We start from the raw sequence: 48,762 nt of genomic DNA, 5'->3' as shown, positions 1-48,762 counted from the left end.
AGCAACAACGAGCAGGTTCACGCTGTCACCGTCTCCCGACAATGCTAAGGTTCGCCCCTGGCGTTTGTATTTTCCAAGGAAGCCTTTATGCCGGACGCGACGTCCCTCAGTGCTGGTTTTATGGTGGTTCACGGCAACCGCCTGGACGAATTGCGCAGCCTGGTGGTCAGCTGGATGCGGCGCTACCCGCTGGCTCCCCTGGAGAATGAAATCGCGTTGGTGCAAAGCAATGGCATTGCCCAATGGCTGAAGCTGGCACTGGCGGAAGATGCTGAAGACGACGACATGGGAGGCTGCGGAATCGCTGCCGCCATCGACGTGCAGTTGCCCGGCAGCTTCATGTGGCAGCTCTATCGCATGGTCCTTGGCCGCGACGAAATCCCGGTCAATTCCCTGCTCGATAAAGCCCCGCTGACCTGGCGTCTGATGCGCCTGCTGCCGCAGTTGATCAACCAGCCGCACTTCGAGCCGCTGCAACGTTTCCTGACCCACGACACCGATCTGCGCAAACGTTATCAATTGGCTGAACGTCTGGCGGATCTGTTCGACCAATACCAGGTGTACCGAGCTGACTGGCTCGAAGACTGGGCGCAAGGTCGACATCAAACACGAAACGCCAGGGGCGAAACCAAACCCCTGACCCCGGCCAATTGCTGGCAGGCTGAGCTATGGCGCGCCCTCTTGCTGGACGTGGGAGAAGAAGGCATGGCGCAAAGCCGTGCCGGCGTCCATCAGCGATTTGTCGAGCGCATCAATAACCTCGAAACAGCTCCCAAGGGATTACCCTCGCGAGTGATCGTTTTCGGGATTTCTTCGCTGCCTGCCCAAGCCCTGGAAGCACTGGCGGGACTGGCGCGATTCAGTCAGGTCCTGCTGTGCGTACACAACCCCTGTCGTCACCATTGGGCGGACATCGTCGCCGATAAAGACCTGCTGCGCCATCAATACAAGCGTCAGGCCCGCAAGAGCGGCATGCCGGTAGTCATCGATCCGCAAACCCTCCACCAACATGCTCACCCGCTGTTGGCCGCCTGGGGCAAGCAGGGGCGGGACTACATCAACCTGCTCGACAGTTATGACGATCCCAGCAGCTATCGTTCGGCATTCCGCGACGGGCGCATCGACCTGTTCAGTGATGGTCTGCCGCTGAACGTGCTCAACCAGTTGCAGGACGACATCCTCGAGTTGCGTCCCCTCAACGAGACTCGGGAGCATTGGCCGGCCATCGATCTTGAACAGGACGAATCGATCCGTTTTCACATCGCCCATAGCGCCCAGCGAGAAGTCGAGATCCTCCACGATCAGCTGCTAGCACGTTTCAGCTCCGACCCGACATTGCGGCCCAGGGACATCATCGTGATGGTCCCGGACATCGACAGCTACGCACCGCATATTCGTGCCGTGTTTGGTCAGCTTGACCGCCAGGATCCACGCTTCATTCCGTTTACCCTGGCTGACCAGGGCCAGCGTGGTCGCGATCCATTGCTGATTGCTGTCGAGCACCTGCTCAAGCTGCCCGACAGCCGATTCCCCGTCAGTGAAATTCTCGATCTGCTGGACGTCCCCGCGCTGCGCGCTCGTTTTGGCGTCGAGGAGCGTGACCTGCCGACGCTGCACCGCTGGATCGAAGGTGCCGGCATTCGCTGGGGGATGAATGCCGAGCAACGTGCCGGGCTTGGGCTGCCGCATGAACTGGAGCAAAACAGCTGGCGTTTCGGCTTGCGACGGATGTTGCTCGGTTATGCCGTTGGCAGCGCCGATGCTTATGAGGGTATCGAACCCTACGACGAGATCGGTGGTCTGGACGCTGCGCTCATCGGTCCGCTGGTTGCATTGCTGGACGCGCTGGAAGTGGCTCACCACGAACTCTCTCAGCCTGCATCGCCGGGGCAATGGGGCTTGCGCTTGCAGGCTTTGGTGCAGTTGTTCTTCCTTGCCGGTAACGAACACGATGACTACTTGCTGGCCCAGCTCGAAGAACTGCGCGAGACCTGGCTCGAGACCTGCGAGTCAGTCGGGTTGCAGGACGAGTTGCCGCTGACCGTCGTCCGCGAAGCCTGGCTTGCAGGTCTGGATCAGGGCCGTTTGTCCCAACGTTTTCTGGCCGGTGCGGTCAACTTCTGCACCTTGATGCCCATGCGCGCCATCCCGTTCAAACTGGTGTGCCTGCTGGGCATGAATGACGGCGATTATCCGCGCGCGCAACCGCCGCTGGATTTCGACCTGATGGGCAGTGATTACCGTCCGGGTGACCGCTCCCGGCGCGAAGACGACCGCTACCTGCTACTGGAAGCCTTGCTGTCGGCAAGGGACCAGCTCTACATCAGTTGGGTGGGCCGCAGCATTCGCGATAACAGCGAGCGGCCTGCGTCGGTATTGATCGGCCAGTTGCGTGACCACTTGGCCAGCGGTTGGCGATTGCTGCAAGGCGACGAGGATCTGCTGGAAGCCATGACCCGGGAACACCCGTTGCAACCCTTCAGTGCTCGCTACTTTCACGACGGTGATGAGTCGTTCAGCTACGCCAGCGAATGGCAGGTGCTTCATCAGGCGGCAGAGCAGCAGGCAAGCGCCGAAGTGCTCGCGCCCCACGTCCAGGACGAACCTCTGAGTCTCGGTCAGGTGCAGGACTTCCTGCGCAATCCGGTACGGCACTTTTTCAGCCAGCGGCTGAAGGTCTTCTTCGAGGCGGCAGAAGTGCCATTGGCCGATGAAGAGCCCTTTGTCCTGGATGCGTTGCAGCGTTACAGCCTCAGTGACCGTTTGCTCGAAGCGGCGCTGGCAGATCCTGGAAATTCCGGGCAGGCACTGCAGGATCAGGCGAAACGTTTGCAGAACAGCGGGCTGCTGCCCATGGCCGGATTCGGTGAGTGCCTGCAACGCGAATTGATCGAGCCATTGCCTGACTTGCTGCAACGCCACCAACAGCTCCTGGCGTTGTGGCCAACCCCCCTCAGCAGCGCGTTGGCCGTCAGTCTTGAACTGCAGGGCCTGCACATCGAGGGCTGGCTCAGCGGTCTGCATCAGCGTGCTGATGGTGGTTTGTTGTCTGTCACAACGATCCCCAACAGTATCGGCTCGATCAAGTCGCGCAAATGGCATCGTCTGACCCGCCCCTGGGTCAATCATCTGATGGCGTGTGCCAGTGGCATGGCCTTGACCACCGCATTGGTGGCCAGCGATGACAGTCTGTTGCTCGGTCCGATGGAGCAGTCCACGGCGCGGACAATTCTCGGTGACCTGTTGATGGCCTGGCAGTCGGGTATGCGCCAGCCTCTGCCGATCGCGGTCAAGACGGCCTTCGCGTGGCTGGGGCAAACCGACCCGGTCAAAGCCCAAGCCGCTGCGCGCAAGGCCTATGAAGGGGATGGGCAGACGACGGACGGAGAGCGTCGCGAAAGCCCGGCACTCGCGCGCCAATTCGCCGATTACGATGCCTTGGTCGCCGACGAGACGTTCCCCCAGTGGTGTGACGCGCTCTATCGCCCGCTTCTTGAAGCACCCTGGCGTTCACTGTCCAGCGAGGAGTCGCGCTGATGAGCACGAAGACACCGCTGGCCCTGGCATTCCCGCTGCGCGGCAGCCAACTGATCGAAGCCAGCGCCGGGACCGGCAAGACGTTCACCATTTCCGCGTTGTACCTGCGCCTGGTGCTGGGCAATGGCGGGGAGGACAGTGGTTTCGGACGAGAACTGTTGCCGCCGCAGATCCTCGTCGTGACCTTCACCGACGCCGCGACCAAAGAGCTGCGCGAACGCATCCGCACGCGGCTCGCCGAGGCCGCACGCTATTTCCGCGATGAAACCCCGGCCCCCGACAGCCTGATTGCCGAGTTGCGTGATCAGTACCTGCCCGAGCAATGGCCCGGCTGCGCAAACCGCCTGGATATCGCCGCCCAGTGGATGGACGAGGCAGCGGTGTCGACCATCCACAGTTGGTGCCAGCGTATGTTGCGCGAGCACGCATTCGACAGCGGCAGCCTGTTTACCCAGACCCTGGAAACCGACCACAGCGACTTGCTGGGGGAGGTCCTGCGCGATTACTGGCGGCTGTTCTGTTACCCGATGCAAGGTGACGCCTTGAATTGGGTGCGCGGTAATTGGGGCGGGCCGGCGGCGCTGCTGCCGCGGATTCGTGCGCTGTTCGCCAGCGAGCGGGATGCGCATGAAGGGAAAGAACCCGCCGAAGTGATTTCGCAATGCCTGCAAGAACGACGGGCGGCCCTGATCGAACTCAAGAAACCCTGGCTGCAGTGGGCGGACGAGTTGCTTGTCATCTGTCACCAGGGCGTTGCCACCAAGGCTGTCGACGGTCGCAAGATGCAGGCACGCTATTTCGAGCCCTGGTTTGAAAAGATCAAAGCCTGGGCCGAAGACGAATCCCTCGAGCAACTGGATATCGGCACCGGTTTCACTCGCCTGACCCCGGACGGCATGGCTGAAGCCTGGAAGGGTGAGGCGCCTCGACATCCGGGGCTCGATGCGATGGCCGGCCTCAAGGCCTGTCTCGATGGGCTGCCAACGCCTGATGCCGCCGTACTGCAACACGCGGCCCGCTGGGTCGGGGCGCGATTCGAGGAAGAGAAGCGCCGCCGCGCGGAAATGGGTTTCGACGACATGTTGCTGCGCCTTGATGCGGCCTTGCAGTCCGATGGCGGCGAACGCCTGGCAACCCTGATTCGTGAACAGTTTCCGGTCGCCCTGATCGATGAGTTCCAGGACACCGACCCGGTGCAATACCGAATCTTCGAGAGCATCTATCGCATTGAAGAGAACAGCCCCGAGTGTGGCCTGTTCCTGATCGGCGACCCGAAACAGGCGATCTACGCTTTTCGCGGTGCGGACATCCATACCTACCTGCGCGCCCGCCAGGCCACCACCGGCCGCCTGCACACCCTGGGCACCAACTTCCGCTCAAGCCATGGCATGGTCAACGCGGTGAACCATGTGTTCGAGCGCGCCGAGGCACGGGAGTCGGGCCGCGGCGCTTTCCTCTTCCGACAGAAGAATGGCGACAACCCGGTTCCTTTCACGCCGGTTGCCTCCCAGGGTCGCAAAGAAGTCTTGCGCATCAATGACCAGGCAATCCCGGCCTTGAACATCTGGCACTTGCCGGCCGAACAACCGTTGTCCGGTGCGGTGTACCGGCAACACCTGGCGGCTGCCTGCGCCAGTGAAATCACGGCGTTGCTCAATGGCGGGCAGCACGGGCATGCGGGGTTCTCCCAGGACGGCAAGGCCTTCAGGGGCCTGCTGCCGGCGGACATCGCCATCCTGGTACGCGATGGCAAGGAGGCGCAGGCGGTTCGTGCGCAATTGGCCGCCCGTGGCGTGCGCAGTGTTTACCTGTCGGACAAGGACTCGGTGTTCGCCGCCCAGGAGGCGCATGACGTGCTGACCTGGCTCAAGGCCTGCGCCGAGCCGGATGTCGAGCGACCGCTGCGGGCCGCGTTGGCCAGCATCACGTTGAACCTTTCGCTGACTGAGCTGGAGCGGCTGAATCAGGACGAGTTGGCCTGGGAATCCCGGGTCATGCAGTTCCGTGGCTATCGCGAAGTATGGCGCAAGCAGGGCGTACTGCCGATGCTGCGACGCCTGCTGCACGACTTCCGCCTGCCCCAGGCGCTGATCGCCCGCAGTGACGGCGAACGCGTGTTGACCAACCTTCTGCACCTTTTCGAACTGCTGCAACAAGCCGCCGCGGAGCTTGATGGCGAGCAAGCCCTGATCCGGCATTTGTCCGAGCATCTGGCGTTGTCCGGGCAGGCTGGCGAAGAGCAGATCCTGCGTCTGGAAAGTGATGAGCAATTGGTCAAGGTCGTGACCATTCACAAGTCCAAGGGCCTTGAATACCCCTTGGTGTTTCTGCCGTTCATTTGCTCGGCGAAACCGGTGGATGGCAGCCGCCTGCCGTTGCACTACCACGATGAATCCGGCAATGCCCAGGTCACGTTGAAACCGACGGCAGAATTGATTGCCCTGGCTGACGATGAGCGTCTGGCCGAGGATCTGCGCTTGCTCTATGTCGCCCTGACCCGGGCGCAACACGCCTGCTGGCTGGGGGTGGCCGACCTCAAGCGCGGCAACAACAATGGCTCGGTGCTGCATCTGTCGGCATTGGGTTATCTGCTGGGCGGCGGTGCGCCTTTGGCCGATTCCCCGGCGTTGCAGCTTTGGTTGCGGGACCTGCAACAGGACTGCCCGGCGCTGGCGTATGCCGAGATGCCTGAAGCGACAGCGGAGCATTACCAGCCACCGCAAAACGACGCAGCACTGCTGGTTCCGCTGGTTCCGAAACGCAAGGCCAGTGAAAACTGGTGGATCGCTTCCTACAGCGCGTTGCGCATTGGCGACACCCTGAGTGTCGGCACGGACGAGGCGCCGGAGAGCCCGCAGGCGCAAAAACTGTTCGACGACGAGCGCCTCGACCCGCAGGCCCCCAGGGAAGTGGTGGCCGGTGGCGGCGATATCCATCGCTTCCCGCGCGGCCCGAACCCTGGCACTTTCCTCCATGGCTTGCTCGAATGGGCGGGGGGCGAAGGTTTTGCTGCGGCACCACAGGAGGTGATCGACGCCATTGCCCGTCGCTGCAACCGTCGAGGCTGGGAGGGCTGGATCAGCACGTTGAGTGACTGGTTGCAGCATCTGCTCAAGTCGCCGTTGCAACTGGGCGGCGGACAGGCACCGGTGATATTTGGCCAGTTGACGCAGTACCAGGTCGAGATGGAGTTCTGGTTCGCCAGCCATAAGGTCGATGTGCTCAAGCTCGATGCGCTGGTGTGCCAATACACCGATAACGGCGTGGCCCGGGTGGCCGCGGAACCGGTGTTGCTCAACGGCATGTTCAAGGGCTTTATCGACCTGACGTTCGAACATGACGGCCGCTACTACGTGGCCGACTACAAATCCAACTGGCTCGGCGTCGATGATGCGGCCTACACCGCGCAGGCCATGGAGCAATCGATTCTCGACAACCGTTATGACCTGCAATACGTGTTGTACCTGTTGGCCCTGCACCGCCAACTCAAGGCGCGGCTCGCCGATTACGACTACGACCGGCATGTCGGCGGTGCGTTGTACCTGTTTTTGCGCGGTACGCGCGCGGCCAGCCAGGGGGTGTTTTTCGCCCGGCCGCCAAGAGAGCTGATCGAACGCCTGGACAGGCTGTTCCAGGGCAAGCCAGAACCCAAGGCCGAGCCCGCCTGGGAACAGGGAGTACTGTTATGAGTCGCACATTCGCCGATTTGTTGCCCACATCGCTGGCAGCCGAAAGCCTGGCCGATCTGGTGCCGCTGAGGCGTGCCGACGACTTGCTGTTATTGCTCACGCGTTGGGTCGAGCGTGGCTGGTTGCGCGCGCTGGACAAAGCCTTTGTGGCGTTTCTGCATGAGCTGGCCCCAGAGGATGATCCGCTGGTGTTGCTGGCAGCCGCGTTGACCAGCCACCAGTTGGGCCACGGGCATGTCTGCCTCGACCTGTTCGAGACGCTGAAAGAACCGGACTTCGCCCTGTCGCTGCCACCCGAAGGTGACGTGCAAGGCGGCGCGATGCTGCTGCCCTCGCAATTGCTGGGATCGCTGGACGGCGCTCATTGGTGCAAGGTGCTGGCCGCCAGCAACCTGGTCGCACTGGCCGCTGACAGTCGTGACAACGTGCGCGACCGGCCTTTGGTGTTATCGGGCAAACGCTTGTACCTGCGCCGCTATTGGGCCTACGAGCGGCGGATCGACGTTTCCTTGCGCGAGCGTCTGACGGAACACGAATCCACGCCGAGCGACCTGCTCCAGCGCCTCACCGGTTTGTTTGGTCCAGCCCGGCCGGGTGAAGTGATCGACTGGCAGAAGCTGGCCTGCGCCCTGGCGACGCGCAGTGCCTTCAGCATCGTCACGGGGGGGCCGGGAACCGGCAAGACCACCACCGTCGTACGCTTGCTGGCGTTGCTCCAGGCGCCGGCGGTCGAGGCCGGCATGCCCCTGCGCATTCGCCTCGCCGCGCCTACCGGCAAGGCCGCGGCGCGTCTGACCGAATCCATCAGCCAGCAGGTCCGGACCTTGAAGGTCACGGAGGACGTTCGGGAAAAGATCCCCTCCGACGTCACCACCGTTCACCGCCTGCTCGGCAGCCGGCCCGGGACTCGTCATTTCCGGCATCACGCGGGCAATCGCCTGCCGCTGGATGTGTTGGTGGTGGACGAGGCCTCGATGATCGACCTGGAAATGATGGCCAACCTGCTCGATGCCTTGCCGCCCCATGCGCGCCTCGTGCTGTTGGGGGACAAGGACCAATTGGCGTCGGTAGAGGCCGGTGCGGTATTGGGGGATCTGTGTCGCGACGCGGAGGCTGGCTGGTACAGCCCGCAGACACGCCGGTGGCTGGAAGCCGTCAGTGGCGAAAACCTGCAGGCCAGCGGATTGCAGGAGGATGCGCAGGGCACTCATCCATTGGCTCAACAGGTCGTGATGTTGCGCCATTCCCGGCGATTCGGTGAAGGCAGTGGCATTGGCCAACTGGCTCGCTGGGTCAACCAGCAGCAACCCGATGAAGCCCGCAAGTTGTTGTCGGCGCGAAGCCATGACGATGTGCATTGCCTGTCCCTCAAGGGGGAGCAGGATCGGGCCCTGGAACGCTTGCTTCTCGACGGCCACGGTGAGGGGCCGCAGGGTTATCGACATTACCTGAGCGTGCTGCGCAATCAGCGACCGCCACTGGACAGCCCGCTGGAAGATTCACGCTGGATTGATTGGGCTCGACAAGTGTTGCAGGCCTTTGACGCATTCCAGTTGTTATGTGCCGTGCGCAAGGGGCCATGGGGTGTCGAGGGCTTGAACCAGCGGGTGACGGAGGCATTGCTCAGGGCGCGCCTGATCGACAGCGACCAGCAGTGGTACGAAGGTCGCCCTGTGCTGATGACCCGCAACGATTACGGGCTGGGGTTGATGAACGGCGATATCGGTATCGCCCTCAAGCTCCCGGAACAGGAAGGCCAGGGGACTGGAAGGCAGGTTCTGCGTGTGGCATTCCCACGCAATGATGGCCAGGGTGGCGTGCGATTTGTCCTGCCCAGCCGCCTGAATGATGTCGAAACCGTGTACGCCATGACCGTGCATAAATCCCAGGGCTCGGAGTTCGCGCATACCGCGTTGATTCTTCCCGATGCCTTGAATCCGGTACTCACCAAGGAATTGATCTACACCGGCATTACCCGGGCCAAGGACTGGTTCACCTTGATCGAGTCCCGTGCGGGGGTGTTTGAAGAGGCGGTGAAACGCCGGGTCAAACGCTTGAGCGGGCTGATGCTGGAGCTCAAGGACGGCAGCGAGCCGACAGGCTGAAAGGTCAGTAACAGGCTGTAGGAAAATGTCCGAGGCTGCGTAGTACGTGGCCTCGCTGGCATTTCCTCGCTGTGCTATCGTTGCGGCATCATTTCGCTACGGTCAAAGAGTATCCCTGCATGAAGGTGGCTGTCAGGACGACAGAGTGCGTCGTTGGCTGTAGAAAAGCGCTGCTTGCCATCCTTCTTTGTCTGCTGGCCAGCGTCGTTTTCGCTCAATCGCAAGCCCCGGTGGGCATGGCGGACCAACGTGCCAAAGCGGTTACCCAGGTAGTCCTCGGAATCCTCAGCTATGCCCGCTGGCCCGTCGAGCCTTTGCTGCTGCGCTTGTGCCTGGTCGGCCCTACCGAATACACCGACGACCTGGTCAAAGGCACGACCCAGGCGACCGGTCGACCTGTCGCGGTGCAGCGTTTGTTGGCCGACAACCCTTCGATTGTCAGTGACTGCGATGCGGTTTATATCGGCAAGCTGACCGGCGTAGAACGCAGCCGATTGTTTGCCGCGTTGATCGGGCATCCGGTGTTGAGCATCAGTGAGAGCGACGAGCAATGCACCGTCGGCAGTCTGTTTTGCTTGCGGGTCAGCGACGAGCAGGTGTCGTTCGAGGTCAATCTCGACTCTGTCGCCCGCAGCGGCGTACGCATTCATCCGAGCGTGCTGCAACTGTCCCGTCGCAAACCGGCGGCGCCATGAAAATACTGAAACGGGGCAATCGCCCGACTTTGCATTCGGTCATCGGTCGCGGCAACCTGCTCGTTGCGCTGGTAGGCGTCGCCATGGCCAGTGTTTCACTGACGTTGCTCGGTGTGCTGGCCTTGCGCGTGTACGCCGACAACAACCTGCACCTGATCGCCCGCTCGATCAGCTACACCGTGGAAGCCGCGGTGGTGTTCGACGACAAAACCGCCACCACCGAAGCGCTGGCGCTGATTGCCTCCAACGAAGAGGTGGCCGACGCCCAGGTGTTCGACCAGCAGGGCCAGTTGCTGGCCCGCTGGCAACGACCGGAAACCGGTTGGGTGTCCGATCTCGAATTGCACATCGCCAAAGCGTTTCTGGAAGAACCCATGAGCATGCCGATCCTCCATCAAGGGCGGGAAGTCGGCAGCATCAGGCTCACCGGTCATGGCGCCAGCCTGATGCGCTTTTTGCTCAGCGGTCTGGTGGGCATCATCTTGTGCACGGCCATCAGCGCCTGGGTTGCACTCTTTTTGGCGCGCCGACAACTTCGCGGGATCATCAAGCCCCTGCGCAACCTGGCCGCCGTCGCCCACGCCGCGCGCATTGACCGCGCCTTTGACAAGCGCGTGCCGCCCGCCGACATTGCCGAACTGGATAATTTCGGCAACGACTTCAATGCCCTGCTCGATGAGCTCGAAGCCTGGCAGTCGCACCTGCAAAGCGAAAACGAATCCCTGGCTCACCAGGCCAACCACGACAGCCTTACCGGATTGCCCAATCGGGCGTTTTTCGAAGGTCGCCTGATGCGCGCACTGCGCAGCGCCAACAAGCTCGGCGAGCGAGTGGCGGTGCTGTTTCTCGACAGCGATCGCTTCAAGGAGATCAACGACAGTTTCGGCCATGCGGCGGGCGATGCGGTGTTAGTGGCCGTGGCCAATCGGGTTCGGGCGCAACTGCGCGAAGGGGACCTGGTGGCGCGCTTGGGTGGCGATGAATTTGCCGTGCTGCTGACGCCACTGCACAAGACCGAAGACGCCGAACGGATTGCCGACAAGATTCTGGCCAGCATGGACATGCCGATTCCATTGCCGGGCAGTACCCAGGTACTGACCTCCCTCAGTATCGGCGTCGCGGTGTACCCGGATCATGGCGCAACGCCGGGTGCCCTGCTCAACGCCGCCGATGGCGCGATGTACCAGGCCAAGCGCCTGTCCCGAGGCGCACAGTACACGGCAGGGTCGGAGCACCCTGCCGCCGATGTTCAAAACAGGAGCTGATTTACGTGTTCACTTTCAACCCGCGTTCCCTGCGTTTTTTCACCATGACCCTGCTCGTGGCCTTGCTGGGCCTGGCCGGTTGCCAAACCACTCCCAAAGGCCTGACCCCGGCGCAAATCGCCGTGCTGAAACAGCAGGGGTTCGAGCTGACAGACGATGGCTGGGCCTTTGGCTTGTCCGGCAAGGTCCTGTTTGGCAGTGACGACGACAGCCTGAACAAGCAGAGCACCGACATCGTCGAACGCATCGGCAAGGCGTTGTTGGGGGTGGGTATCGAGCGGGTACGGGTCGATGGCCACACCGATGCATCGGGCAAAGAGGCGTACAACGAGCAACTGTCCATGCGCCGGGCGAAAAGCGTGGCCAAGGTGCTCAACACCGTCGGCATGAAACAGGAAAATATCCAGCTGCGTGGCCTGGGCAGCAGCGTGCCGGTGGCCAGCAACAGCACATCCAGTGGCCGCACCGAAAATCGCCGGGTGGCGATTGTGGTCAGCTCCGACTAATCGGCAAATAGCATCTCCCGACTTTCCCCCATCAACAGCCCCTGATTCTGCTCAGTCACCTGGCGGATGTAATCCCACAACAGGGTGATCCGCTTGAGCTTGCGCAGGTCTTCGCGGCAGTACATCCAGAACTGCCGAGTGATATTGATTTCCTGTGGCAACACCGGCAGCAGGCGCGGGTCCTGGGTGGCGAGGAAGCATGGCAGGATCGCCAGTGAGCGTCCTTGCTGCGCGGCCACGAACTGTGCGATCACGCTGGTGCTGCGCAGGTTGGCGCTGGCGCCGGGCAATACGTTGGCCAGGTACAACAGCTCCGAGCTGAACGCCAGGTCGTCGACGTAACTGATAAACGAATGCTTGGCCAAATCGGCTGGTTTGCGGATCGGCGGGTGGTTGTCCAGATAGTCCTGGGTCGCGTACAGCTGCAATCGGTAGTCGCACAGTTTGCAGCAGACGTACGGGCCATGCTCCGGGCGCTCCAGGGCGATGACGATGTCGGCCTCGCGCTTGGACAGGCTGATGAAGTGCGGCAGCGGCAGGATGTCCACCGAGATCGCCGGGTAGGTGTCGACGAAGTGGCTCAACTGCGGTGTGATGAAAAAACTGCCGAAGCCTTCGGTGCAACCCATGCGCACGTGACCGGACAGCGCCACGCCAGACCCGGAAACCTGCTCGCACGCCATGTGCAAGGTACTTTCGATCGACTCGGCATACCCCATCAACCGCTGGCCTTCGGCGGTCAGGACAAAGCCGTTGGTCCGGGATTTTTCGAACAGCAAGGTGCCCAGTGCGGTTTCCAGGGAGCTGATGCGTCGCGACACCGTGGTGTAGTCCACCGCCAGGCGCTTGGCCGCGGTGCTGGCCTTGCGGGTGCGGGCGACTTCGAGGAAAAACTTGAGGTCATCCCAGTTCAGCGAACCGAGGGAGGTGATGTTTTTTTGCATGTTGGACCGGTTTTTATGTGCGTTCTTATCAGAAGTTTGCACATCTATACTCCAAAAACAGTCCGACAACCAATTCGCGACACATGGCTCATCTCAGGGCGACTATCTCGCCCCGGCTCCCAAGATAGCTCTCAATAAAAAAAGCAAACATCCGGAGACCCACATGAACGTATCGCTCACGCCCACCGACACCACCGTACAAAAGGTCAAATTGTTGATCGACGGCGAGTGGGTCGAATCCAAGACTACCGAATGGCACGACATCATCAACCCGGCGACCCAGCAAGTGCTGGCCAAAGTGCCGTTTGCCACCGCTGAAGAAGTCGACGCGGCCATCAGCGCGGCCCATCGTGCCTTCCAGACCTGGAAGCTGACCCCGATCGGCGCCCGCATGCGCATCATGCTCAAGCTCCAGGCGCTGATTCGCGAACACTCCAAGCGCATCGCCGCGGTCCTCAGCGCCGAGCAGGGCAAGACCATTGCCGATGCCGAAGGCGATATTTTCCGTGGCCTGGAAGTGGTCGAGCACGCTTGCTCCATTGGCAGTCTGCAAATGGGCGAGTTCGCTGAAAACGTCGCCGGTGGCGTCGACACCTACACCCTGCGCCAGCCAATCGGCGTGTGCGCCGGCATTACCCCGTTCAACTTCCCGGCGATGATTCCGCTGTGGATGTTCCCGATGGCCATCGCCTGCGGCAACACCTTCGTGCTCAAACCGTCCGAACAGGACCCGATGTCGACCATGCTTCTGGTGGAGCTGGCGATCGAGGCGGGCATTCCGGCCGGTGTGCTCAACGTCGTGCATGGCGGTAAGGACGTGGTGGACGGGCTCTGCACCCACAAGGACATCAAGGCGGTTTCCTTCGTCGGTTCAACTGCCGTTGGTACCCATGTGTATGACCTGGCAGGCAAACACGGCAAGCGCGTGCAGTCGATGATGGGCGCGAAGAACCACGCCGTGGTGCTGCCGGACGCCAATCGCGAACAAGCGCTGAATGCGCTGGTGGGTGCCGGTTTCGGTGCCGCGGGTCAACGCTGCATGGCCACCTCGGTGGTGGTGCTGGTGGGCGCGGCCAAGCAATGGCTGCCGGATCTCAAGGCGCTGGCGCAGAAGCTCAAGGTCAATGCCGGCAGCGAGCCGGGCACTGATGTGGGCCCGGTGATCTCGAAAAAAGCCAAGGCGCGGATTCTCGACCTGATCGAAAGCGGCATCAAGGAAGGCGCGAAACTGGAGCTGGACGGTCGCGAGATCACGGTTCCCGGCTACGAGAAGGGCAACTTTGTCGGCCCGACCCTGTTCTCCGGCGTGACCACCGACATGCAGATCTACACCCAGGAAATCTTCGGCCCGGTGCTGGTGGTGCTGGAGGTCAATACGCTCGACGAGGCCATCGCCCTGGTCAATGCCAACCCGTTTGGTAACGGCACGGGCCTGTTCACCCAGAGCGGCGCGGCGGCACGTAAATTCCAGAACGAAATCGACGTCGGCCAGGTCGGCATCAACATCCCGATTCCGGTGCCGGTCCCGTTCTTCAGCTTCACCGGTTCGCGCGGTTCCAAACTCGGCGACCTCGGCCCGTACGGCAAGCAAGTGGTGCAGTTCTACACTCAGACCAAGACCGTCACCAGTCGCTGGTTCGATGACGACAGCGTCAACGACGGTGTGAACACCACCATCAACCTGCGATAAGGAGCCGGACATGAAAATCGCTTTTATCGGTCTGGGCAACATGGGCGCGCCAATGGCGCGCAACCTGATCAAGGCCGGCCATGCACTGCGCCTGGTGGACCTGAACAAAGCCGTGCTGGCGGAACTGGAACAACTGGGCGGCAGTATCAGCCCAACGGCCCGCGAAGCTTCAGAAGGCGCCGAACTGGTCATCACCATGCTGCCTGCCGCTGTGCATGTGCGCAGTGTGTGGCTGGGCGAAGACGGCGTGCTCGCCGGTATCGGCAAAGGTGTCCCGGCCGTGGATTGCAGCACCATCGATCCGCAGACCGCGCGGGACGTTGCCGCCGCCGCTGCCAAACAGGGCGTGGCCATGGCCGATGCGCCGGTTTCTGGCGGCACCGGTGGTGCAGCCGCCGGGACGCTGACCTTTATGGTCGGCGCCACGCCTGAGCTGTTCGCCACCCTGCAACCGGTACTGGCGCAAATGGGCCGCAATATCGTCCATTGTGGTGAGGTCGGCACCGGGCAAATCGCTAAAATCTGCAACAACCTGTTGTTGGGGATTTCCATGGTCGGCGTCAGCGAAGCCATGGCGCTTGGCGATGCATTGGGCATCGACACCAAGGTGCTGGCGGGCATCATCAACAGTTCCACCGGGCGTTGCTGGAGCTCGGAGATGTACAACCCGTGGCCGGGCATCGTCGAAACGGCGCCGGCGTCGCGCGGCTATACCGGTGGTTTCGGTGCCGAACTGATGCTCAAGGATCTGGGGCTGGCCACTGAGGCTGCGCGTCAGGCGCACCAGCCGGTGGTTCTCGGCGCGGTGGCCCAGCAGTTGTATCAGGCGATGAGTTTGCGCGGGGAGGGTGGACAGGACTTCTCGGCGATCATCAACGGCTATCGCAAGCCGCAATAAGGGATATTTCCGGGAATCCGCGTCGGGTGGATTCCCGGTTTTTTAATTTGGCAAGAAAAGATCGCAGCCTTCGGCAGCTCCTACAGGGGAATGTATACACCCCGTAGGAGCTGCCGAAGGCTGCGATCTTTTGCTTTGTCAGGCAAACACGAAATATTTGCGCACGGTTTCCACCACTTCCCAGGTGCCTTTCATCCCCGGTTCAACGACGAAAATGTCGCCGGCGCGCAGGTGGATCGGCGCCATGCCTTCCGGGGTGATGATGCAGTAGCCTTCCTGGAAGTGGCAGTACTCCCACTTCACGTATTCCACGTACCACTTGCCCGGCGTGCAGATCCAGGTGCCCATGATCTTGCTGCCGTCTTCACTGGTGTAGGCATTGAGGTTGACGGTGTGCGGGTCGCCTTCGAGTTTTTCCCATTTGCAGGCGTCGAGTACGGGCAGCGGGTGGGTGTCGCGAAGAACGGTAATCGGTGCGGTCATGATGACTCCGGGCAGTGGGCTCAAGAACTGAAGTCGCACCCTATAGCGCCTGCCCAACCCTCAGTTGTCTGTGCTCGACACTGAGCTGTCCAGAAACGCACGTTCTTCAATTCCGGTTCAGTGGGCAGTCGAGCCTGGATTGTTCGAGGCTGTTCTCGAATTCGACCAATTGCGCGTGCTGTTGCGACAGCGCCGCTATCCGCTCGGCGATTTCCTGCTTTTTGCTGGCGAGGACCTGGTGTGCCCGCTCCCATGGCAACTGCGGGCCCTGATGGCCGGCGAAGACCGACTGCAATTCCTTGAGCCTGAAGCCCAACTGTTGTGCACATTTGATGAACATCAGCAGATCGACGCTGTGCTGGTCATAGATGCGGTACTTGCCCAAGCGGCGAGCGGCAGGCAACAAGCCAATCGACTCGTAGTGACGGATGCTTTTGACCGTGGTACCGGAACGTTGCGCGGCTTGGCCGATGTACATGGGAAGGTCCTTTTCTCCGAGGATAGAGCTCGGCGCATTATCGACCGACTCAAGCGCTGGCGATAGCTTCGGCTTGCCGCAACCAGGCCGCATGCCGGTCTACGCTGGCGCCGAGAATTGGCCCGAAGGTGAGGGTTCGGGTTGGCTTGATGCCACAGAACTCCAGCGTGGTTTTGCGGACCTGATGCAAACCGGGCATGCGGTAGATCCAGCGGTAGTACCAGGGCGGTGTGTCCATGGTCACCAGCAGGTGGGCGGTTCGGCCGCGCAGGAGTTTGTCGGGGAAAGCTTTGCCCTGGCGATACTTGAAGGCAAAACCCGGCAAGAACACCCGGTCGAAAAAGCCCTTGAGCAAGGCCGGTACGCCACCCCACCAGATCGGATAAACCAGCACCAACAGTTCGGCCCAGAGGATATCGGCCTGGGCGTTACGCAAGTCGGCTTCCAGCGGCTGGACCTGTTGATAGCCTTCGCGCAGCACCGGGTCAAAATCCATGCTGCCCAGAAACAACGGCCGCACTTCATGCCCGGCGCGCATTGCCGACTGTGTGTAACGCTCGGCAAGGGCAGCGCAGAAACTGTTGCCGGACGGATGCCCGAGGATCACCAATATTCGCTTACCCATCATCGCTGTCCTTGAAGATCAAACCTCAAGGATAAAGTCTGCCCCTCAGGGGAGAGTCAAGGCGTGCAGCAGGGCCTTGGCATAGCCGGGTAATACGGCGAAGTCCCGGGCACAGAGCAACAGTTTGCGTTGGCCCCAGGGTTCTTGCAGGGCGAGGCTTTTGAAGGACAGTCCGCCTGACCCGCGTTCGACTGCGGCCAGCGGTACGATTGCCAGTCCCGCCCCTCGGGCGACCATGCGCATCACCCCATCGAAACCATCGGCGCGGATGCGAATCTGCATGCGCAGGCCGGCGTGCAGCGCCTGTTCCTCCAGGTACACCGCCAGGGCGCTATTGGCATTCAGGCTGACGTAGTCGTGATGCAGCGTGTCGGTGAAGCTCACTGAGGTCGCCTGGGCCAGGGGATGTTCCCGGGGCATGATCAGCACCAGCGGATCATCGCGGAACGCTCGCGTCTGCAGGTCCTCGGTGTCCACCGCGTCGGACACGATGCCGAGGTCCGCCGCCCCTTGGCGCAAGGCATGGGTGATGCGGGTGCTGGGCAGTTCCTGCAGGTCGATGTCGAGGTTGGGATGGCTGTGCAGGAAGTCCGCGAGCAACTCTGGCAGGTACTCGGTGATCGCCGTGGTGTTGCACAGCAGTCGCACCTGGCCTTTGACGCCCTGGGCGTATTCGGCCAGTTCCTGTTGCAGGCGTTCGGCCTGTTGCAGCAGGACCCGGGCGTGTCGGGCCAGGGCATTGCCGGCCGGCGTCGGGCTGACTCCACGACGATTGCGCTGCAGAAACTCGACGCCCAGCGACGCCTCCATGGCGCGGATGCGCGCACTGGCTGCCGCGAGGGACAAATGACTGCGTGCGGCGCCGGCGGTGATGTTGCCGGTATCGAGGATGTTCAGATACAGGCGCAGGTCGGTCAGGTCGAAGTGCATTACAACAATCCCGAGTTGAATGTTGTCTGGAAGGGCGCCTTCGCGAGCAAGCCCGCTCCCACAGGGGATCGTATTTCTTCTGCGAGAACTCGGTCCCCTGTGGGAGCGGGCTTGCCCGCGAAGAGGCCAGTCGCTTCAGCGAAATTTTCAGCCTCTGTCAAGGCAAGAGGCAGCCTCAGTATATGGCAGATTTTCAATCAACCCCCGCGGGCCCACCATGGCCCCCATGAATACACTCTCGGCGTTTTATCAGAACCTCGGTTTAGCCCTTTCCATGCTGGTTATCGGCACCTTTGTGCTGGCCGGCATGATCAAGGGCGTGATCGGTCTCGGCCTGCCGACCGTCGCCATGGGTCTGCTCGGTCTGGCTATGGCGCCGACGCAGGCTGCGGCGTTGCTGATCATTCCGGCGACCCTGACCAACGTCTGGCAACTGGCATTCGGCGGGCATCTGTCGGGTCTGGTCAAACGGTTGTGGCCGATGGTGCTGGCGATTTTCATCGGCACCGGGGCGGGCACGCTATGGATCGGCATGAGCGGTGGCCATTGGGTGGTGCGAGGGTTGGGGGCGGCATTATTGCTGTATGCGCTGAGCGGTTTGTTCCTGCCGACTGTGCGCGTAGGGCAGAGCAGCGAACGCTGGCTCGGTCCTCTGTGTGGCGTGCTGACCGGCGTCATCACTTCGGCCACTGGCGTGTTCGTAATTCCGGCGGTGCCTTATCTGCAAGCGCTGGGTTTGAGCAAGGACGAACTGGTACAGGCGCTGGGCCTGTCGTTCACCGTCTCGACCCTGGCCCTGGCCGGTGGATTGCTATGGCGCGGCGCGCTCGGCGGGGGCGAGTTGAGCGCATCGCTGCTGGCGCTGATCCCGGCCATGCTCGGCATGTGGCTGGGGCAATCGCTGCGCCAGCGGATCAGCGCCCTGTGGTTCAAACGCGTATTTTTCGTTGGCCTGGGTTTGCTCGGCGGCCATTTGCTGATCAGCGGCTAGCGGACGACGGGCTGATCATCTCGATGGCACGGATCTCGAAGTCCCGTTCCAGGTATTCATCGCGCTGCGCGAGAAACTGCTTCATGTGCGGCAGGTTCGAGTGCACGTCGAGGTGGGCCTGGGATTGCCAGATCTCGTAGAAGATGAACAGGGTCGGGTCCTGTTTGTCGCGCAACATGTGGTATTCGATGCAACCCGGTTCGGCTCGGCTCGCTTGCACGTAGCCGCTGAAAAACGCTTCGAAGGCGTCGGATTTTTCCGGGCGGGTCTTGGCGTGCAGGATAAAGCCCTGGATTTCACTCATCTACATCTCTCCTCAAGTCAGAATTGGCGCCAGTTTAAGGCAACAATCGCTTATCGATTCGTGCTTGTAGGTCAAATGTATTTTGCCAAATCGACGCTTACTCCGCGCAAGGTCGATCGGTACTCTGCCGCCATCCGATTCCCGACCTTCCCGAGACCACCTCCCATGAAAAAAGTCCTGTTGCTCAATGGCGGCAAAAAATTTGCACACTCCAACGGCCGCTACAACGCCACCCTGCATGAAGCCGCATTGAGCGTGCTGGATCGCGGTGGCATGGATGTGAAAACCACTTTCATCGACGAGGGTTACGACATCGCCGAAGAAGTGGCCAAGTTCCTCTGGGCCGACGTGATCATTTACCAGATGCCAGGCTGGTGGATGGGCGCGCCGTGGACCGTGAAAAAGTACATCGATGAAGTCTTCACCGAGGGCCATGGCAGCCTCTATGCCAGCGACGGTCGCACCCGTTCGGACGCGTCGCAGAAGTACGGCAGCGGCGGCCTGATTCACGGCAAGCAATACATGTTGTCGCTGACCTGGAACGCTCCGCAGCAAGCCTTCGACGACCCGAGCGATTTCTTCGAGGCCAAAGGCGTTGACGCGGTGTACTTCCCGTTCCACAAGGCCAACGAGTTCCTGGGCATGACCGGTTTGCCAACTTTCCTCTGCGTGGACGTGATGAAGCGCCCGAACATCGAAGGCGACGTGGCGCGTTATGAGCAGCATTTGGCTGAGGTGTTTGGCCTGAAGGCATGACGCTCGGCTACTATCCGATGCAACGGCCAGGAAGATCGCAGCCTGCGGCAGCTCCTACGGGTGTACACAAAACCCTGTAGGAGCTGCCGCAGGCTGCGATCTTGGCGATTCTTGCCGCGCCGATTCGCAAACGAGGACACACGTGAAAGCCAGATCCGATGAATTGCAGGTTTTCGTCTGCGTGATTGAATGCGGGTCGATTTCCGCGGCGGCCGAGCAGGTCGGGCAAACGCCTTCGGCAGTCAGTCGTACGCTGTCGCGGCTGGAGGCCAAGCTCGACACCACTTTGATCAATCGCACCACGCGGCGCATGGACCTGACCGAAGAGGGCAAGTACTTCTTCGAGCACGCCAAGCGCATTCTCGATCAGATGGATGAGCTCGAAGAGCGCCTGTCCTCACGCCAGCAAACGCCGTCCGGGCGGCTGCGGATCAACGCAGCATCGCCGTTCATGCTGCACGCCATCGTGCCCTACATCGATGAATTTCGCAGGCTTTACCCCGACATCCAGCTCGAACTCAACAGCAACGATTTGATCATCGACCTGCTGGAGCAAAGCACCGACATCGCCATCCGCATCGGCACCCTGACCGATTCGACGCTGCATGCCCGCTCCCTGGGTTGCAGCCCGCTGCACATCGTCGCCAGCCCGGCCTACCTGGAAAAGCACGGCGCACCGCAAGCCGTGGCTGACCTGGCCAACCATACGCTGCTGGGGTTCACCCAGAACGAAGGCCTCAACCAATGGCCGCTGCGTTATATGCATGGCGATCGCTGGCCGATCCAGGCATCGATCAGCGCCTCCAGCGGCGAGACCATCCGCCATCTCGCACTGGACGGCCAGGGCATCGCCAGCCTGTCGCACTTCATGACCATCGAGGACATTCGTGCCGGACGCTTGAAAGTGTTGCTGGCCGAGTTCAACAGCGGCTATCGCCAGCCGATCAACGCGGTGTACTACCGCAACTCGCAACTGGCCCTGCGGATTCAATGCTTCCTGGACTTTATCCAGGGCAAGTTGGCCGAATATGCGAGTGCAGATTTCAAGGGCTGATTCGTGATTCCTGCGAAAAAGTGAATTGGGTCGGCAGGGATTTTTCCTCCGGGATCGCTGCCGGATACTCCTTGCATCACTTATCCACGCAGGGAGTTTCTCCATGAACGTATTCGTTACCGGTGCCGCCGGTTTTATCGGCGGTTCCATCGCCACGGGCCTGGTCCAGGCCGGCCACAACGTCACCGGTCTGGTGCGCAGCGCCGAACAAGCCGATGAGCTGCGCGCACTGGGCATCACCCCGGTGATCGGCACCCTCGACGACTCCGCCCTGTTGGCCGATCAGGCGCTTGCTGCCGACGCGGTGATCAACGCGGCCAGCAGCGATCATCGTGGCGCGGTGGAGGCCTTGCTCGATGCCTTGCGCGGTTCCGGCAAAGTGTTTTTGCACACCAGCGGTTCGAGCATCGTCGGTGATGCCTCGGGCGGCAAGTCCAGCGACATCCTCTACTACGAAGACAACCTGCCGGAACCGACAGTCGACAAGGCGGCGCGCGTGGCCATCGACAATCTGATCCTGGCGGCGGCCATGGACGGGGTGAACTCGGCGGTGATCTGCAACACGCTGATCTACGGCCACAGCCTGGGCGTGAATCGCGACAGCGTGCAGCTGCCGCGCCTGCTCAAGCAGGCACGCAAAAGCGGGGTGGTGCGCCATGTCGGCACTGGCCGGAACATCTGGTCCAACGTGCACATCGAGGACGTGGTTGCCCTGTACCTGCTGGCGCTGACCAATAACGTGCCGGGCACCTTCTACTTCGTCGAAAGCAGTGAAGCGTCGTTCATCGACATGACCACCGCTATGGCCCAGGCGCTGAACCTGGGCGAACCGCAAGACTGGCCGCTCAAGGACGCCGAAGCCGAGTGGGGCTATGAGATGGCCAACTATGGTTTGGGCTCCAACAGCCGGGTGCGCGGCAAGCATGCGCGGGAATTGCTGGGTTGGGTGCCGAAGCGCACGTCGGTAGTGGAGTGGATTCGCGACGAGATGGTGTGAGTTCGCTTTAGACCGCGTTGTTCCCATCGCGGGCAAGCCCGCGATGGCGTTTTCGAAGTCCCTGCAACTGGCCGCGCCGCCCCCGATTCCGTAACATCCGCACACTCTTTTTCGTCTCTCCCTGTGTGCGGTCTCCAATGAAAGCAAAACGTCTACGCGCCGATGTCCTGGCCGGGCTTACCACTTCCTTCGCCCTGTTGCCCGAGTGCATCGCTTTCGCGCTGGTGGCCCATCTCAATCCACTGATGGGGCTCTATGGCGCGTTCATCATCTGCACCCTGACCGCGCTGTTCGGCGGGCGACCGGGCATGGTGTCCGGCGCGGCCGGCTCGATGGCCGTGGTGATCGTCGCGCTGGTGGTGCAACACGGCGTGCAGTACCTGCTGGCCACGGTGTTGCTGGGCGGGTTGATCATGATGGCGTTCGGACTGCTCAAGCTCGGCAAACTGGTGCGCATGGTGCCGCACCCGGTGATGCTTGGCTTCGTCAACGGCCTGGCGATCATCATTGCCCTGGCACAACTGGAGCACTTCAAGAGCGGTGAGACCTGGTTGAGCGGTACGCCGCTGTACATGATGCTCGGGCTGGTCGCGGTGACGATGACGGTTGTCTATGTGCTGCCGCGCCTGACCCGTACGGTGCCGCCGGCACTGGTGGCGATTCTCGGCGTGGGCCTGGCGGTGTATCTGCTCGGCCTGCCGACCCGCACCCTGGGCGACATGGCGCACATTGCCGGTGGCTTGCCGACGCTGGCGCTGCCGGACATTGCGTGGAACCTCGACACCCTGCGCATCATCGCGCCCTACGCGATCCTGATGGCGCTGGTGGGGTTGCTGGAAACCCTGTTGACCCTGAACCTCACCGACGAAATCACCGAGAGCCGCGGCTATCCGGATCGCGAGTGCGTGGCGCTGGGGGCGGCGAACATCGTGTCCGGTGCGTTCGGCGGCATGGGCGGTTGCGCGATGATTGGCCAGACTATGATCAACCTCAGTTCCGGCGGGCGCGGGCGCTTGTCCGGGATAGTGGCCGGGGTGTCGATCCTGTTGTTCATCCTGTTTCTGTCGCCGCTGATCGAGCGCATTCCATTGGCCGCGTTGGTCGGGGTGATGTTCGTGGTGGCGCAACAGACCTTCGCCTGGGCTTCGCTGCGGGTGATGAACAAGGTCCCGCTGAACGATGCGTTGGTGATCATCGCGGTGACGGTGATTACCGTTTTCACCGATCTGGCCATCGCGGTGCTCTGCGGCATCATCATTGCGGCGCTGAACTTTGCCTGGCAGCAGGCGCGTCAGCTGTATGCCGACAGTCATCTGGAAACTGACGGCAGCAAGCTGTACCGGGTGCATGGCACGCTGTTCTTCGCCTCGACCACACCCTTTCTCAATCAGTTCGATCCGGCCAATGACCCGGCGCAGGTGACACTTGATTGCCAGCACCTGAGTTTTGTCGACTACTCGGCCATCACCGCGCTGGGCACCTTGCGCGAGCGCTACACCAAGGCCGGCAAGCACCTGCGGGTGCTGCATTTGTCCGAACGCTGCAAGAAATTGCTCAAGCGCGCCCGGATGCAACACGACTGAAATCAAACAGGCAGGCGCGATGAAAATCCGCCTGCCTGATTTTCATTATTTGCGACAACTCATACCTCTTTGCGACACGCCTTACCTCTGTACGAAAATTACTTTCACCTCGTTTGAAAATCGCCTGCCGAAATGTTTTAAGAGTTTCACAAATATTTCGACGTGACCCTCTCGAGGAGTACCGCATGACCCTGTCCTTCGGCTATTGGCTGCTGGTGTATGCCGCCATCGCCATCATCGCTCTGATCGTTCTGATCGCCCGCTACCGACTCAACCCGTTCATTGTCATCACCCTGATTTCCATCGGCCTGGCGCTGGTGGCGGGCATGCCGCCGTCCGGTGTGGTGGGGGCGTACGAGGCCGGGGTCGGCAAGACCCTGGGGCACATCGCGCTGGTGGTGGCGCTGGGCACCATGCTCGGCAAAATGATGGCCGAGTCCGGCGGCGCCGAGCAGGTGGCGCGGACCATGATCGACCGTTTCGGCGAGAAGAACGCGCACTGGGCGATGGTGTGCATCGCGTTTCTGGTGGGGCTGCCGCTGTTCTTCGAAGTCGGTTTCGTCTTGCTGGTGCCGATTGCCTTTACCGTGGCGCGGCGGGTGGGCGTCTCGATCCTGATGGTCGGCTTGCCGATGGTCGCCGGGCTGTCGGTGGTGCATGCGCTGGTACCGCCGCACCCGGCGGCGATGCTGGCGGTGCAGGTGTATCAGGCATCGGTGGGGCAGACCTTGATGTACGCGATCCTGATCGGCATTCCAACCGCGATCATCGCCGGTCCCCTGTACGCCAAGTTCATCGTGCCGCGCATTCAGTTGCCGGCGGAAAACCCGCTGGAACGCCAGTTTCTTGAGCGTGAACCGCGGGACAGCCTGCCGGGCTTCGGCATCACCATGGCGACCATCCTGTTGCCGGTGGTGCTGATGCTGATCGGCGGCTGGGCCAACCTGATTTCCACGCCGGGCACCGGTTTCAACCAGTTCCTGCTGTTCATCGGCAACTCGGTGATCGCGCTGTTGCTGGCCACATTGCTGAGTTTCTGGACCCTCGGCCTGGCCCAGGGCTTCAACCGCGAGTCGATCCTCAAGTTCACCAACGAATGCCTGGCGCCGACCGCCAGCATCACGTTGCTGGTGGGCGCCGGCGGTGGCTTGAACCGGATTCTGGTGGACGCCGGCGTCACCGACCAGATCGTCGGCCTGGCCCACGAGTTTCATTTGTCGCCGCTGTTGATGGGCTGGCTGTTTGCCGCGCTGATGCGCATCGCCACCGGTTCTGCCACTGTGGCCATGACCACCGCTTCAGGTGTGGTCGCGCCAGTGGCCATTGGTCTGGGTTATCCCCATCCAGAGCTGCTGGTGCTGGCGACTGGCGCCGGGTCGGTTATCTTTTCCCACGTCAATGACGGCGGTTTCTGGTTGATCAAGGAATACTTCAACATGACCGTTACCCAAACCTTCAAGACCTGGACCGTGCTCGAGACGTTGATCTCGGTCGTTGCCTTCGGCCTGACCGTTGGCCTTTCTTACCTGATTTAGCCGGAGCCACTTGCATGGACATCCTCTACCAGATCCGCGCCCGTCAGGACTCCTTCAGCGCCGGTGAAGGACGTATCGCTCGCCTGATGCTCGACGACGTAGGATTTGCCGCCTCCGCCAGCCTCGATGAGCTGGCGCTGCGGGCGGAGGTCAGCAGCGCCACGCTGTCGCGCTTCGCTCGCACGGTCGGCTGTAAGGACCTGCGTGACCTGCGCTTGCAACTGGCCCAGGCCAGCGGCGTCGGCAGCCGCTTTCTCGACCCGGCGGGCACGCCCGAGCAGTCGGCGTTCTACGGGCAGATCGTGGGCGACATCGAGTCGACTTTGCGCCAGCACCTGGCCGCGTTCGATGAGTCGCGTTTCGCCGATGCGGTGAAGCTGCTGGGCAAGGCGCGGATGATTCACGCTTTCGGCATGGGCGGTTGCTCGACCCTGTGCAGCGATGAACTGCAAGTGCGCCTGGTACGCCTCGGCTATCCGATTGCGGTGTGCCACGATGCGGTGATGATGCGCGTCACCGCCGCCAGCCTCAGCGCTGAACACGTGGTGATTGTCTGCTCGCTGACCGGGATCACCCCGGAGCTGATTGAAACGGTGGAGCTGGCGCGCAACTACGGCGCACGCATTCTGGCCATCACCCGGGCCGATTCGCCGCTGGCGCAGTTGGCCGACATCGTCCTGCCCCTGCAAAGCGCCGAAACCTCGTTCATCTACAAACCCACGGCGGCGCGCTACGGCATGCTGCTGGCCATCGACGTGCTCGCCACCGAGCTGGCGCTGGCCAATCCTGAAGACAATCAAGAACGTCTGCGGCGGATCAAACTCGCCCTCGACGAATACCGCGGCGGCGACGATCACTTGCCGCTGGGAGACTGACATGCAGTACGACACGCTGATTCGCAACGCCCTGATCATCGACGGCAGCAACAGCCCCGGATACCCCGCCGACGTGGCCATTCTCAACGGGCGCATCGAGCGTATCGGCGACTTGCGCGATGCCCGTGCCAGTGAGGAAATCGACGCGCAGGGCCATGTGCTGGCGCCGGGTTTCATCGACGTGCACACCCATGACGACACCGTGGTGATCCGTCAGCCGCAGATGCTGCCCAAGCTCAGCCAGGGCGTGACCACGGTCATCGTCGGCAACTGCGGGATCAGCGCGTCACCGGTGATTTTGCGCGGCGATCCGCCGGACCCGATGAACCTGCTGGGCACGGCCGCTGCGTTCGTTTACCCGACCTTCGGCGACTACCGCGCGGCGGTTGAAGCGGCGAACACCACGCTGAACGTTGCCGCACTGGTCGGCCATACGGCGTTGCGCAGCAATCATCTGGACGACCTGTTCCGCACCGCCACGGCGGATGAAATCAGCGCGATGCGCGAGCAATTGCGCGAAAGCCTGGAGGCCGGCGCCTTGGGCCTGTCCACTGGCCTTGCCTATGCCAGCGCCTTCTCGGCATCTACCGAGGAAGTGATGCAACTGACCGAAGAATTGACCGCCTTCGGGGCGGTCTACACCACCCATTTGCGCAGCGAATTCGAACCGGTGCTGGAGGCCATGGACGAGGCGTTCAAGATCGGCCGCCATGCGCAAAGCCCGGTGATCATTTCCCACCTCAAATGCGCCGGCGCCGGTAACTGGGGGCGCAGTCCGCAGCTGCTGGCGTCCCTCGAACAGGCGGCGAAAACCCACCCGGTGGGTTGCGATTGTTATCCGTATGCGGCGAGCTCTTCGACCCTGGACCTCAAGCAGGTGACCGATGCCCATCGCATCACCATCACCTGGTCGACGCCGCACCCGGAAATGGGCGGCCGCGACCTGATGGACATCGCCGCCGAATGGAATGTGCCGTTGCTGGAGGCCGCTCGCCAACTGCAACCGGCCGGTGCGGTGTACTACGGCATGGATGAGGCGGATGTCCGCAGAATCCTCGCGCATCCGCTGTCGATGGTCGGCTCCGACGGCTTGCCGGAAGATCCGTTTCCGCACCCACGGTTGTGGGGCGCATTCCCTCGGGTGCTCGGACATTTCAGCCGTGACGTAGGACTGTTCCCGCTGCACACCGCCGTGCACAAAATGACCGGGTTGTCGGCGGCACGCTTCGGTTTGAAGGGGCGCGGTGAAATACGCGAAGGCCATTGGGCTGACCTGGTGTTGTTCGATCCGGCGACCATCCGTGATGTCGCCGATTTCAACGATCCGCAGCGGGCGGCGCAAGGCATCGAAGGGGTATGGGTCAACGGTGTGTTGAGCTACCGCGATGGCCAGGCCAACGGGCGCAGGGAAGGGCGGTTCCTGGCCCGGGAAGGGGATTTGCGCACGGGTTTTCAGTGAGTTTCGAGGACTGCGTCAAACCCGGTGGGTTTGGCGAAACTCACCCGGCGGCATCCCGCGCCGGCTTTTGAAAGTGCGGTGAAACGAGCGGGGTTCGGTGAAACCCAGGTACTGGGCGATGTCCTGGATCGGCAGGGTGCTGTTGAGCAGGTAATGCTCGGCCAGCTCCTGGCGCAGGTCATCGAGGATCTGCTGGTACGACGTACCTGCCAGATGCAGTTGGCGTTGCAGCGTGCGCACTGACACGGCGAGATGCTCGGCCACCTGCTCCTTGCGGGGCAGGCCTTCCTTGAGCAACTTTCGCAGGATGCTTTTGACCCGTTGTTCCAGCGACGCGTCCTCCAGAGTGGCCATCAATCCCTGGGCATGTTCTTCCAGCGTGCGCAGCAATTGCGCATCGGCCTGGCGCAATGGCAACTGCAAATACGGCAACGGGACAATCAGCGCCGAATAAGGCTGGTCGAACAGTACCGGGCAGTCGAAGAACTGCTCGTACTCGGCCAGCGTCGTGTCGGCGGGGCAGGCATGTTCCAGCCAGACGGCGGCCGGCGACATCTGCGTGTCGGCGATCCAGCGCGCGTATTGCAGCCAGGAACCGAGCACGTTTTCCACCAGGTGCCGGCGAATTCGCGGGCGCTGATGGCGGCATGTCCAGATCAGGTGCACCTCGCTGCCTTGCACCTCGGCGCGGCTGACGCCCATGTCTCCCACCAGTTTCTCGAACGGCATGATGCGGCTCATGGCGTCGCCCAGTGTCGCGCAGTTCATGGTGATGTAGCCCAGCACGCTCCAGGAGTTGGGCAACACGAACCGCGCGGCGTTGAGACCGAACAACGCATCGCCCGAGTGTTCGCAGAAGTAATCGAGCAGCCGTTCGTGGGCCTCACCCGGCAACCGCAGGCTGTTGTCACTCAACTGCTGTGCCTGCAACCCGGCAGCCGCCAACGCAGGCTCGATGGCCATGCCCAGTTGTTCGGCATGACGCAGGTATTTGAGCAGCGGCGGAACTGAAGTGAAGCCCAGGGATTGCATGATCGTATTCCTTTGATCAAGGCCCGCGTGCGCGGATGAATGCCCTGAAAGGTAATTTGAAACCACGGCTAAAGTAAATGGCTGACGCCTGCGCGACGTTTGACTCAATTGGCTACTCGAACTGGCCCGATGCGACCGTGACACTTTCGGGCGGCTGACTAGTATGGGGGCCTGAAATATCACTGATCAGAACCGCAAAAGGACACACGCATGCGACGCTGGAACGGCTGGGGAGATGCAACCACGGTGGTCGAGCTGCCGGCCCAGGGCGCGAGTTTTCTCGCCCGGCGGGTGGGTGACGGTCGAGCGCTGCCCGATGCGACGCTTGAGGCGGCATTGGCCCGCGTGCCCCCGTCGCGGTTGCAGCAACACTTCTTGTACAGCGTGGATGCCCATGATCGTTTGCTGCATGCGCGGGGCCAGAGCCTGCCGGACTGGCTGGCGTTGCGTGAGGGCGCGCTGGGAAATTATCCCGACGCCGTGGCCTATCCCACGAGTGCTGAACAGATTCGCCGGTTACTGCTGCTCGCCCATGAACAGGACCTGTGCCTGATTCCTTATGGCGGCGGCACCTCGGTGGCCGGTCACATCAACCCGCCGAGTTCCGCGCGGCCGGTGGTGACGGTTTCCCTGGCCCGCATGAGTCGCCTGCTGGACCTCGACGAAGAGAGCCTGCTGGCCACCTTCGGCCCCGGCACCAGTGGACCGCAGGTGGAAAGTCAGCTGCGTGCCCGTGGTTACACCCTGGGGCATTTCCCGCAGTCGTGGGAGCTGTCGACCCTGGGTGGTTGGGTCGCCAGCCGCTCCAGCGGCCAGCAGTCGTTGCGCTATGGGCGGATCGAGCAACTGTTCGCCGGCGGCACCCTGGAAACCTTTGCCGGCCCTTTGGACATTCCCTCCTTTCCGGCCTCGGCGGCCGGGCCCGATCTGCGCGAGGTGGTGTTGGGCTGTGAGGGCCGTTTCGGGATCATTTCCGAGGTGAAGGTGCGGGTCAGCGCACTGCCCGCCGATGAGCGTTTCTATGGTGTGTTTCTGCCCGATTGGCCCAAGGCGCTGCAAGCTATCCGCCAGTTGGCCCAGGCGCGCGTGCCGCTGTCGATGTTGCGCCTGTCCAACGCGGTGGAAACCGAAACCCAGTTGGCGCTGGCCGGTCACCCGCAGCAGATCGCCTGGCTGGAAAAGTACCTGGCCCTGCGTGGCGCCGGTGCGGGCAAATGCCTGCTGACGTTCGGCGTGACCGGCAATCGTCGGCAAAATGCGCTGTCCCTGCGTCAGGCCCGGCAGCACCTCAAGGCGTTCGGCGGGGTGTTTACCGGCACCTTGCTCGGCAAGAAGTGGGCGCAGAACCGTTTTCGTTTTCCCTACCTGCGCGAGAACCTGTGGAACGCCGGTTACGTGGTGGACACCCTGGAAACGGCCACTGACTGGAGCAACGTCGACAACCTGCTCACGCTGATCGAAAACAGCCTGCGCGACGCCTTGGCTGCCGAAGGCGAGCGGGTGCATGTCTTCACCCACCTTTCCCATGTCTACGGCGAAGGGTCGAGCATCTACACCACCTACGTGTTTCGCCCGGCGGCGGACTATCCCGCCACTCTGGCGCGCTGGCAGGCCCTCAAGCACGCGGCCAGCCAGACCATCGTCGACAACCATGGCACCATCAGTCACCAGCATGGCGTGGGCAAGGATCACGCACCGTACCTGCGGCGGGAGAAGGGCGCGCTGGCGATGGACACCCTGCAGGTATTGAGTCGGCATTTTGATCCGGCCGGGCGACTGAACCCTGGCACGCTGTTGCAGGAGTGACGGCGCCATGAGCCTGGACTGGAACGCGGCGTGGCGACAGCGGGTGCTGCCGACGCTGGCGGATGAAACCTGGGACCTGATCGTCATCGGCGGCGGCATCAGCGGCGCCGGCATCCTGCGCGAAGCTGCGCGCCGTGGCTGGCGTTGCCTGCTGCTGGAACAGCGCGATTTCGCCTGGGGCACCTCCAGTCGCTCCTCGAAAATGGTCCATGGCGGCTTGCGTTACATCGCCAAGGGCCAGTGGCGCCTGACCCGCGATTCGGTCCGTGAACGCCAGCGCCTGCTCGACGAAGCGCCGGGGCTGGTGGAACCGATGAGTTTCATGATGCCGCATTACCGTGGCGGCTTTCCCGGACCTCGGGTGCTGGGTGGTTTGTTGTCCGTCTATGACGCCTTGGCCGGGCGGCGCAGCCATCACTTCCATGACGCGCAACAACTGCGTTATCTGGCGCCCGGGGTCAAGGAACATGACCTGCTGGGCGGCACCTGTTTTATCGATGCGCTGACCGATGATGCCCGTCTGGTGATGCGCGTATTGGGCGAGGCCCGGGCCGACGGTGGCGTGGTGCTCAACGGCTTGCGCGTGCAGCAATTGCTGCGTCAAGAGGGACGCGTTTGCGGGGTTCAGGTCGAAGACTGCGAGGGCGGCGGATTACTGACATTGCGTTGCGGTGTGCTGGCCGTGGCCACCGGCGCGTGGGCCGAGCGCTTGCGCCTGCCCGATGCCCCTCGCCAGTTGCGCCCGTTGCGTGGCAGCCATCTGTTGTTGCCGGGCTGGCGCCTGCCAGTGGCGCAAGCCTTCACCTTCCTGCACGAGCGCGACCGTCGACCAGTGTTCGTTTTCCCTTGGGAGGGTGCCACGGTGGTCGGCACCACGGACCTCGATCATCGCGAGGATCTGGATGAGAGCGCGAGCATCAGCCTGGATGAACTCGACTATCTGCTGGCGGCCTGCAGCCAGCAGTTCCCCCAGGCCGAGGTGGTCGCTGCCGATGTGCTGTCGACCTGGTCGGGTGTGCGCCCGGTGGTGGGCAGTGCGGCGGGTGAGCTCAAACCGTCGAATGAAACCCGCGAGCATGTACTGTGGCAGGAGCCGGGTTGCGTGACCCTGGCCGGCGGCAAGCTGACCACCTTTCGCCCTCAGTCCATCGAAGTGCTCAAGGCCTGCGCGGCCATGCTCGATCGTCCATTCGTTGATGACGCCGCGCCGGTGTTCGCCGCGGTGCCACCGTTGGCGATACCGGGGCTCAGCGCCCATCGGTGGCGGCGCCTGGCCGGGCGGCATGGCCGTGACCTGCCGAGGCTGGCGAAGCTGATCACCGAACTGGGCCACGACACCATCGGCGGCACTGACACCTTGTGGGTGGAACTGGCCGTTGCCTGCGATGCAGAAATGGTCCTGCACCTGGATGACCTGCTGCTGCGCCGAACCCGCCTTGGCTTGTTGTTGCCGCGCGGTGGCGAGGATTATTTCGCTGCCATTGGCCAACTCTGCCAACCGCGACTGGGCTGGGACGATGAGCATTGGCAGCAGGAATTACAGCGTTATCGGGCGTTGTGGCAACGCCATCATGGTTTACCGGATGCCGCGCATTGATGCCCCTTGAAGAGAGCTCCATGGATAACCACCCGAACAAGCGTTACCTGTTGGCCATCGACAATGGCACCCAGAGCGTGCGCGCGCTGCTCTTCGACCTGCAGGGCAATCTGCTGGGCAAAGGCAAGGTCGAGTTGCAGGCCTATTACTCGACTCAACCCGGCTGGGCCGAGCAGGACCCTGAGTATTACTGGGCAAAACTGGGTGAAGCTTGCCAGCAGTTGTGGACGCAGACCGGCATCGATCGTTCGCAGATTGCCGGAGTCTCCCTGACCACCCAACGCGGCACCGTGATCAACGTCGATGCCCAGGGCAAGGCGCTGCGTCCGGCGATCCTGTGGCTCGATCAACGCCAGGCCGAAGTCAAGGGCGGCATCAAGGGGCCGTGGGGCTGGCTGTTCAAACTGGTCGGCGCGCAAGCCACGGTGGACTACTTTCGCGCCCAGGCCGAGGCCAACTGGATCGCCCGCAATCAGCCTGGAGTCTGGGCGGCGACCGACAAGTTTCTGCTGCTTTCGGGGTTTCTCACCCACCGCCTTTGTGGGCGCTTTGTCGATTCGGTGGGTTGTTGCGTCGGTTACCTGCCGTTCGACTTCAAACGCCTGAAATGGGCCGCCCCCACCGACTGGAAATGGCAGGCGCTGGCGGTGCGTCCCGAGCAACTGCCGAGCCTGTACAAGCCTGGTGAAACCCTCGGCCATATCAGCGCCGAGGCCAGCCGCCACACCGGCATTCCCGAGGGGCTGCCGCTGATCGCCGCGGGTGCCGACAAGGCCTGCGAAGTCGTGGGTTCCGGTGTCGTCGACCCAGGCACCGTGTGCCTTTCCTACGGCACCACGGCGACGATCACCAGCACCCGCTCGCGCTACCTGGAAATCGTCCCGTTGATTCCGCCTTACCCGTCCGCGGTGCCGGATCAATACAACTGCGAGGTGATGATTTATCGCGGTTACTGGATGGTCAGCTGGTTCAAGAGCGAGTTCGGCCTGCGGGAAATGCAGCAGGCCAAAGCCCAGGGCGTGGAACCCGAGCAACTCTTCGATGCGCTGGTCGACGCCGTGCCGCCGGGTTCCATGGGGTTGATGCTGCAACCCTACTGGTCGCCTGGCATCCGCGAGCCGGGTGTGGAGGCCAAGGGCGCGATGATCGGCTTCGGCGACGTGCATACCCGCGCCCACATTTACCGGGCGATCCTCGAAGGCCTGGCGTATGCCTTGCGTCAGGGCATGGAGAAAATCGAGAAGCGCTCGAGGGTCTCCATTACGCGCTTGCGTGTTGCCGGAGGCGGTTCGCAGAGTGATGCCGCGATGCAACTCACGGCGAACATTTTCGGCCTGCCGGCCGAGCGTCCGCATGTCTACGAAGCGTCCGGCCTGGGCGCGGCCATTTGCTGCGCGGTGGGCCTGGGGCTGCACGCGGATTTCCCCACGGCGATGGCCGCCATGACACGGGTCGGTGCGGTATTCATGCCGCAACCCGAGGCGCAGCAGATCTACGAGCGACTGTACAAAGAGGTCTACCTGCGCATGTATCGACAGCTCAAGCCGTTGTACCAGAGCATCCGCAAAATCACTGGTTACCCGGCCTGAAAGAACACCGCAGATCCCCCCTGTAGGAGCTGCCGAAGGCTGCGATCCTTTGATCTTCGAGTCCGCCAAAATCAAAAAATCGCAGCCTTCGGCAGCTCCTACAGAGAACCATAGGTAACTTTGCACGTGGCGCTATCGGAGAACTTTTCTGGTGAGATTGGACAGTGTCAGGGGCAGGGTCGGTTGTTAGGCTCAACCCCCACGGCACATCCAATAAGAGCCAGGCAATGAAGCTGACATTCCTCCTGTTGCTGCTTTGTGCAACGGCCCCTACTGCCTGGGGCTGGTCGAACCATACGGTGGGCAGCTACCTGGCGTTGCAGGATCTGCCGACGTTGCGTGATGCGCCACAGGTCGAAGTCGAGCCGCTGGAGCAGTTTCTTTCGCAGCAATACCAGGCCGTGAGTGCGCTGCTCGATGAGCAGGAAAACTTCGCCCGAGAGCACTTCACCCACTACCCGCCGCGCCCCGACAACCTGCGATTGCCGGCCATGCCCGGGGACAATCTGCGCCACGACTTCCTCACCGCACTGCGCATCAATCCCGGGGTTCATCTGGCGATGGTCATCCAGCCGCTGCCGGGCAAGGATCTGCCCGAGCGTGAGCACCTCAAGGCCGAACAAGTCATGGTGGAGCAGACGCTTTCACCGTGGAATCGCCAGCGCTTCATCGTTGTGGCTGACCACGAACAAATCGCGCCCCTTGCCGTGTTGGCCAGCGCCGCCGATGAGCCGGATTACGGCCACGACATCAACCTGTTCAGCGACAACCCCGGCGACGTCGGCGCGTTGTACGGCTTCGGCCCGCAGCCTTTCGGTGACGCGCGGTTTCAGTACAGTTCCCAGGCGCCTTTCCATATGGGCTTCTTCCATGAAAGCCCGGTGGTATACGCCGCCGCCGGATTTCTTCAGCGCAGCTGGCCGGACTGGCGCGCCTACCAGTACATGGGCTTGGCGCGACTGGCGTTTGCCACTGGCCATCCCTATTGGGGTTATCGATTCCTAGGTTGGGGCCTGCACCACGTTCAGGACCTGACCCAGCCTTATCACGCCAAGCCGCTGCCCGGTGTCGAACTGGCAAGCCTGCTGGTGCTGGAAGGCAAGGCCCTGGCCGGCTTCGATGCGGACAAGCATGCGGCCATCGAACGGGTCGCCACCCGGCACATGGAAGTGGAGAAGTATCAGTCGGCCTGGCTTCGTCGCCTGCTGCGCGCCGGCCAGGCACACCCGATGCTCGACGTTTATGCCGACTCTGCACAGGACGCCCGTTATCCGCCGTACTCGGTGGACTACCTGCGCGAAGTAGTGAGTGCCGAGTCCGTCGACGAATCGGCGGTATTTGATGAAGCCATCGGCCAGTGGCTGGACACGGCACCGATCACCAGTGATTTCAGCGGCGGCAATCAGCTGCAGCGCGAAGACTTCGACCATCCGGCACTTAACCAGCAGCTGTTCAAACTGCTGGGGCATTTCGGCGCCCACAGCCGGATTTACGCCCGTGCGGGAATGGCGCCACAGCCATCGCAGCAATAGCTTCAGAACACAAAAACAATAAAACCAGGGAAAGAGGAAAGGATCATGAGCACTCGATTTCGCCTGTCTGGCGCGGCGCTTCCCGGCGTGGGCCTGGCAGGGCTGCTGCAACTGTGCGCGGTCGACGGCGTGCAGGCCAAGGAGTTCAGCGTGCTGGACAACCAGATCACCGGTTCATTCGACAGTACCCTGTCTTATGGCCGTTTGTGGCGGGTCCAGGGCCGGGACAAGAACAACGATGACGTCAACACCAACGACGGCAATCGCAACTTCGATACCGGGCTGGTTTCCGAGGTGTACAAGATCACCTCGGAGCTCGAGGCCAACTATCAGAACTACGGGATGTTCGTGCGCGGCACCGCGTTCTATGACACCCAACTGATGGACAAGCGCAACGATTACTACCGCAACAACAACCCGTCGCAACCCAGCCAGAGTTTCCCGCAGGACGACCACTTCACGGACCAGACCCGCGATATCGCCGGCAGCCGGGTGGAGATGCTCGACGCCTACCTCTACGGCAACTGGGACGTCGCGCAGATGCCGCTCACGGCACGCATAGGGCGCCAGGTGTTCAACTGGGGCGAGGGGATTTTCTACCGTGGCGGGATCAACACCACCAACCCGGTGGATGCGGCCAAGTACCGTCTGCCCGGGGCTGAAGTCAAGGAAGTGCTGGTACCGGTGGAAGCGCTGAGCTTCAACATTGGCCTGACCGACAGCCTGACCATGGAAAGCTTCTACCAGACGAACTGGAAGGAAACCCGCATCGACCCGGTCGGTACGTTCTACTCGCAGACGGACCTGTTCGCCGACGGCGGCAACACCGCCTACAACAACTTCAGCGGTACCGCGCTGGACACCCCGGTGCCTGGCTTCGGCAACGTGATCGATCTGTACAGCGCGCTGGGCAACAACCCGTTGCTCAACCAGGCCCTGAGCACCACCGGCCTGTACGCCAACGGGGTCACCCCGGCCTTTGGCAACACCGTCAAAGTGGCCACGGTCGGCAAGGATTTCAACGCGCGCAACGACGGCCAGTTCGGTTTCGCTTTTCGCTACATCGCAGAAGAACTCAACAGCACCGAGTTCGGGTTGTACATGGTCAACTACCACGCCAAGGAGCCGACCATTTCCGCCGATCTGGGCGGGTACCAGGGCATCGACATGAATGCCCTGACCAACCTGTTGGCCGGTGTCGCCGGCAGTCAGGCGGGGCAATTGGCCAATGGCCTGGCGACCATGGATGTGCTGGGCAATATCCAGGCGCATCGGCGCTACGCCGAAGACATCCGCATGTACGGCTTCAGTTTCAACACCACCCTGGGCCAGGCGTCGGTGTTTGGTGAAGTGGCCTATCGGCCGAACCTGCCCATCGGGGTCGCCGCCACCAACGACCTGATCGGCGACCTGGCCAACGGCGCCGCTGCAGCGGCAGGCGGCCAGACCATCAACATCGGCGGGCAGCAGGTCACGCTCGACAGCCAGATCAATAACGCCGAGCGGGTGGAAGCGTTCAACACGTCCCTGGGCACCATTTACAACTTTGGCCCGAGCCTGTCATTCGACTCGCTGTTCGGCGTATTCGAGCTGGCGTCCGAGCACCTGCGCGGCAGCAGCCTGCAATACACCGCGTATGACGGCAGTACCCGTTACTACGCTGGCACCGGTAACTTTTCCTATGTGTCCGGCGGCGAGCGCAGCGACCAGGTCAACCGCAACTCCTACAGCTACACCGCGATGCTCAACGGCACCTGGAACGACGTGTATGCCGGGGTCAACGTCTCGCCTTATGTCGTCTACAAGGATGACTTCGAGGGCAACAGCTACCAGGCGGGCAACATCATCGAGGGCCGCAAGGCCTACACCCTGGGGATCAAGGCCAACTACCAGAACAAGCTGGAGGCCGAGCTGCAATACACCGAATTCTACGGCGGCGGGCAGGACAACGGCCTGCGTGATCGCGACAACGTCGGCTTCAACCTCAAGTACTTCCTTTGATTGCTGCGCACAACCCCTTGTGGGAGCGGGCTTGCTCGCGAAAGCGGTGTGTCAGGCGACATCTGCGCTGGATGTGCCGCCCTCTTCGCGAGCAAGCCCGCTCCCACATTGGATCTTTTGTGTATTGCAGACCGCACTCCCAGACGGCTGTTTTTATTTCGGAGAACGTCCATGTTTGACCTTCCACAACTGACCAAGACCACGCTGGCGCTGTTCCTGAGCCTGGCCGCCGGCAGCGCAAGCGCACTTGCTGCGATCACGCCCCAGCAAGCCGAGCAACTGAAAACCACCCTGACGCCAATGGGGGCCGAGCGTGCCGGCAACGCGGCCGGGACCATTCCGGCCTGGAACGGCGGTATCACCCAGGCGCCAGCAGGCTACAAGCCGGGCCAGCATCACCTGGACCCCTATGCGGCGGACAAGCCGCTGTTCACCATCACCAAAGCCAACCTTGAACAGTACAAGGCCCACCTCAGCCCGGGTCAGATCGCACTGTTCAACAGCTACCCCGACACCTTCCAGATGCCGGTCTATCCCTCTCGCCGGTCGGGCTCGGCACCGCAGTGGCTGTACGACAACACCTTGAAAAACGCGACCTCGGCCAAGCTGCTCGATGGCGGGACCGGTTTTGCCGAAGGCTACGGCGGTGTGCCGTTCCCGGTGCCCAAGGATGGCATCGAGGTGCTGTGGAACCACATCACCCGTTATCGCGGCATCTATGTGGTCCGTCGTGCTTCCGAAGCGCCGGTACAACGCAACGGCAGCTTCGCGCTTGTAACCTCGCAGCAAGAGGGGCTCTTCAACTATTACCGCCCGGGTGGCCAGTTTGCCGACCTGAAAAACATCCTGTTCTACTACCTGGCATTCGTGAAGAGCCCGGCCCGGCTGGCGGGCGGTGCGGCATTGGTTCACGAGACCCTGGACCAGCTCAAGGACCCGCGCCAGGCCTGGGTCTACGACGCGGGCCAACGCCGTGTACGCCGGGCGCCGAACCTCGCGTATGACACCCCGATCGCCTCATCCGACGGCCTGCGCACGGCGGACGATACGGACATGTTCAACGGCTCGCCAGACCGCTACGACTGGAAGCTCAAGGGCAAGCAAGAGGTCTACATTCCCTATAACAATTACAAAGTCGGCAGCCCTGAGGTGAAGTACGAGCAGTTGCTCACACCGGGCCACCTCAACCCGCAATTCACCCGTTATGAGCTGCATCGGGTCTGGGTGGTCGAAGGCACGCTCAAGCCGGGTGCGCGGCATATCTATTCCAAGCGCGTGCTGTTTCTGGACGAGGACAGTTGGGGCGCCGCCCTGGTGGACCAATACGACGGGCGAGGGGAGTTGTGGCGGGTGTCGATGGCCTACCTGAAAAACTTCTACGACCTGCCCACCACCTGGAGCGCACTGGACGTATTCCATGACTTGCAGGCGCGTCGTTACTACGTGCAGAACCTGGACAACGAAGAGCCGGCCACAGTGGACTTCGCCCAACCGGTGCCGGAAGACGCGTACTTCATGCCGTCGGCATTGCGCCAGCGCGGGACTCGGTGATATTGGCCATTGGGAAGATGGCCGGGTTCTGGTTTGTCAGGATGTGCTAGTCTGCAATCAATGATTTCATTGAATGCAGGAGGCATCATGGCCAGCATCACAATTAGAAACCTTGATGAGAAGCTCAAGGAGCAGTTGCGTATCACAGCGGCTCATAACGGACATTCCATGGAAGAAGAGGCTCGCCTGATTCTGGGTCGGGCTTTGGCGACTGTTGATCGCGCTGGTGGACTTGGAAGCAGGATCCGCAACAGATTCAGCGCTCTCGGAGGCGTCGAGCTTGATCTGCCAGAGCGTTCAGAGAAGGCAACGGCGGTGGATTTCTCTGAATGATAGTGCTCGATACCAACGTTCTTTCAGAATTTATGCGAGTCGAGCCTGAAACCCGGGTGCTTGCCTGGGTTGATGCGCAGCCGGCGATGGATCTGGCAGTCAGTGCGGTAACGGTGGCGGAAATTCTCCACGGCATCGCACGCCTGCCTTCTGGCAAGCGCAAACAGAAACTTGAAGCCCATGCCATGGCCATGTTCGAAGAAGACTTTGCCGGACGCATTTTGCCGTTCGATGCTCATGCCGCTGTTGAGTACGCAACGCTGACAGCAGGTGCTGAAGCCAATGGGCGTGCGGTTTCAATGGCAGATGCGCAAATTGCCGCCATTTGCCGAAGCCATGGGGCTGCCATAGCCACCCGCAACATTCGCGACTTCGGATTTCCCGGGATTGATGTCATCAATCCTTGGGAGGCCTGAGTATCTGCGCAGTCAGATAGATAGCCATCGCGGGCAAGCCACGCTCCCACAGGGTTTTGGGTCATTCACAGATTCTGTGTTCGACACCTTACTTGTGGGAGCGAGCCTGCTCGCGAAGGGATCTTTCATTCACCGCAAGGCGAATGTCAGACGCGGAAGTGGCTCACCATCTGCTGCAATTGACCACCCAGCCGCGCCAGTTCAATGCTGGACTTGGCGGTCTCATCGCTCGCCGCTGCGGTCTGTTCGGACACATCGCGCACGTTGATGATGCTGCGGCTGATCTCTTCGGCCACGGCGCTTTGCTGTTCGGCAGCGGCGGCGATCTGCTGGTTCATCGACTGGATGTTGGACACCGTGCGGGTGATGTTCTCCAGTGACTCGCCGGCCTTGCGGGTCAGGGCCACGCTGCTGTCGGTGAGGACACGGCTGTTGTTCATCACCGCCGACACTTGTTGCGTGCCGTTCTGCAGGCCGGCCACCAGGCCTTCGATTTCCTCGGTGGATTTCTGCGTGCGCTGGGCCAGGCCGCGGACCTCGTCTGCCACCACCGCAAAACCTCGACCGGCTTCACCGGCACGTGCCGCTTCGATGGCGGCATTGAGTGCCAGCAGGTTGGTCTGTTCGGCGACGGCCTTGATCACGTCCATGACGCTGCCGATCTTGTCGCTTTCCTTTTGCAGCACGCTCATGGCCTCGGTGGAGCGCACCACTTCGTTGGCCAGGCGCTCGATCTGGGCAATGGCTTCGTTGACCACTTTGTCACCCTCACGGGCTTCGCCGTCCGCCGCCGCAGCGGCTTGCGAGGCTTCTTCGGCGTTGCGCGCGACTTCCTGCACGGTGGCGGTCATCTCGTGCATGGCGGTGGCCACCTGATCGGTCTCGACTTTCTGGCTGTTGACCCCGGCACTGGTCTGCTCGGTCACGGCCGACAGCTCTTCGGCGGCGCTGGCGATCTGGGTCACGCCGTCGCGGATGCCGCTGATCAAGTCGCGCAGGGTCACACCCATGCGCGCGATGCCTTGCTGCAACACGCCGAGTTCGTCGCGACGGGTGACCAGCACGTTGTGGGACAGGTCACCGCTGGCGATGCGATCGACCACCGCCAGGGTTTCGCGCAATGGCCGGGTGATCTGGCGAGTGATGACCACGGCGGCAATGATGCCCACCAGCAGTGCAAGCAACGTGCTGATCAGTTGCAGGGTCCGGGCCTGGGCGCTTTCGGCATCACGTCGGTCGAGCTGGATCTGATACAGCTGATCGCTCTGGGACACGATGGCCGCTCCCTGGTCGGTCATTTCCTTGCGCGCTTGCACCGCGTCATTGCTGGCGGCTTTATAGGCCTGCAAGGCGCTGCGGTAGTTGCCGAGCGCGGTTTCCAGCTGACGCAGGGCGTCTTGCCGGGAGTCGGCGAAATGCGTGTTCAGCGGTTTCAGGCTGGCGATGGCGGCGTCCAGTTGGCCGACGGCTTTTTGCTCGGTCTCGGCATTGGTACTGGCGGTGTAGCCGCGCACTTCGTAGCGCGCCAGCAGGAACGCTTCCTTGGCCGCGGTGATGGCCTGGAACTGTTCGAAGCGCTGGTCGCTCAACGGCATTTGCTGCACGCGGGCATTGATGTCATTGATCAGCGTGTTGGCGGTTTCGGCGTTGGCACTCATGGCGTCGCGGGCGCTGTTACCGGCGCGATAGGCGCTGCGCATCTTGCCCAGGGACGTCCTGTAGGCGTCGATGACGGCGCCTTGCTCGCGCAGCAGCTTGAGGTTTTCCGGGCTCTTGAACTTCGCCAGCAGGGCTTGCTGCTGGGCCGAGAAGGCGTCGAGGGTGGTCTGTACGTTCTGCGCGGCGGTTTCGTCGCCGTTGGTCAGCATGTATTGCAGGCGAACCACGCGCAGCTTGGTCAGGCCGGCGTTGAGCTGGGTGATGTCACTCATCCAGTTGCTGCGGTCGATCAACCCGCCCAGGCTGGTCCAGCCGGTCAGGGCCAGGACGCAGGTCAGTGCCAGGACCAGGCCAAACCCCAGGCCCAGTTTCAGGTTCACGCTGATGTTGCCGAACCAGCTATTCATCTCATTCCTCCAGGAACTTGGTACTTCTTTATCGTCGGTTGGCTGGAAGATTGTTTTTTTTGGAAGCCGCCAAGCTGTGTAAGCAGGATGTATCGGCAGCAATCCCGGGAGCTGAAAGGATTTTTCCGAACGGATTCTGTAACAAAATTTTTACAGCGCTTTTAAGCTTTTTTTCACAAACGTTTCACCAGTCACCGACGCACGTTTCCTTAACCTGCCGGGATCTAATGAGGCAGTGTTTGCTGGCGAGGCAGCGTGATGTGGAATTAAGACTGAGTCTTTTCGGGATAAAGCGCTCGATCGATCTGAGCCGCTTCGCCCGTTATCGCAACGCTGCGGTAGTGTTGGCCTCGGCGCTGCTGGTGATCCCGTTGACGGTGTTCTTGCTGCGACCTGCCGCCGTTCCGGACCTGGCTCACGGCAATGTGAGCGGTGCACAGGCGTTGATGACCGGATGGGCCAAGGGCGACCTGATCGTTCTGGTGCGCCACGTCGAGCGCTGCGATCACTCCTCGGCGCCTTGCCTGGTTGGCAACGATGGCATTACCGAGCGTTCTCGTCGTGTTGCCGAGAACCTCGGGGCACAGTTCAAACACCTTGGCCTGGGCAAGGTCGATATCTACAACAGCCCGATCCAGCGCACTGCGCAGACTGCCAACTTCATGTTCAACAAGGTTGGCGCGGGGGAAGACTGGCTGATCAGTTGCAAGGGCACCATGCTGCGCGACGCGCTGGCGCACAAGGTGGCCGGGCGCAACATGATTCTGGTGACCCACAGCGAATGCATGGACCAACTGGAAAAAGAGCTCCATTTGCCGACTTCGACCCTGGGTTACGGGGCCTCTCTGTTTATCTCCGCCGAATCGCCACAGGCTCCGCGCATGCTTGGCTTTATCGAAGCATCGGATTGGCCGACGGTGACGCCCCGTTGAATTTCACCATCCCTTTGAATCAGGACTGAGCATGCTGACCGCTTCCCGCTACCGCTTTTACTGGATGAATTTTGGTATTCCGCTGGCCTGCGCGGTCGCGGTGTTCCTGATGTTCGACATGACCAGCATCGACATCGCTTTCAACAATTACTTTTTTGATCCGGTGACGCAGACGTACCCGTTGGACCAGGTCCATCTGTTCGAAAAAATCACCCACAAATGGGCGCGAATCATTCCGAACTGGACCGGCGAAATTGCGATTATCGGTGCCTTGCTGTCGTTTCTCTGGCCACGCCTGAAGGCTGAAAAACACGCGAAAATCATCGCCTTCCTGGAAAAAATCAAAGTCGCACCGGTACTGCGCTTTGCCAACCGCCATCGACGCGACTTTCTCTACGTGGTGTTCGCGTTCTCCATCAGCACCGGGGTCATTCACTACCTCAAGGGCCACACCAGCGTGTATTGCCCGATCGAGACGACCCTGTACGGCGGCAAAATGGAGCACGTCGAGTGGTACGAGAATTTCGACCTGCTGAAAGTCGCTGGAGAGGGGCGCTGCTGGCCGGGCGGACATGCGTCGGGCGGCTTCACCATGCTGGCGTTGTACTTCGTGGCTCGCCGTTATCGCTGGCGCTATTCGAAAGCGATCATGTACGGCTCGCTGGCACTCGGTTTCATCTATGGCACCACGCGAGTATTGCAAGGGTGGCACTACATGTCCCACACCTTCTGGGCCGGTATCTTCGTGTGGCTGGCGTGTTTGCTGACGGCGCTGGCGTTTTACGGGCGAGCGAGGCTGGAACAGCCGGTGCTCACCAGAGCGGAACAACCGGTGTTGGCGACTCAGACTCAACCTGTGAATTGAGTCGTTGTTGAAGCGCAAAACCCGCATCTCGAAAGGGGGCGGGTTTTTTGTTACCCGAGGAAACCTTCAGTGAGTCTCGGATTGCGAATTCGCAGACAAAAAAAAGCCCGCGGGAGGGCGGGCAAACCGTAGTTTCTTGAATGAGCGAGGGCAATGTACAGGCTGGCGTGAGGGGGTGGGGTGAAGAAAAATTCATCTGGATCAAGGCCCTGTACCAGAGCTTGCGACACCGCTACGGCAAATGATCCGCGGCAAGGTCGACCTCCGACCGGGCACGCAAGCGGCCCTTGCGGCAGCGTTGGTGTCGATTGTGTTGGGAATATTGGTGGGGGAGACGGGGGTGTAAGGCAAATTCGCAATAATGTTCTGTATACGATACATTTAAATATAAATGTCACGGTAACTGAACATGGAATACGCCCTGCTGATATCCCGACTCGGTAGCCAAATACGTGAAACGCGTATCAGGCGCGGTCTGACACAAGCTCGACTTGCTGAGCTCGCCGGTTTGACGCGGCAGAAAGTCATTGCTGTCGAGCAGGGTGTCGATACTGTTGCCATGAACGCTTACGCAAGAGTCTTGAGCGCTTTGGACTGCGAGCTCACCGTTATACCGGCGGCCATGCCGACCCTTGAAGAGCTTGGGGAGTTGTTCGAATGAAAATGACCTCCCTCAAAGTCAGTACCCCAGAGGGCCATAGCGGCCGAATCCTCACCAGCGGCGATAATTATATTTTTCGCTATCTAGAAGACGCTTTACCCAACACCTCCATCAGTCTGTCGATGCCCGTGCGGGCTGACGAGTTTCGTCGGCGGGATCTGCATCCCGTATTCCAGATGAACCTTCCTGAAGGCTATATGTTGGAGCAGTTGCGCAATCGCCTGGCGAAAACCGTAAATGTCGATCCAATGTTGTTGCTTGCTCTTTCTGGCAGCAGTTCGCCAATTGGCAGGATTCAGGTGCATTCCGAAACCGTTGATGCCCTGCTTGGCGAACAGCAGTTCCCTGGAGAAAAACTCGAAGAAATTCTCACCTGGGATGGAGCGGAAGATATCTTCGCCGACCTTCTTGACCGCTATATTTTACGGGCAGGTATATCGGGTGTTCAGCCGAAGGTTTTGGTGCCTGAGCAGCAAGATTTCGAATTGCGACGAGCCACCTCGAAAACCTCTGACTTGATAATCAAGAGTGGCCGGGATGAGTTTCCAGGACTGGCCATCAATGAGTTCCTTTGCATGTCCATTGCCAAGGAGGCGGGCATTCCAGTCCCGCAGTTTTACCTGTCCGACAATGCAAGGCTGTTTGTCATGCGTCGCTTTGATCGGGACGACCAGCTTAACCCGATTGGATTCGAGGACATGGCCGCACTGATGGGGCTCTCGGCTGATCAGAAATACAGCAAAAGCTATGCTGCCATAGCCAAAGCGATTCGGCTGTTTTGCCCGGCAAACAATCAACGAACCTCGCTTGATCAACTTTTCGATTACATAGCGCTGAGCTGCATCGTTGGGAACGGCGATGCTCATTTAAAGAACTTCGGCTTGCTCTATTCGGAGCCGACCCAACGTGACGCGCGCCTCGCGCCGGCATACGACATCGTTAATACGACGGCCTATATCCCTGAAGATGTTTTGGCGCTAGACCTTGTGGGTAACAAGTCGTTGTTTGCTTCCCGTCAGGGGTTGTTGGAGTTTGCACAGACGTGTGAGGTGGAACATCCTGAGTTGCGGATTCAGCGATTGCTTGCGGCAGTTGAGTTGGTGCTGAAGCGCTACCCTGAGTTTCGAGAGCAGGCGCCTCATGTGGTGAAGGCAATACAGCACGCGGCAGCCCCTTTCGCCCTGACGTTTGGGTAGTTTCAACATCAATTAAAATGGGCGACTTCAGGGAAGTCGCCCATTTTGTTTTCCGAGATCAAACCTGCATCCGCAACCGCCGCCCAACCACATCCAGCAAATCGCAACCATCGCGCAGGGACGTGACCAGCACCCGCGCCAGTTCGCTGTAAACACCCTCATCAGCCGCGAAACTCTCTAGCAATTGCGTCGCGGTTCGAATGCGGTAGGCAGCTGTTTCATGCAGTACATCCAGCGGTGCTTCGGTGTCGATCAGCAGCGACGCGATGGTGCAGTCGATGCCGGTCATCGGCATGTATCGATCCATCTCAAGCCTCCACTTCGTCGAGTGGCGCGATGTTGTCCAGTGCCCGGTTCACCAGCAATTGCGCCAGCACGGCCAACTGCTGGATCGCCAGGGCGATGTTGCGAGGCGAACTCTCAAGTTCGCAGGCAAGGTCGGTGCTCATGACGTTGAGCGAGGCCAGGGTTTCGCTGGCGTGGGTGAGCAGGGACGGTGTGTCGATGTTGGGGCGCAGGGTGAAGACGTGGCTGATGGGATCTAGGTGATTGGGGTTGCGGAGGCGGGCGCTGATGGCGGGTTCGGTGGTTTTCGATAAGTCGATTTTGTCTTCAGCTAAATTGGCTGGGGTTTCCGGGGGGTTGGGGCTGTTCTTTTTCAAGATGGCATTCCTCACACTGTTTAGAGAAGCTGCCATCCCCTGCTGTCAAACAGGATTGGGTGGCAGCTATACGCGGGTTGACAGACCGGAAGTGTGAGAACCCGGTGCACCCGAAGGTGCCCCGCGCACAGCCGCCATAATCGTGACTACATGCGCGAATGCATGCTGTCTGATTTGGGAGGTGTGAAGATTACACTTTCAGCCTGTCAAAGCCGATCGCTGATTTGCAGCGACCCCTGAAGGCTATCGTCGAGAAGTTGCGTCCGCCAGTTCATGAAAGGCGATGCGTCTTGCGGGAAATGTCCTAGGACGCGGTGAAGTCGTTGCATCGATCACAGGTCACTCGATCTCACCGTGTGCTTGAAATGATGCTCCCAAAGCCGGCCCCCCAACCCGCTCGTCCGGTCCAGTGACGACCCTGCCGTGCCCATATTGCAACCATGCACATAGCGGCATTGCGCGACTGTCCATGTGACCCTATCGTCAGCTTTTACCTGCCACAAAGTGCTTTTGTGAGTTGTGGGCGTACGATGTAACTCACGTTTTCGCTGAATTCCTGGGGGGAGCGAACGAAGCGATCGAGCGATGTTGAATTGGAGAAAAATCATGATTCGCAAGCACTACTTGAAAGCCCTGGCAACGCTGTTCATCGCTGCCGGCGTGCAGTGGGTGACGCTACCCGTCTACGCGACCGAGCAGGGTGAGCAGCGGCGTGAAGCTCGCGATACCCGGCAGGATGGGCGCTCTACTGCCCGGCAAACCAAGGATGAATGCAGAAAGGGCAGCGACAAGAGCAACGTGGAATGTCGCCAGGACAAGCGCAGCACCAAGCAGGATACCCGTCGCACGGCCCGGGATATCAAGTACTGATCGTTAGTGTGGGTTCTGTTTCAGGCTGTTACTGGGCTTGCGATACCGCTGTGAAACAGACCATAACGTGAAGACGGCCTTTTCTTTGCCTTCGACTTCGTAGGTAGGGCCGAAGACTGGTAGAGCTGCTCAAGCTCGTGTGACAGCCACCGCTATAGCAGCGCTCATGATGTTAGTTGGCGGTGGTGTGTTTTCCCTGCGCCCAAGAGCATCAGTCATCAGTCTGTCTCGGAGCATGTCGAGATAATTGTTTCAAGATGTAACAATTCCTAAGGCTTAATGCTTTGGCTTGTTTTGACCATAAAGCTGGCGTAAAAATCTACTTGAATATTATTTTATGATAATGAATTTATCACTCTGTTGCTTATATTTTTAATCCGCTGCGCATCAATGTTTAATCGGATTTTTCCGTAACTTTAATGTGTGTATTTGTGCATTTATTTTTTACTTTTATGTCAACTTTTTGCTCGATAGTATCCCCGTAAGCGAGCCGTTATTAGTGTGGTAGTTCGTTCTGCCTCGACGGATTTGCGCCTACTTCTTGCACCTTTTACAGGCGTACTCAATATGCTTGACGAAAGTATGCGAACCGCAGATGACGGGCAAAAGACAAGGAGCGTCTATGGTGATCAAGCCCCTCGGCAAACGATGGTTCTACTGCTTGGCGCCCGTGCAGCACGCCGCTGCAACTCCTCTCTACAAGTCAAACTCTTCTCTTGCTGGCCGAGTTAAATACCTTGCGCCCAGTGAGCGCTCGGGCGTGGGCTGAGTACTACTTCTGGATTAAATCTTTCACATAACTTTCGCTAGTTCGAATGTTCAGTCTCTATTTAAGGCTGCGTAGATGTTCGAGTCGATTTTGTTATGGGTGTCGGTTGGCTGAAACGAAAACAGGTGTGCGATGAAGAATATTGTAATTGTTGACAAGACGACGGGGGCGGCTACCGAACAAACGTTTGGTAATGTCGTCCTGAACGGAACCAGCATTGTAAAAGTGCCCATTAGTCCGAGTAGCATCCAGTCGATGCAGCAGTCGGGCAAGAACCTGGTCATCACGCTCAAGTCCGGTGGCACGGTCACGGTCCAGAACTTCTTTGTGGTCGGCAGCGATGGCGAACCTAACCAGTTGGTACTGGAAGAGAACGATGGCACCCTGCTTCTGGGGAGTTACTCCTCGCCATACTCCGGTTTTACCTTTAGCGAAATCGGTACCCTTGAGGATCTGATGGCTGTCACGGCGGCGGGCAGCACGACGTCCGACTGGCTGGCCTGGGGTTTGACCCTGCTGGGTGTCGGCGGTGCCGCAGCCATGGTCTTTAGTGATGGTGGTGGTGGTGGTGGTGGTGGTGGTGGTGGTAACACCGACTCGACACCTCCAGATACACCTGACAGCCTGAGCTTCAATGACGCCGGTACGGTGCTGATTGGCAGGGGCGAACCGGGCTCGACCGTGACGGTCAAGGACGCCAGTGGCCAAGTCATCGGCACCGGTACCGTAGGCTCGGATGGCAACTTTCAGGTCAACCTGAACGCCCCACAAACCAACGGCGAAACAGTCGAAGTCACCCTTACTGACTCTTCGGGCAACGTGTCTGCCCCCGGCGAGATCACTGCAGGCGACACCACAGCCCCTGGCGCGCCTGCAGATCTGGTCGTCAGTGCCAATGGCTTCACTGTCAGCGGCAAAGGCGAACCCGGTAGCACCGTCACCATCAAGGATGCCAATGGCAACGTGATTGGCACCGGTACCGTTGGCGCCGATGGCACCTTCGAGGTCACGCTGACCACCCCGCAAATCAACGGCGAAACCCTGAGTGCAACGCTGACCGATGCGGCGGGCAACGTGTCTGCCCCGATAACTGTCGATGCGGGCGATTCCACGGCTCCAGCAGCCCCGACCGACCTGGTGGTCAGTACCGATGGCACGACTGTCAGCGGTAAAGGCGAGCCGGAAACCACCGTCACCATCAAGGACGCCAATGGCAATGTGATTGGCACCGGTACCGTTGGCGCCGATGGCACCTTCGAGGTCACGCTGACCACCCCGCAAACCAACGGCGAAACCCTGACCACGACACTGGCCGATGCCGCCGGCAACGTGTCTGCGCCGGCTGACGTGAACGCCCACACTATCGTCGTTGAAGAACGGGATATTACCGTCCCCGATGCCCCGACAGACCTGGCAGTCAGTGCCAATGGCACTATCGTCAGTGGCAAAGGTGAACCCAGTACCACCGTCACCATCAAGGATGCG

At 61.0% G+C, this 48,762-nt stretch carries 40 protein-coding genes and 3 pseudogenes; 31 read left to right on the top strand and 12 right to left on the bottom strand.

Going from position 1 to position 48,762, the window contains the following annotated elements; genetic code table 11:
* Positions 1–87: 87 nt before the first annotated feature.
* The 6 genes from recC to ACM6G4_RS11655 all read left to right on the top strand — a co-directional run bounded on the left by recC (position 88) and on the right by ACM6G4_RS11655 (position 11,797).
* The gene (gene recC / locus ACM6G4_RS11680; protein WP_414913722.1) at positions 88–3,537 is read left to right on the top strand and encodes an exodeoxyribonuclease V subunit gamma; all 3,450 of its coding nucleotides are present in this window, start codon (positions 88–90) and stop codon (positions 3,535–3,537) included.
* A complete protein-coding gene (gene recB / locus ACM6G4_RS11675) occupies positions 3,537–7,226 on the top strand; it encodes an exodeoxyribonuclease V subunit beta (RefSeq protein WP_414913721.1) in 3,690 nt (1,229 codons plus the stop codon). The genes recC and recB overlap by 1 nt, the downstream gene beginning before the upstream one ends.
* A complete protein-coding gene (gene recD / locus ACM6G4_RS11670) occupies positions 7,223–9,331 on the top strand; it encodes an exodeoxyribonuclease V subunit alpha (RefSeq protein WP_223542311.1) in 2,109 nt (702 codons plus the stop codon). The genes recB and recD overlap by 4 nt, the downstream gene beginning before the upstream one ends.
* A 119-nt stretch (positions 9,332–9,450) precedes the next feature.
* Positions 9,451–10,026 (top strand): YfiR family protein, encoded by a 576-nt coding sequence (locus ACM6G4_RS11665; RefSeq protein ID WP_056728113.1) that lies wholly within the window; start codon positions 9,451–9,453, stop codon positions 10,024–10,026.
* Positions 10,023–11,291 (top strand): diguanylate cyclase domain-containing protein, encoded by a 1,269-nt coding sequence (locus ACM6G4_RS11660; protein ID WP_409078332.1) that lies wholly within the window; start codon positions 10,023–10,025, stop codon positions 11,289–11,291. The genes ACM6G4_RS11665 and ACM6G4_RS11660 overlap by 4 nt, the downstream gene beginning before the upstream one ends.
* Before the next feature lie 44 nt (positions 11,292–11,335).
* Positions 11,336–11,797 (top strand): OmpA family protein, encoded by a 462-nt coding sequence (locus ACM6G4_RS11655; RefSeq protein ID WP_263291790.1) that lies wholly within the window; start codon positions 11,336–11,338, stop codon positions 11,795–11,797.
* Here the strand turns inward: ACM6G4_RS11655 and ACM6G4_RS11650 are convergent.
* Positions 11,794–12,741 (bottom strand): LysR family transcriptional regulator, encoded by a 948-nt coding sequence (locus tag ACM6G4_RS11650; RefSeq protein WP_095942484.1) that lies wholly within the window; start codon positions 12,739–12,741, stop codon positions 11,794–11,796. The two genes, ACM6G4_RS11655 and ACM6G4_RS11650, sit on opposite strands and share 4 nt — an antisense overlap.
* Positions 12,742–12,904: 163 nt before the next feature.
* Here ACM6G4_RS11650 and ACM6G4_RS11645 point away from each other — a divergent pair, with 163 nt between their 5' ends.
* Both ACM6G4_RS11645 and mmsB read left to right on the top strand, forming a co-directional pair.
* Positions 12,905–14,431, top strand: a complete 1,527-nt coding sequence (locus ACM6G4_RS11645; RefSeq protein WP_056728124.1) for a CoA-acylating methylmalonate-semialdehyde dehydrogenase — start codon at positions 12,905–12,907, stop codon at positions 14,429–14,431.
* Between the two features lie 10 nt (positions 14,432–14,441).
* Positions 14,442–15,329: a 3-hydroxyisobutyrate dehydrogenase gene (gene mmsB, locus ACM6G4_RS11640; RefSeq protein ID WP_056728126.1), complete on the top strand. Its 888-nt coding sequence runs from the start codon at positions 14,442–14,444 to the stop codon at positions 15,327–15,329.
* A 138-nt stretch (positions 15,330–15,467) separates the two neighbouring features.
* Here mmsB and ACM6G4_RS11635 read toward each other — a convergent pair whose 3' ends face one another.
* From ACM6G4_RS11635 to ACM6G4_RS11620, 4 genes are all read right to left on the bottom strand, one after another.
* On the bottom strand, positions 15,468–15,812 hold the full coding sequence (locus ACM6G4_RS11635) for a cupin domain-containing protein (RefSeq protein WP_046038617.1): 345 nt from the start codon (positions 15,810–15,812) through the stop codon (positions 15,468–15,470).
* A 106-nt stretch (positions 15,813–15,918) separates the two neighbouring features.
* Entirely contained in the window at positions 15,919–16,290 is a 372-nt protein-coding gene (locus ACM6G4_RS11630; protein ID WP_056728128.1) for a MerR family transcriptional regulator, read from the bottom strand.
* A gap of 49 nt (positions 16,291–16,339) precedes the next feature.
* The gene (locus ACM6G4_RS11625; protein ID WP_414913720.1) at positions 16,340–16,918 is read right to left on the bottom strand and encodes an NAD(P)H-dependent oxidoreductase; all 579 of its coding nucleotides are present in this window, start codon (positions 16,916–16,918) and stop codon (positions 16,340–16,342) included.
* A gap of 42 nt (positions 16,919–16,960) precedes the next feature.
* On the bottom strand, positions 16,961–17,845 hold the full coding sequence (locus ACM6G4_RS11620; protein WP_414913719.1) for a LysR family transcriptional regulator: 885 nt from the start codon (positions 17,843–17,845) through the stop codon (positions 16,961–16,963).
* A 226-nt stretch (positions 17,846–18,071) separates the two neighbouring features.
* Between ACM6G4_RS11620 and ACM6G4_RS11615 the strand changes: the two genes are divergently transcribed.
* Positions 18,072–18,836 carry a sulfite exporter TauE/SafE family protein gene (locus tag ACM6G4_RS11615; protein ID WP_414913723.1) on the top strand — a complete coding sequence of 255 codons (765 nt, stop codon included), beginning with the start codon at positions 18,072–18,074 and terminating at the stop codon, positions 18,834–18,836.
* On the opposite strand, the gene ACM6G4_RS11610 is transcribed toward ACM6G4_RS11615, so the two are convergent.
* A complete protein-coding gene (locus ACM6G4_RS11610) occupies positions 18,826–19,140 on the bottom strand; it encodes a putative quinol monooxygenase (protein ID WP_056728136.1) in 315 nt (104 codons plus the stop codon). The two genes, ACM6G4_RS11615 and ACM6G4_RS11610, sit on opposite strands and share 11 nt — an antisense overlap.
* 165 nt (positions 19,141–19,305) lie before the next feature.
* Between ACM6G4_RS11610 and ACM6G4_RS11605 the strand changes: the two genes are divergently transcribed.
* From ACM6G4_RS11605 to ACM6G4_RS11575, 7 genes are all read left to right on the top strand, one after another.
* Positions 19,306–19,896 (top strand): NAD(P)H-dependent oxidoreductase, encoded by a 591-nt coding sequence (locus ACM6G4_RS11605; protein WP_414913718.1) that lies wholly within the window; start codon positions 19,306–19,308, stop codon positions 19,894–19,896.
* A gap of 142 nt (positions 19,897–20,038) precedes the next feature.
* Complete coding sequence (locus tag ACM6G4_RS11600) at positions 20,039–20,950, top strand: LysR family transcriptional regulator (RefSeq protein ID WP_414913717.1); 912 nt, start codon at positions 20,039–20,041, stop codon at positions 20,948–20,950.
* A 103-nt stretch (positions 20,951–21,053) separates the two neighbouring features.
* Positions 21,054–21,947, top strand: a complete 894-nt coding sequence (locus ACM6G4_RS11595; protein ID WP_414913716.1) for an NAD-dependent epimerase/dehydratase family protein — start codon at positions 21,054–21,056, stop codon at positions 21,945–21,947.
* A gap of 137 nt (positions 21,948–22,084) precedes the next feature.
* Positions 22,085–23,530: a SulP family inorganic anion transporter gene (locus ACM6G4_RS11590; protein ID WP_414913715.1), complete on the top strand. Its 1,446-nt coding sequence runs from the start codon at positions 22,085–22,087 to the stop codon at positions 23,528–23,530.
* Between the two features lie 185 nt (positions 23,531–23,715).
* Positions 23,716–25,065, top strand: coding sequence for a gluconate:H+ symporter (locus ACM6G4_RS11585; protein ID WP_056728145.1), 1,350 nt, complete (start codon positions 23,716–23,718; stop codon positions 25,063–25,065).
* A gap of 14 nt (positions 25,066–25,079) precedes the next feature.
* Positions 25,080–25,940: a MurR/RpiR family transcriptional regulator gene (locus tag ACM6G4_RS11580; RefSeq protein WP_046038631.1), complete on the top strand. Its 861-nt coding sequence runs from the start codon at positions 25,080–25,082 to the stop codon at positions 25,938–25,940.
* Between the two features lies 1 nt (position 25,941).
* Positions 25,942–27,399: an N-acyl-D-amino-acid deacylase family protein gene (locus tag ACM6G4_RS11575; RefSeq protein WP_414913714.1), complete on the top strand. Its 1,458-nt coding sequence runs from the start codon at positions 25,942–25,944 to the stop codon at positions 27,397–27,399.
* Between the two features lie 15 nt (positions 27,400–27,414).
* Here ACM6G4_RS11575 and ACM6G4_RS11570 read toward each other — a convergent pair whose 3' ends face one another.
* Positions 27,415–28,431 carry an AraC family transcriptional regulator gene (locus tag ACM6G4_RS11570; RefSeq protein ID WP_056728148.1) on the bottom strand — a complete coding sequence of 339 codons (1,017 nt, stop codon included), beginning with the start codon at positions 28,429–28,431 and terminating at the stop codon, positions 27,415–27,417.
* Between the two features lie 210 nt (positions 28,432–28,641).
* Here ACM6G4_RS11570 and ACM6G4_RS11565 point away from each other — a divergent pair, with 210 nt between their 5' ends.
* The 8 genes from ACM6G4_RS11565 (at position 28,642) to ACM6G4_RS11530 (ending at position 39,256) form a co-directional block, all read left to right on the top strand.
* Positions 28,642–30,237, top strand: a complete 1,596-nt coding sequence (locus tag ACM6G4_RS11565; protein ID WP_414913713.1) for an FAD-binding oxidoreductase — start codon at positions 28,642–28,644, stop codon at positions 30,235–30,237.
* Between the two features lie 7 nt (positions 30,238–30,244).
* The gene (locus ACM6G4_RS11560) at positions 30,245–31,834 is read left to right on the top strand and encodes a glycerol-3-phosphate dehydrogenase/oxidase (RefSeq protein ID WP_414913712.1); all 1,590 of its coding nucleotides are present in this window, start codon (positions 30,245–30,247) and stop codon (positions 31,832–31,834) included.
* Positions 31,835–31,854: 20 nt separating this feature from the next.
* The gene (locus ACM6G4_RS11555; RefSeq protein ID WP_414913711.1) at positions 31,855–33,423 is read left to right on the top strand and encodes an FGGY-family carbohydrate kinase; all 1,569 of its coding nucleotides are present in this window, start codon (positions 31,855–31,857) and stop codon (positions 33,421–33,423) included.
* A gap of 227 nt (positions 33,424–33,650) precedes the next feature.
* Entirely contained in the window at positions 33,651–34,955 is a 1,305-nt protein-coding gene (locus tag ACM6G4_RS11550; protein ID WP_414913710.1) for a phospholipase, read from the top strand.
* Positions 34,956–35,000: 45 nt separating this feature from the next.
* Positions 35,001–36,956, top strand: coding sequence for a DUF1302 domain-containing protein (locus ACM6G4_RS11545; RefSeq protein WP_414913709.1), 1,956 nt, complete (start codon positions 35,001–35,003; stop codon positions 36,954–36,956).
* Between the two features lie 171 nt (positions 36,957–37,127).
* Positions 37,128–38,507: a DUF1329 domain-containing protein gene (locus ACM6G4_RS11540; RefSeq protein WP_414913708.1), complete on the top strand. Its 1,380-nt coding sequence runs from the start codon at positions 37,128–37,130 to the stop codon at positions 38,505–38,507.
* A gap of 87 nt (positions 38,508–38,594) precedes the next feature.
* The gene (locus tag ACM6G4_RS11535; protein WP_046038645.1) at positions 38,595–38,840 is read left to right on the top strand and encodes a FitA-like ribbon-helix-helix domain-containing protein; all 246 of its coding nucleotides are present in this window, start codon (positions 38,595–38,597) and stop codon (positions 38,838–38,840) included.
* The gene (locus ACM6G4_RS11530; RefSeq protein WP_414913707.1) at positions 38,837–39,256 is read left to right on the top strand and encodes a type II toxin-antitoxin system VapC family toxin; all 420 of its coding nucleotides are present in this window, start codon (positions 38,837–38,839) and stop codon (positions 39,254–39,256) included. Before ACM6G4_RS11535 ends, ACM6G4_RS11530 begins: the two co-directional genes overlap by 4 nt.
* Before the next feature lie 146 nt (positions 39,257–39,402).
* On the opposite strand, the gene ACM6G4_RS11525 is transcribed toward ACM6G4_RS11530, so the two are convergent.
* Together ACM6G4_RS11525 and ACM6G4_RS11520 are read right to left on the bottom strand one after the other, a co-directional pair.
* On the bottom strand, positions 39,403–40,107 hold the full coding sequence (locus tag ACM6G4_RS11525; RefSeq protein WP_409078340.1) for a methyl-accepting chemotaxis protein: 705 nt from the start codon (positions 40,105–40,107) through the stop codon (positions 39,403–39,405).
* 201 nt (positions 40,108–40,308) lie between these two features.
* Positions 40,309–41,187 (bottom strand): annotated as a pseudogene (locus tag ACM6G4_RS11520) (methyl-accepting chemotaxis protein); the annotation flags it as partial.
* A gap of 395 nt (positions 41,188–41,582) precedes the next feature.
* On the opposite strand from ACM6G4_RS11520, the gene ACM6G4_RS11515 reads away from it, so the two are divergent.
* The 4 genes from ACM6G4_RS11515 to ACM6G4_RS11500 all read left to right on the top strand — a co-directional run bounded on the left by ACM6G4_RS11515 (position 41,583) and on the right by ACM6G4_RS11500 (position 44,976).
* Positions 41,583–42,254: a histidine phosphatase family protein gene (locus ACM6G4_RS11515; protein ID WP_056728588.1), complete on the top strand. Its 672-nt coding sequence runs from the start codon at positions 41,583–41,585 to the stop codon at positions 42,252–42,254.
* A gap of 31 nt (positions 42,255–42,285) precedes the next feature.
* Positions 42,286–43,119 (top strand): phosphatase PAP2 family protein, encoded by an 834-nt coding sequence (locus ACM6G4_RS11510; RefSeq protein ID WP_414913706.1) that lies wholly within the window; start codon positions 42,286–42,288, stop codon positions 43,117–43,119.
* Between the two features lie 409 nt (positions 43,120–43,528).
* Positions 43,529–43,780: a helix-turn-helix domain-containing protein gene (locus ACM6G4_RS11505; protein WP_414913705.1), complete on the top strand. Its 252-nt coding sequence runs from the start codon at positions 43,529–43,531 to the stop codon at positions 43,778–43,780.
* Positions 43,777–44,976 carry a type II toxin-antitoxin system HipA family toxin gene (locus ACM6G4_RS11500; protein ID WP_414913704.1) on the top strand — a complete coding sequence of 400 codons (1,200 nt, stop codon included), beginning with the start codon at positions 43,777–43,779 and terminating at the stop codon, positions 44,974–44,976. The genes ACM6G4_RS11505 and ACM6G4_RS11500 overlap by 4 nt, the downstream gene beginning before the upstream one ends.
* A gap of 58 nt (positions 44,977–45,034) precedes the next feature.
* Here the strand turns inward: ACM6G4_RS11500 and ACM6G4_RS11495 are convergent, their stop codons facing one another.
* The 3 genes and pseudogenes from ACM6G4_RS11495 to ACM6G4_RS11485 form a co-directional block, all read right to left on the bottom strand.
* Complete coding sequence (locus ACM6G4_RS11495; RefSeq protein ID WP_056728170.1) at positions 45,035–45,283, bottom strand: hypothetical protein; 249 nt, start codon at positions 45,281–45,283, stop codon at positions 45,035–45,037.
* A gap of 1 nt (position 45,284) precedes the next feature.
* Positions 45,285–45,638 carry a DUF6124 family protein gene (locus tag ACM6G4_RS11490; RefSeq protein WP_414913703.1) on the bottom strand — a complete coding sequence of 118 codons (354 nt, stop codon included), beginning with the start codon at positions 45,636–45,638 and terminating at the stop codon, positions 45,285–45,287.
* 332 nt (positions 45,639–45,970) lie between these two features.
* Positions 45,971–46,063 (bottom strand): annotated as a pseudogene (locus ACM6G4_RS11485) (hydrolase); the annotation flags it as partial.
* Between the two features lie 181 nt (positions 46,064–46,244).
* Here ACM6G4_RS11485 and ACM6G4_RS11480 point away from each other — a divergent pair.
* The 3 genes and pseudogenes from ACM6G4_RS11480 to ACM6G4_RS11470 form a co-directional block, all read left to right on the top strand.
* Positions 46,245–46,508: a hypothetical protein gene (locus tag ACM6G4_RS11480; protein ID WP_414913702.1), complete on the top strand. Its 264-nt coding sequence runs from the start codon at positions 46,245–46,247 to the stop codon at positions 46,506–46,508.
* 121 nt (positions 46,509–46,629) lie between these two features.
* A pseudogene (locus ACM6G4_RS11475) lies at positions 46,630–46,755 on the top strand (hypothetical protein); the annotation flags it as partial.
* A 654-nt stretch (positions 46,756–47,409) separates the two neighbouring features.
* Positions 47,410–48,762: Ig-like domain-containing protein (locus ACM6G4_RS11470; protein WP_414913701.1), on the top strand; the 1,353-nt coding region annotated here is incomplete at its 3' end.

This window comes from Pseudomonas sp. IT-P258 (genome assembly GCF_949767825.1).
In the GTDB taxonomy this organism is placed as follows: domain Bacteria; phylum Pseudomonadota; class Gammaproteobacteria; order Pseudomonadales; family Pseudomonadaceae; genus Aquipseudomonas; species Aquipseudomonas monachiensis.
The sequence above is the reverse complement of the archived record's forward strand: the minus strand, read 5'-3'. Positions and strand labels throughout refer to the sequence as shown.

What these genes read in the sequence shown, in the direction of transcription:
- recC (WP_414913722.1), top strand. Translation starts at nt 88, where the DNA reads ATGCCGGACGCGACGTCCCTCAGTGCTGGTTTTATGGTGGTTCACGGC.
- recB (WP_414913721.1), top strand. Translation starts at nt 3,537, where the DNA reads ATGAGCACGAAGACACCGCTGGCCCTGGCATTCCCGCTGCGCGGCAGC.
- recD (WP_223542311.1), top strand. Translation starts at nt 7,223, where the DNA reads ATGAGTCGCACATTCGCCGATTTGTTGCCCACATCGCTGGCAGCCGAA.
- ACM6G4_RS11665 (WP_056728113.1), top strand. Translation starts at nt 9,451, where the DNA reads ATGAAGGTGGCTGTCAGGACGACAGAGTGCGTCGTTGGCTGTAGAAAA.
- ACM6G4_RS11660 (WP_409078332.1), top strand. Translation starts at nt 10,023, where the DNA reads ATGAAAATACTGAAACGGGGCAATCGCCCGACTTTGCATTCGGTCATC.
- ACM6G4_RS11655 (WP_263291790.1), top strand. Translation starts at nt 11,336, where the DNA reads ATGACCCTGCTCGTGGCCTTGCTGGGCCTGGCCGGTTGCCAAACCACT.
- ACM6G4_RS11650 (WP_095942484.1), bottom strand. Translation starts at nt 12,741, where the DNA reads ATGCAAAAAAACATCACCTCCCTCGGTTCGCTGAACTGGGATGACCTC.
- ACM6G4_RS11645 (WP_056728124.1), top strand. Translation starts at nt 12,905, where the DNA reads ATGAACGTATCGCTCACGCCCACCGACACCACCGTACAAAAGGTCAAA.
- mmsB (WP_056728126.1), top strand. Translation starts at nt 14,442, where the DNA reads ATGAAAATCGCTTTTATCGGTCTGGGCAACATGGGCGCGCCAATGGCG.
- ACM6G4_RS11635 (WP_046038617.1), bottom strand. Translation starts at nt 15,812, where the DNA reads ATGACCGCACCGATTACCGTTCTTCGCGACACCCACCCGCTGCCCGTA.
- ACM6G4_RS11630 (WP_056728128.1), bottom strand. Translation starts at nt 16,290, where the DNA reads ATGTACATCGGCCAAGCCGCGCAACGTTCCGGTACCACGGTCAAAAGC.
- ACM6G4_RS11625 (WP_414913720.1), bottom strand. Translation starts at nt 16,918, where the DNA reads ATGATGGGTAAGCGAATATTGGTGATCCTCGGGCATCCGTCCGGCAAC.
- ACM6G4_RS11620 (WP_414913719.1), bottom strand. Translation starts at nt 17,845, where the DNA reads ATGCACTTCGACCTGACCGACCTGCGCCTGTATCTGAACATCCTCGAT.
- ACM6G4_RS11615 (WP_414913723.1), top strand. Translation starts at nt 18,072, where the DNA reads ATGAATACACTCTCGGCGTTTTATCAGAACCTCGGTTTAGCCCTTTCC.
- ACM6G4_RS11610 (WP_056728136.1), bottom strand. Translation starts at nt 19,140, where the DNA reads ATGAGTGAAATCCAGGGCTTTATCCTGCACGCCAAGACCCGCCCGGAA.
- ACM6G4_RS11605 (WP_414913718.1), top strand. Translation starts at nt 19,306, where the DNA reads ATGAAAAAAGTCCTGTTGCTCAATGGCGGCAAAAAATTTGCACACTCC.
- ACM6G4_RS11595 (WP_414913716.1), top strand. Translation starts at nt 21,054, where the DNA reads ATGAACGTATTCGTTACCGGTGCCGCCGGTTTTATCGGCGGTTCCATC.
- ACM6G4_RS11590 (WP_414913715.1), top strand. Translation starts at nt 22,085, where the DNA reads ATGAAAGCAAAACGTCTACGCGCCGATGTCCTGGCCGGGCTTACCACT.
- ACM6G4_RS11585 (WP_056728145.1), top strand. Translation starts at nt 23,716, where the DNA reads ATGACCCTGTCCTTCGGCTATTGGCTGCTGGTGTATGCCGCCATCGCC.
- ACM6G4_RS11580 (WP_046038631.1), top strand. Translation starts at nt 25,080, where the DNA reads ATGGACATCCTCTACCAGATCCGCGCCCGTCAGGACTCCTTCAGCGCC.
- ACM6G4_RS11575 (WP_414913714.1), top strand. Translation starts at nt 25,942, where the DNA reads ATGCAGTACGACACGCTGATTCGCAACGCCCTGATCATCGACGGCAGC.
- ACM6G4_RS11570 (WP_056728148.1), bottom strand. Translation starts at nt 28,431, where the DNA reads ATGCAATCCCTGGGCTTCACTTCAGTTCCGCCGCTGCTCAAATACCTG.
- ACM6G4_RS11565 (WP_414913713.1), top strand. Translation starts at nt 28,642, where the DNA reads ATGCGACGCTGGAACGGCTGGGGAGATGCAACCACGGTGGTCGAGCTG.
- ACM6G4_RS11560 (WP_414913712.1), top strand. Translation starts at nt 30,245, where the DNA reads ATGAGCCTGGACTGGAACGCGGCGTGGCGACAGCGGGTGCTGCCGACG.
- ACM6G4_RS11555 (WP_414913711.1), top strand. Translation starts at nt 31,855, where the DNA reads ATGGATAACCACCCGAACAAGCGTTACCTGTTGGCCATCGACAATGGC.
- ACM6G4_RS11550 (WP_414913710.1), top strand. Translation starts at nt 33,651, where the DNA reads ATGAAGCTGACATTCCTCCTGTTGCTGCTTTGTGCAACGGCCCCTACT.
- ACM6G4_RS11545 (WP_414913709.1), top strand. Translation starts at nt 35,001, where the DNA reads ATGAGCACTCGATTTCGCCTGTCTGGCGCGGCGCTTCCCGGCGTGGGC.
- ACM6G4_RS11540 (WP_414913708.1), top strand. Translation starts at nt 37,128, where the DNA reads ATGTTTGACCTTCCACAACTGACCAAGACCACGCTGGCGCTGTTCCTG.
- ACM6G4_RS11535 (WP_046038645.1), top strand. Translation starts at nt 38,595, where the DNA reads ATGGCCAGCATCACAATTAGAAACCTTGATGAGAAGCTCAAGGAGCAG.
- ACM6G4_RS11530 (WP_414913707.1), top strand. Translation starts at nt 38,837, where the DNA reads ATGATAGTGCTCGATACCAACGTTCTTTCAGAATTTATGCGAGTCGAG.
- ACM6G4_RS11525 (WP_409078340.1), bottom strand. Translation starts at nt 40,107, where the DNA reads ATGACCGCCACCGTGCAGGAAGTCGCGCGCAACGCCGAAGAAGCCTCG.
- ACM6G4_RS11510 (WP_414913706.1), top strand. Translation starts at nt 42,286, where the DNA reads ATGCTGACCGCTTCCCGCTACCGCTTTTACTGGATGAATTTTGGTATT.
- ACM6G4_RS11505 (WP_414913705.1), top strand. Translation starts at nt 43,529, where the DNA reads ATGGAATACGCCCTGCTGATATCCCGACTCGGTAGCCAAATACGTGAA.
- ACM6G4_RS11500 (WP_414913704.1), top strand. Translation starts at nt 43,777, where the DNA reads ATGAAAATGACCTCCCTCAAAGTCAGTACCCCAGAGGGCCATAGCGGC.
- ACM6G4_RS11495 (WP_056728170.1), bottom strand. Translation starts at nt 45,283, where the DNA reads ATGGATCGATACATGCCGATGACCGGCATCGACTGCACCATCGCGTCG.
- ACM6G4_RS11480 (WP_414913702.1), top strand. Translation starts at nt 46,245, where the DNA reads ATGATTCGCAAGCACTACTTGAAAGCCCTGGCAACGCTGTTCATCGCT.